At 64.6% G+C, this 57165-nt stretch carries 52 protein-coding genes (1 of these 52 only partly in view); 29 read left to right on the top strand and 23 right to left on the bottom strand.

What is annotated here, in order from left to right:
• The 3 genes from K288_RS54820 to pdeM all read left to right on the top strand — a co-directional run.
• On the top strand, nt 1-280 hold a 280-nt coding region (locus tag K288_RS54820), incomplete at its 5' end, for a transposase (protein WP_027579332.1).
• Entirely contained in the window at nt 277-3075 is a 2799-nt protein-coding gene (locus K288_RS0121370) for a ligase-associated DNA damage response DEXH box helicase (protein WP_064737341.1), read from the top strand. The genes K288_RS54820 and K288_RS0121370, both read left to right, overlap by 4 nt.
• An 18-nt stretch (nt 3076-3093) precedes the next feature.
• Nucleotides 3094-3798: a ligase-associated DNA damage response endonuclease PdeM gene (gene pdeM, locus K288_RS0121375; RefSeq protein ID WP_043160368.1), complete on the top strand. Its 705-nt coding sequence runs from the start codon at nt 3094-3096 to the stop codon at nt 3796-3798.
• A gap of 897 nt (nt 3799-4695) precedes the next feature.
• Here pdeM and K288_RS0121385 read toward each other — a convergent pair.
• Nucleotides 4696-5559, bottom strand: a complete 864-nt coding sequence (locus K288_RS0121385) for a LysR substrate-binding domain-containing protein (RefSeq protein WP_027581406.1) — start codon at nt 5557-5559, stop codon at nt 4696-4698.
• Between the two features lie 97 nt (nt 5560-5656).
• Here K288_RS0121385 and K288_RS0121390 point away from each other — a divergent pair, with 97 nt between their 5' ends.
• Both K288_RS0121390 and K288_RS0121395 read left to right on the top strand, forming a co-directional pair.
• On the top strand, nt 5657-6577 hold the full coding sequence (locus K288_RS0121390) for a DMT family transporter (RefSeq protein ID WP_027581407.1): 921 nt from the start codon (nt 5657-5659) through the stop codon (nt 6575-6577).
• A 92-nt stretch (nt 6578-6669) separates the two neighbouring features.
• Nucleotides 6670-8016, top strand: coding sequence for a divalent metal cation transporter (locus K288_RS0121395; protein WP_027581408.1), 1347 nt, complete (start codon nt 6670-6672; stop codon nt 8014-8016).
• 37 nt (nt 8017-8053) lie between these two features.
• On the opposite strand, the gene K288_RS0121400 is transcribed toward K288_RS0121395, so the two are convergent.
• The 5 genes from K288_RS0121400 to K288_RS0121420 form a co-directional block, all read right to left on the bottom strand.
• The gene (locus K288_RS0121400) at nt 8054-8836 is read right to left on the bottom strand and encodes a TIGR02186 family protein (RefSeq protein WP_027581409.1); all 783 of its coding nucleotides are present in this window, start codon (nt 8834-8836) and stop codon (nt 8054-8056) included.
• Nucleotides 8833-9762 carry a sulfite exporter TauE/SafE family protein gene (locus K288_RS0121405; protein ID WP_027581410.1) on the bottom strand — a complete coding sequence of 310 codons (930 nt, stop codon included), beginning with the start codon at nt 9760-9762 and terminating at the stop codon, nt 8833-8835. Before K288_RS0121405 ends, K288_RS0121400 begins: the two co-directional genes overlap by 4 nt.
• 292 nt (nt 9763-10054) lie before the next feature.
• Complete coding sequence (locus K288_RS0121410; RefSeq protein WP_244443196.1) at nt 10055-10723, bottom strand: hypothetical protein; 669 nt, start codon at nt 10721-10723, stop codon at nt 10055-10057.
• Between the two features lie 241 nt (nt 10724-10964).
• Nucleotides 10965-14351: a tetratricopeptide repeat protein gene (locus K288_RS0121415; protein ID WP_027581412.1), complete on the bottom strand. Its 3387-nt coding sequence runs from the start codon at nt 14349-14351 to the stop codon at nt 10965-10967.
• A gap of 202 nt (nt 14352-14553) precedes the next feature.
• Entirely contained in the window at nt 14554-15135 is a 582-nt protein-coding gene (locus tag K288_RS0121420; protein ID WP_027581413.1) for a PadR family transcriptional regulator, read from the bottom strand.
• A gap of 157 nt (nt 15136-15292) precedes the next feature.
• Between K288_RS0121420 and K288_RS0121425 the strand changes: the two genes are divergently transcribed.
• The 4 genes from K288_RS0121425 (at nt 15293) to K288_RS0121440 (ending at nt 21291) form a co-directional block, all read left to right on the top strand.
• Nucleotides 15293-15724 carry a nuclear transport factor 2 family protein gene (locus K288_RS0121425; protein ID WP_027581414.1) on the top strand — a complete coding sequence of 144 codons (432 nt, stop codon included), beginning with the start codon at nt 15293-15295 and terminating at the stop codon, nt 15722-15724.
• Nucleotides 15725-15848: 124 nt separating this feature from the next.
• The gene (locus tag K288_RS0121430; RefSeq protein WP_027581415.1) at nt 15849-17639 is read left to right on the top strand and encodes an acyl-CoA dehydrogenase C-terminal domain-containing protein; all 1791 of its coding nucleotides are present in this window, start codon (nt 15849-15851) and stop codon (nt 17637-17639) included.
• A 75-nt stretch (nt 17640-17714) separates the two neighbouring features.
• Entirely contained in the window at nt 17715-18923 is a 1209-nt protein-coding gene (locus K288_RS0121435) for an acetyl-CoA C-acetyltransferase (protein ID WP_027581416.1), read from the top strand.
• Nucleotides 18924-19065: 142 nt separating this feature from the next.
• Entirely contained in the window at nt 19066-21291 is a 2226-nt protein-coding gene (locus K288_RS0121440; RefSeq protein ID WP_027581417.1) for an FAD-dependent oxidoreductase, read from the top strand.
• 146 nt (nt 21292-21437) lie between these two features.
• Here the strand turns inward: K288_RS0121440 and gstA are convergent, their stop codons facing one another.
• On the bottom strand, nt 21438-22052 hold the full coding sequence (gstA, locus tag K288_RS0121445) for a glutathione transferase GstA (protein ID WP_027581418.1): 615 nt from the start codon (nt 22050-22052) through the stop codon (nt 21438-21440).
• Between the two features lie 142 nt (nt 22053-22194).
• Between gstA and K288_RS0121450 the strand changes: the two genes are divergently transcribed.
• The 3 genes from K288_RS0121450 (at nt 22195) to K288_RS0121460 (ending at nt 25001) form a co-directional block, all read left to right on the top strand.
• Nucleotides 22195-22683: a helix-turn-helix domain-containing protein gene (locus K288_RS0121450; protein ID WP_027581419.1), complete on the top strand. Its 489-nt coding sequence runs from the start codon at nt 22195-22197 to the stop codon at nt 22681-22683.
• A 96-nt stretch (nt 22684-22779) separates the two neighbouring features.
• The gene (locus K288_RS0121455) at nt 22780-24150 is read left to right on the top strand and encodes a glutamate--cysteine ligase (RefSeq protein WP_027581420.1); all 1371 of its coding nucleotides are present in this window, start codon (nt 22780-22782) and stop codon (nt 24148-24150) included.
• Nucleotides 24151-24446: 296 nt separating this feature from the next.
• Nucleotides 24447-25001 (top strand): PAN domain-containing protein, encoded by a 555-nt coding sequence (locus tag K288_RS0121460; RefSeq protein ID WP_027581421.1) that lies wholly within the window; start codon nt 24447-24449, stop codon nt 24999-25001.
• A 115-nt stretch (nt 25002-25116) separates the two neighbouring features.
• Here K288_RS0121460 and K288_RS0121465 read toward each other — a convergent pair whose 3' ends face one another.
• The 5 genes from K288_RS0121465 to K288_RS0121485 all read right to left on the bottom strand — a co-directional run bounded on the left by K288_RS0121465 (nt 25117) and on the right by K288_RS0121485 (nt 28966).
• Nucleotides 25117-25680 carry a nucleotidyltransferase family protein gene (locus tag K288_RS0121465; RefSeq protein ID WP_027581422.1) on the bottom strand — a complete coding sequence of 188 codons (564 nt, stop codon included), beginning with the start codon at nt 25678-25680 and terminating at the stop codon, nt 25117-25119.
• Between the two features lie 15 nt (nt 25681-25695).
• Nucleotides 25696-26037: an MmcQ/YjbR family DNA-binding protein gene (locus tag K288_RS0121470; protein WP_027581423.1), complete on the bottom strand. Its 342-nt coding sequence runs from the start codon at nt 26035-26037 to the stop codon at nt 25696-25698.
• Nucleotides 26038-26210: 173 nt separating this feature from the next.
• The gene (lepB, locus tag K288_RS0121475; protein ID WP_027581424.1) at nt 26211-26981 is read right to left on the bottom strand and encodes a signal peptidase I; all 771 of its coding nucleotides are present in this window, start codon (nt 26979-26981) and stop codon (nt 26211-26213) included.
• Nucleotides 26981-28405, bottom strand: a complete 1425-nt coding sequence (tldD, locus tag K288_RS0121480; protein WP_027581425.1) for a metalloprotease TldD — start codon at nt 28403-28405, stop codon at nt 26981-26983. The genes lepB and tldD overlap by 1 nt, the downstream gene beginning before the upstream one ends.
• Before the next feature lie 102 nt (nt 28406-28507).
• Complete coding sequence (locus K288_RS0121485) at nt 28508-28966, bottom strand: invasion associated locus B family protein (RefSeq protein ID WP_244443201.1); 459 nt, start codon at nt 28964-28966, stop codon at nt 28508-28510.
• A gap of 575 nt (nt 28967-29541) precedes the next feature.
• Between K288_RS0121485 and coxB the strand changes: the two genes are divergently transcribed.
• The 8 genes from coxB (at nt 29542) to K288_RS0121530 (ending at nt 36102) form a co-directional block, all read left to right on the top strand.
• Nucleotides 29542-30381 (top strand): cytochrome c oxidase subunit II, encoded by an 840-nt coding sequence (gene coxB / locus K288_RS0121495; RefSeq protein ID WP_027581427.1) that lies wholly within the window; start codon nt 29542-29544, stop codon nt 30379-30381.
• Nucleotides 30382-30473: 92 nt separating this feature from the next.
• Nucleotides 30474-32084 (top strand): cytochrome c oxidase subunit I, encoded by a 1611-nt coding sequence (gene ctaD, locus K288_RS0121500; RefSeq protein ID WP_027581428.1) that lies wholly within the window; start codon nt 30474-30476, stop codon nt 32082-32084.
• Between the two features lie 68 nt (nt 32085-32152).
• On the top strand, nt 32153-33088 hold the full coding sequence (locus K288_RS0121505; protein ID WP_027581429.1) for a heme o synthase: 936 nt from the start codon (nt 32153-32155) through the stop codon (nt 33086-33088).
• 18 nt (nt 33089-33106) lie between these two features.
• Nucleotides 33107-33271 carry a hypothetical protein gene (locus K288_RS0121510; RefSeq protein ID WP_027581430.1) on the top strand — a complete coding sequence of 55 codons (165 nt, stop codon included), beginning with the start codon at nt 33107-33109 and terminating at the stop codon, nt 33269-33271.
• A gap of 12 nt (nt 33272-33283) precedes the next feature.
• Entirely contained in the window at nt 33284-33925 is a 642-nt protein-coding gene (locus K288_RS0121515; protein ID WP_027581431.1) for a cytochrome c oxidase assembly protein, read from the top strand.
• Between the two features lie 49 nt (nt 33926-33974).
• A complete protein-coding gene (locus K288_RS0121520; protein ID WP_027581432.1) occupies nt 33975-34871 on the top strand; it encodes a cytochrome c oxidase subunit 3 in 897 nt (298 codons plus the stop codon).
• Between the two features lie 77 nt (nt 34872-34948).
• Nucleotides 34949-35338, top strand: a complete 390-nt coding sequence (locus K288_RS0121525; protein WP_027581433.1) for a DUF983 domain-containing protein — start codon at nt 34949-34951, stop codon at nt 35336-35338.
• Nucleotides 35335-36102 (top strand): SURF1 family cytochrome oxidase biogenesis protein, encoded by a 768-nt coding sequence (locus tag K288_RS0121530; RefSeq protein ID WP_027581434.1) that lies wholly within the window; start codon nt 35335-35337, stop codon nt 36100-36102. The genes K288_RS0121525 and K288_RS0121530 overlap by 4 nt, the downstream gene beginning before the upstream one ends.
• Before the next feature lie 57 nt (nt 36103-36159).
• Here the strand turns inward: K288_RS0121530 and K288_RS0121535 are convergent, their stop codons facing one another.
• Entirely contained in the window at nt 36160-37491 is a 1332-nt protein-coding gene (locus K288_RS0121535) for a histidine kinase (protein WP_027581435.1), read from the bottom strand.
• A gap of 82 nt (nt 37492-37573) precedes the next feature.
• Here K288_RS0121535 and K288_RS0121540 point away from each other — a divergent pair, with 82 nt between their 5' ends.
• Nucleotides 37574-38218 (top strand): response regulator transcription factor, encoded by a 645-nt coding sequence (locus K288_RS0121540; protein WP_027581436.1) that lies wholly within the window; start codon nt 37574-37576, stop codon nt 38216-38218.
• Between the two features lie 176 nt (nt 38219-38394).
• Here the strand turns inward: K288_RS0121540 and K288_RS50200 are convergent, their stop codons facing one another.
• Nucleotides 38395-38640, bottom strand: a complete 246-nt coding sequence (locus K288_RS50200; RefSeq protein ID WP_064737343.1) for a hypothetical protein — start codon at nt 38638-38640, stop codon at nt 38395-38397.
• 413 nt (nt 38641-39053) lie between these two features.
• Between K288_RS50200 and thrC the strand changes: the two genes are divergently transcribed.
• The 4 genes from thrC (at nt 39054) to K288_RS0121565 (ending at nt 43291) form a co-directional block, all read left to right on the top strand.
• Nucleotides 39054-40472, top strand: coding sequence for a threonine synthase (thrC, locus tag K288_RS0121550; protein ID WP_027581437.1), 1419 nt, complete (start codon nt 39054-39056; stop codon nt 40470-40472).
• Nucleotides 40469-41758 carry a pitrilysin family protein gene (locus K288_RS0121555; protein WP_027581438.1) on the top strand — a complete coding sequence of 430 codons (1290 nt, stop codon included), beginning with the start codon at nt 40469-40471 and terminating at the stop codon, nt 41756-41758. The genes thrC and K288_RS0121555 overlap by 4 nt, the downstream gene beginning before the upstream one ends.
• A 114-nt stretch (nt 41759-41872) precedes the next feature.
• Nucleotides 41873-42460 carry a GNAT family protein gene (locus tag K288_RS0121560; RefSeq protein ID WP_027581439.1) on the top strand — a complete coding sequence of 196 codons (588 nt, stop codon included), beginning with the start codon at nt 41873-41875 and terminating at the stop codon, nt 42458-42460.
• A gap of 180 nt (nt 42461-42640) precedes the next feature.
• Nucleotides 42641-43291: a hypothetical protein gene (locus tag K288_RS0121565; RefSeq protein WP_152535612.1), complete on the top strand. Its 651-nt coding sequence runs from the start codon at nt 42641-42643 to the stop codon at nt 43289-43291.
• Between the two features lie 200 nt (nt 43292-43491).
• On the opposite strand, the gene K288_RS0121570 is transcribed toward K288_RS0121565, so the two are convergent.
• The 5 genes from K288_RS0121570 to K288_RS0121590 all read right to left on the bottom strand — a co-directional run bounded on the left by K288_RS0121570 (nt 43492) and on the right by K288_RS0121590 (nt 46080).
• Nucleotides 43492-43977 (bottom strand): ATP F0F1 synthase subunit B, encoded by a 486-nt coding sequence (locus K288_RS0121570; RefSeq protein WP_027581441.1) that lies wholly within the window; start codon nt 43975-43977, stop codon nt 43492-43494.
• Nucleotides 43977-44546 carry an ATP synthase subunit B gene (locus tag K288_RS0121575; RefSeq protein ID WP_027581442.1) on the bottom strand — a complete coding sequence of 190 codons (570 nt, stop codon included), beginning with the start codon at nt 44544-44546 and terminating at the stop codon, nt 43977-43979. The genes K288_RS0121570 and K288_RS0121575 overlap by 1 nt, the downstream gene beginning before the upstream one ends.
• 57 nt (nt 44547-44603) lie before the next feature.
• Nucleotides 44604-44834 (bottom strand): F0F1 ATP synthase subunit C, encoded by a 231-nt coding sequence (locus K288_RS0121580; protein WP_027537362.1) that lies wholly within the window; start codon nt 44832-44834, stop codon nt 44604-44606.
• 53 nt (nt 44835-44887) lie between these two features.
• Complete coding sequence (locus K288_RS0121585) at nt 44888-45637, bottom strand: F0F1 ATP synthase subunit A (RefSeq protein WP_027581443.1); 750 nt, start codon at nt 45635-45637, stop codon at nt 44888-44890.
• A gap of 71 nt (nt 45638-45708) precedes the next feature.
• Nucleotides 45709-46080 carry an AtpZ/AtpI family protein gene (locus K288_RS0121590; protein ID WP_027581444.1) on the bottom strand — a complete coding sequence of 124 codons (372 nt, stop codon included), beginning with the start codon at nt 46078-46080 and terminating at the stop codon, nt 45709-45711.
• Nucleotides 46081-46351: 271 nt separating this feature from the next.
• Here K288_RS0121590 and K288_RS0121595 point away from each other — a divergent pair, with 271 nt between their 5' ends.
• The 3 genes from K288_RS0121595 to K288_RS0121605 all read left to right on the top strand — a co-directional run bounded on the left by K288_RS0121595 (nt 46352) and on the right by K288_RS0121605 (nt 48108).
• A complete protein-coding gene (locus K288_RS0121595) occupies nt 46352-46975 on the top strand; it encodes a 2-hydroxychromene-2-carboxylate isomerase (protein ID WP_027581445.1) in 624 nt (207 codons plus the stop codon).
• Between the two features lie 36 nt (nt 46976-47011).
• Nucleotides 47012-47536, top strand: a complete 525-nt coding sequence (locus K288_RS0121600; RefSeq protein WP_027581446.1) for a hypothetical protein — start codon at nt 47012-47014, stop codon at nt 47534-47536.
• A 98-nt stretch (nt 47537-47634) separates the two neighbouring features.
• A complete protein-coding gene (locus tag K288_RS0121605; protein ID WP_027581447.1) occupies nt 47635-48108 on the top strand; it encodes a secondary thiamine-phosphate synthase enzyme YjbQ in 474 nt (157 codons plus the stop codon).
• Between the two features lie 203 nt (nt 48109-48311).
• Here K288_RS0121605 and K288_RS0121610 read toward each other — a convergent pair whose 3' ends face one another.
• Nucleotides 48312-49976 carry an MFS transporter gene (locus K288_RS0121610; protein ID WP_043160379.1) on the bottom strand — a complete coding sequence of 555 codons (1665 nt, stop codon included), beginning with the start codon at nt 49974-49976 and terminating at the stop codon, nt 48312-48314.
• A gap of 314 nt (nt 49977-50290) precedes the next feature.
• Here K288_RS0121610 and K288_RS0121615 point away from each other — a divergent pair, with 314 nt between their 5' ends.
• On the top strand, nt 50291-50965 hold the full coding sequence (locus tag K288_RS0121615; RefSeq protein ID WP_027581449.1) for a response regulator transcription factor: 675 nt from the start codon (nt 50291-50293) through the stop codon (nt 50963-50965).
• Between the two features lie 154 nt (nt 50966-51119).
• Here the strand turns inward: K288_RS0121615 and K288_RS0121620 are convergent, their stop codons facing one another.
• The 3 genes from K288_RS0121620 to K288_RS0121630 form a co-directional block, all read right to left on the bottom strand.
• Nucleotides 51120-54629: a PAS domain-containing hybrid sensor histidine kinase/response regulator gene (locus K288_RS0121620; protein WP_027581450.1), complete on the bottom strand. Its 3510-nt coding sequence runs from the start codon at nt 54627-54629 to the stop codon at nt 51120-51122.
• Nucleotides 54630-54864: 235 nt separating this feature from the next.
• Complete coding sequence (hemA, locus tag K288_RS0121625; protein ID WP_027581451.1) at nt 54865-56094, bottom strand: 5-aminolevulinate synthase; 1230 nt, start codon at nt 56092-56094, stop codon at nt 54865-54867.
• A gap of 257 nt (nt 56095-56351) precedes the next feature.
• Nucleotides 56352-57165, bottom strand: partial view of an MBL fold metallo-hydrolase gene (locus K288_RS0121630; protein WP_027581452.1) — the 3' portion only. The gene runs 248 nt beyond the window's last position; 814 of the gene's 1062 nt are visible here — the last part of the coding sequence; the start codon falls outside the window, past its right edge; the stop codon is at nt 56352-56354.

Raw genomic sequence — 57165 nt, forward strand, 5'->3', positions numbered from 1 at the left:
CTACATCGCCACCGGACGCGCCAAGCGCCCCACCGCCGACAACGGCAAGGTCGGCGGACCGCTGACACAGGCGATGAGAAAAAAGATTGCCGATGGCGGCTTCGACACCCCCTACCGGCTAAGAAAGCAGATCGTGGAGGCGGTGTTCGGACAGATCAAGCAGGCGCGCGGCTTCCGCCAGTTCCTGTTGCGGGGCCTGGCAAACGTGCGTGCCGAATGGGCGATAATCTGCACCGCCCACAACCTCGTGAAGCTCGCTAACCTCGCAAGGCCCCCATGAGCGGGATTTCGTGTCGAAATGCGCCAACCAGAAAGCTATCTGGACGGGCTCCTAGTCCCGTGCCGCCGCTCGCCCAGCCCGCGGCCTCGACCGAGGCCGAAGCCCTCCTGCCTGTCCGCTTCCAGAAATGGTTCGCGGCCCGCGGCTGGTCGCCGCGCGAGCATCAGCTCGCGCTGCTCGCCAAGGCGCGCGAAAATCGTTCGGCGTTGCTGATCGCGCCCACCGGCGCCGGCAAGACGCTGGCAGGATTTCTGCCGACATTGGTGGAACTGAGCGCTGTCCCACACCTCCCCCTGAAAGGGGGAGGTCGACACCCGAAGGGTGGCGGGTGGGGGGCAGCCACGGGCACGGAGCAAGCAGCGGACCCCCACCCCAACCCTCCCCCTTTCAGGGGGAGGGAGAATGACCAGCTCGCAAGTGGAGAAGGAGCGAGCTCAAGCGCGGTACGCTCCGACCACGCACGCTCCAACCTCATCTCCACCGGCCGCAGCGTGAAGCGCACCGGCGGCCTCCACACCCTCTACATCTCGCCGCTGAAGGCGCTCGCGGTCGACATCGCGCGCAATCTCGAGGCGCCCGTCGCCGAGATGGGACTGCCGATCAAGATCGAGACCCGCACCGGTGACACGCCGGTGTCGCGCCGACAGCGGCAGCGGCGTTATCCGCCGGATATCCTGCTCACCACGCCCGAGCAGCTCGCGCTGTTGCTCTCATCCGATGACGCGCCGTTCCTGTTCTCCTCGCTGAAGCGCATCGTGCTCGACGAACTGCACGCGCTGGTGACCTCCAAGCGCGGCGACCTGCTGTCGCTTGGGCTCGCGCGGCTGTGGCGGCTCGCGCCCGAGATGCGCGCGATCGGCCTGTCGGCGACGGTCGCTGAGCCGGAACAGCTCGCGCGCTTCCTGGTGCCGCAGCAACCGGCCGCGCAAATCGCCGCCGACGTCGTCATCGCAGGCGGCGCGGCGCCGCCGATCGTCGAGATGCTGGATACGCGCGAGCGCCTGCCGTGGGCCGGCCACACCGCGCGCCATGCGCTCGGCGAGATCTATGAACTGATCCGGCAGAACAAGACCACGCTGGTCTTCGTCAACACGCGCAGCCAGGCCGAGATGCTGTTCCAGGATCTCTGGCGCATGAACGACGATGGCCTGGCGATCGCGCTGCATCACGGCTCGCTCGACGTCGCGCAGCGCCGCAAGGTCGAGGATGCGATGGCCGCCGGCCGGTTGCGCGGCGTGGTCTGCACCTCCTCGCTCGATCTCGGCGTCGACTGGGGCGATGTCGATCTCGTCATCAATATCGGCGCGCCGAAGGGCTCGTCGCGGCTGATGCAGCGCATCGGCCGCGCCAACCACCGTTTCGACGAAGCCTCGCGCGCGGTGCTGGTGCCGGCCAACCGTTTCGAGGTTCTGGAATGCCGTGTCGCGATCGATGCGATCGCCGAGAACGCGCAGGATACGCCGCCGCTGCGATCGGGCGCGCTCGACGTACTGGCGCAGCATGTGCTCGGCTGCGCCTGCGGCGAGCCGTTCCTTGCCGACGAATTATATGAGGAGGTGTTGACGTCGGCGCCTTACGCTGCGCTGACACGGGCCGATTTCGACGACATCGTCGATTTCGTTGCCACCGGCGGTTATGCGCTGAAGACCTACGAGCGCTTCGCGCGCATCAAGCAGGACAAGCAGGGTCGCTGGCGCGTCGCCAATCCCCGGGTGCGGCAGAGTTATCGTCTCAATGTCGGCACCATCGTCGAGGAAACCATGCTGAAGGTGCGGCTGGTGCGCTCGCGCGCCGGCGGCACCGGCTCGACCGGTGCGCTCGGCCGTGGCGGCCGCGTGCTGGGAGAGATCGAGGAAGTCTTCATCGAAGGCCTCGTGCCCGGCGACACTTTCGTGTTCGGCGGCGAGGTGGTGCGCTACGAGGCGCTGGTCGAGGACCATGTCTATGTCTCCCGCGCCAATGACAGGGACGCCAAGGTGCCGTCCTATATGGGCGGCAAATTTCCGCTCTCCACCTATCTCGCCGAGCGCGTGCGCAAATTGCTCGATGACCGGCGCGCGTGGAATGCGCTGCCGGACCAGGTCCACGAATGGCTGTCGTTGCAGAAGGATTTTTCCCGCGTGCCCGCGGTGCGCGAACTCCTGGTCGAAACCTTTCCACGCGGCAACAAGCATTATCTGGTCTGCTATCCCTTCGAGGGCCGGCTCGCGCACCAGACGCTCGGCATGCTGCTGACGCGGCGGATGGAGCGCGCCCGCACCCGGCCGCTCGGCTTCATCGCCAATGAATATGCGGTTGCGATCTGGGGGCTCGGCGATCTCTCTTTTATGATCCGGCACGGCCAGCTCGATCTCAATGCGCTGTTCAATCCCGATATGCTCGGCGACGATCTCGAAGCATGGCTCGCCGAATCGGCGTTGATGAAGCGCACCTTCCGCAATTGCGCCATCATCTCAGGGCTAATCGCGCGTCGCCATACCGGCGAGGAGAAATCGCGGCGTCAGGTGCTGTTCTCGACCGATCTCGTCTATGACGTGCTGCGCAAGCATCAGGCCGACCACGTCCTGTTGCGCGCGGCGCGTGCCGATGCCGCAACCGGCCTGCTCGATCTGCGCCGGCTCGGCGACATGCTCACGCGTATCCAGGGACGAATCACCCACCGGGAACTGGAGCATGTTTCGCCCCTCGCGGTCCCGGTGATGCTGGAAATCGGCCGCGAGTCAGTCTATGGCGAAGCATCCGACGAGCTCTTGGCGGAAGCTGCCGACGAGCTCATCAAAGAGGCGATGTCGTGAGGCATCGTAGCAAGGAAAATGAACCCGCGGGGCGCTTCTCTTTCTGTCGTCGATACCCAGAGCGCCTTCGAGGTCGCCGGCGTGACGATGCTGGCCGACCTCTCGGGCACGCTGTTCTGGGAAGAGCAGCGCCTGCTGGTCGTCTCCGACCTGCACCTGGAAAAAGGCTCCAGCTTCGCCATGCGCGGCGTGCTGCTGCCGCCTTACGACACCGCGGCGACCCTGGGCCGTTTGGCCGCCGTGGTCGCGCGGCTTGACCCGCGCATGGTGATTGCGCTCGGCGACAGTTTTCATGACCGGCGCGCGCATCAACGGCTGAGCGCACAGGACCGCGACGCCATCGCCGCGTTGCAGGCGCGGCGGGAATGGATCTGGATCTCCGGCAACCACGATCCGGCGCTGCCGTCGACGCTTGGCGGCATGGTCGCCACCGAAGTCGCGATCGGGCGGATCAGATTCCGCCACGAACCAACCGGCGCCATCGGCGAGATTGCCGGCCACTTGCATCCCAAGGCCCGCGTCTCGACCCGCGGCCGCGCGGTCGAACGCCGCTGCTTCGCCAGCGACGGCGAACGCGCGGTGATGCCGGCCTTCGGCGCCTACGCCGGCGGCTTAAGCATCCGCGACGAAGCCTTCGCAAAACTGTTCGGCACGGCCACCTTCACCGCCCACCTCCTCGGCGACACCAGGCTCCACACCATCGCCGCGTCGCGCTGTTATTGATTGCCGCCACCTCCGTCATTGCGAGCGGAGCGAAGCAATCCATGCTTCCGCTTGCGGCGCTATGGATTGCTTCGCTCCGCTCGCAATGACGATGTGGCTGCTTCGGGTGCGACATATCAACCCGACGGGCAAATCACCAAAAGTCTGTCCACCCCTGCAGCAAAAAACATTCCGCTTTCGTCGTCGGGCAAATCAGTGATTTAACTTCGCGCGTCTCACCCGGATGAGGGGCGGCTCGCGATCGTCACGAACGTTGCGGTGAGATGCGGTGGACGTGATGCGTGTGACTGACGAGCACAGGCATCACGGACGGCGAAGTCGTGTGGTCCTGGCGCCCCGACGCTGGCGCTAAGTCCTGAGGGATGGAAACATCCCCAAGGGTGACGGTGGCAAAAGAGCCCGGTCACCGGGGAGAGCACGAAATAAGCCGTAACACCATCGCGCAGGGAAAGCCGGAATGCTTCGGTTGAACCTGTGGTCCTACCCCCGTGCTTTTTGTTGCACGGGGCCCACGGGTGCAACCAGCACCCGGCTTTCCCTGCGCCCTCTATTCATTGAGAGGGCGGAACGAACGCAAAGCTCGGACGCATCGCGCCGCGAGAACGCGAACTCACATCCTCATCATACTCCATCGTCATGCCCGCGAAGGCGGGCATCCAGTATCCGGCGGCCTCTCGGCTCAAGCTTAACGGCCTCTGGAATACTGGATCGTCCGCCTTCGCGGACGATGACTGCGGAAAGCTGTTTGACAATTGAATCAGAATCTCTCCTCGCGTCGTCCCGGCCTTCGCGAGGCGTGAGAGAATCGTAGGATGGGTAGAGCGCAGCGAAACCCATCATTCGTGCGGCTTGCTCCATCGCGATGGGTTTCGCTTTGCTCTCCCCATCCTACGGCTCCTACGCCGCTTTCGCCTGCACGGTGTCGCAGAACTCCGCGAGCCTGTCGGCAAGCCGCAGCGTAGCGGGGCTGGCGGCGGGGGAGGCGAGGAGGGCGACTTCGGTCCTGTCGATCGGCGCAAAACCGTCTTTTGCCGTGAGCACGCGGTGATCGGCCTGGATCGCGATCTCCGACAGGATGCTCAGGCCCATGCCGGCGGCGACCGCGGCCTGGATGCCGGAGAGGCTCGAGGACGTATAGGCCATGTGCCAGGTGCGGCCCGCGCTCTCCAGCGCATGGATCGCGCCTGCGCGATAGAGACAGCCGGCGGGAAATCCGATCAGCGGCACCGAGCCGCTGCGCGTATCGCGCGGATGCGTCTTGCTGGTGACCCAGTGCACCCGTTCCGGCCACGCCGCGATCGCGCCCTTCTCGCCGGCGGTGCGCTTGAGCAGCGCGAGATCGAGCTCGCCGCGATTGAGATCGCGCTGCAGGTGCATGCTCTGGTCGGCGCGCACGTCGAGCCGGAGTGTTGGATGCGAACGCGAGAAGGCGCCGAGCAGTTTTGCCAGCCGATAGGCGGCGAAATCCTCGGGGATGCCGAGCCGGATCGCGCCCTGATAGGTCGGCCGCGTCACCACATCGCGCGCCTCCTCGGCGAGCGCGAGCAGCCGCCGCGCATAGGAGAGCAGCCGCTCGCCGGCTTCGGTCGGGGTGACGTCCTTGCCGTTGCGGACCAGCAGCGGCTGGCCGACATCCTCCTCCAGCCGCTTGATCTGCTGGCTGACGGTGGATTGCGTGCGGTGGACGCGCTCGCCGGCGCGGGTGAAGCCACCGGCATCGACCACCGAGACGAAACTGCGCAGCAGTTCCAGATCGAACATCGCGGCACCTATTCAAAAATCCACTGGCTGCCAGTCTATCATTTAATTTCCAAATGGGAAGGCGACGGCCTAGATGGAAGGGCCAAGGAGAAGTCTCATGTCGCTCGCCCCTTCGGTCGCGGTTACCCGTCAAGGCTTCAACCCGCTGCCGCTCTTGATTGCCCTGTTCTGCCTGCTCTGGAGCTACGCCTTCATCGCCGGCAAGATCGGCGTCACCGATTGTCCGCCGCTGATCCTGCTCACGGCGCGATTCTCGCTCGCGGGCATCCTGATCCTCGGGTTTCTGGCCCTGCGCCGCGAGGGCTGGCAGCTCTCCTGGCGCGATGTCGCTGTTTATTCGGTGCTCGGCATTGCCAACAATGCGCTCTATCTCGGGCTTGGCTACACCGGATTGAAGACGGTCTCCGCCGGCATCGGCGGATTGATCGTCTCGGCCAATCCGGTGTTCACGGCGGTGCTCGCGGCGCTGTTCCTCGGCGAAGTGCTGACCTGGCGCAAGGTCGCGGGCCTCATGCTCGGCGTTGCCGGCGTCGCCTTCATCGTCTGGCATCGGATCTCCGTCGGCACCGAGCATATGGAAGGCATCGCCTTCACGCTGGCCTCGCTCGCCTCCATCGTCACCGGCACCATCCTGTTCAAGCTGCTCGCGCCCAAGGGCGGCCTGTGGGTCGGCAATGGCATCCAGAATCTCGTCGGCGGGCTGGTACTGCTGCCATTCGCCTTCACGCTCTCCAGTGTCTCCGAGATCGTGCCGAGTGCGCGGCTGTTAGGTGCGTTCGTCTTCCTGGTGTTCGGCGGATCGATCCTGGCTTACGCGCTATGGTTTCACCTGCTGAAAGTGTGTGGGGCCACCGCCGCGAGCGCCTATCACTTCCTAATGCCGCCGCTCGGCATGCTGTTCGCGTTCCTCGTGCTCGGCGAGCATGTCGAGTCCCGCGATCTGCTCGGCATCATCCCGGTCGCGCTCGGCATCTATCTCGTGACCCGTCCAACCGCGGCGCCTGCATCGCGCGCCTGACAGCATGTCTTGCTTGTGACACATCGGCCGGTCAGGTACAGCGCCGGGAACCGAACCACCTCCGGTTCGTTGTCGCGGCGACTGGACCGGGTATGGCGCAACACAAGGCATCGACTGGCAATCACGTAAAGCCCGGCGATAAGCCGGCCCCGAAGGCCAAGCCGCGCCAGCCCTTCGAGCTCAAGCGCTTCCTCAAATCGCTCGGCCCCGGCCTGATCACCGGCGCCTCCGACGATGATCCGTCTGGGATCGGCACCTACAGCCAGGCCGGCGCGCAGTTCGGCTACGGCATCGGCTGGACCATGCTGTTCACCTTTCCGCTGATGGTGGCGATCCAAGAGATTTCGGCCCGCGTCGGCCGCGTCACCGGTCAGGGCATTTCGGGCAATGTGTGCCGGTACTATCCGCTGTGGCTGCTCAACATTGTGGTCGCGCTCCTGTTCATCGCCAACACGATCAACATCGCCGCCGATCTCGGCGCGATGGCGGACGCGACGACACTGCTCGTCGGTGGGCACCCCATCCTTTATGTGCTGTTCTTCGGGGTGGCGTCGGTGGCGGCCCAGATCTTCCTCGACTACAAGCGCTACGTTGCGGTGCTCAAATGGCTGACGCTCAGCCTGTTCGCCTATGTCGCGGCGCTTGGATTTGCCCGCATCTCCTGGGGCGAGGCGCTGGCCGGCATACTCATTCCAAGGCTGGCCTGGAATAGCAATTATTTCACGACCATCGTCGCGATCTTCGGCACCACGATCTCGCCCTACCTGTTCTTCTGGCAGGCCTCGCAGGAGGCCGAAGACCAGCGCATCGACGCCAAAAAGCAGCCGCTGATCGAGAAGCACTATGGCGCGAGCCGGGAGTTCTCGCGGATCCGCGCCGACACCATCGTCGGCATGGCGTTCTCGAACCTGATCGCGCTCTCGATCATCGTCACGGTCGCCGCGACCTTGCATGTGGCGGGGAAGACCGACATCCAGAGTTCGGCGCAGGCTGCAGAAGCGCTGCGTCCGATCGCGGGCCCGTTCGCGGAAGCGATCTTCGCGCTCGGCATCGTCGGCACCGGGCTGCTCGCCATTCCCGTGCTCGCGGGCTCAACCGCCTATGCCGTCGGCGAGGGACGCCAATGGCCGGTGGGATTGGCGCGCAAGCCGAAGGAGGCGGTCGCCTTCTATGCGGTGCTGGCGCTGTCGGCCGGCTTCGGCATCGCGCTGAATTTCACGTCGATCAACCCGATCTCGGCGCTGTACTGGAGCGCGGTCATCAACGGCGTGCTCGCCGTGCCCGTGATGGTGCTGCTGATGGTGATGGCGCGCCGCCACGACGTGATGGGCCGGTACATCATCACCGGCCCGCTCTATTGGCTCGGATGGCTGTCAACGGTGGCGATGCTGCTGAGCGTCGTTGCGATGGGCGTCGGATGGCTTCTGGGCGCAGTGTAGCCCGGTTACTTCGGCGCTGCCTGTGCACGCGACAGGCTCAATCGCGCCGGAACACGATCGAGGCCATCCAGCCGGTCATCAGCGCCATGGCGGCGGTCACGAGGCCATAGGCAAGGCCGTTCTGCCGCGCTGTATTGGCGACGAACTGCTCGAAACCGACCTTGACAATCTCGAAGGCGGTATCGGCCTTGGTCACCAGCGCGCCGTCGGTGAACAATTTGATCTCGACATTGTAGGTGCCGATTGGCACCTCGGCCGGCAGCGGAATGGTCGTTCGGAACAGGGTCGGGGTCAGGAAGGTGACCGCCGAGGTCTCCTCGCGGTAGAGGCCGCGCTCGGAGCGCAGCCGCACGAAGGCGCTGCGGAAGATGTCGTTGGGGACGACGTCGGCATAGTCGCCGCCGACCCGCTGCATCAGCAGCACGTTGTTGAGCCCGAGTTGCTGGCGCCGCTGCACCTCCGCCGAAGCGATCTGGTCGAAGGGGCGGTTGGAGAACAGCGCGAGATAGCTCGGCACCTGCAGGAACTGCCGGTAGTCGCTGTTGATCCAGATCCCGAATCTGCGCTCCTTGCGCCGCGTCACCATGTCGGCGCGCGGCCCGATCACGGTTACTACGAGATCGTAATTGGTGCGGCCGGGCGGGGTATCGGCATCCCTCTCGACCGAGCCGAACAGCACCAGTTCCTCGCCGGAGTAATTCGGCGTCACCGTGACGCGGTGGTTCGAGACCGAGACGATCAGCCGCTCCGCGCCGGCCGGGCTTCCGGCGAGGATCGCAGCCAGCAGGGCGGCGAGAACGAGGAGCGAGCGGGCGGTCATGGTGCGCCCCCGCCGGTTTCGCGGATGGTGAAGAGATCGGCAGGGCGGATCACAAGCTCGACTGCAAAGCGGATGCCGACCGCAAGCACCAGGAGCCCGAGCAACAGCCGCAAATGCTCGCCGCGGATTTTCTGGCCCGCGCGGGCGCCGAACTGCGCCCCGGTGACGCCGCCGACCATCAGGATCAGGGCCAGCACGGCATCGACCAGGTGATTGGTCACCGCGTGCAGCATGGTCGCGAAGATCATCGTCACCAGCGTCAGCACCATCGAGGTGCCGATCACGGTCGAGGTCGGCACCCGCAGCAGGTAGATCATCAGCGGCACCAGGATGAAGCCGCCGCCGATGCCCATGACGGCGCCGATAAACCCGATCACGAGGCCGACGAAGATGACGGGAATGATGGAGAGATAGATCTTGGAGCGCTTGAAGCGCATCTTCAGCGGCAGGCCATGGATCCAGCCATGGCTGCCCGGGCGGCGCAGGGTGACGGTGCCGCCGCGGCGGGTGCGCAGCATCGCGCGCAGGCCCTCATAGGCCATCGCCCCGCCGACCGCGGTGAGCAGCACGACATAGGACAGCCCGATCATCAGGTCGAGCTGGCCGAGCGAGCGCAGATAGGTGAAGGTCCATACCCCTAGCGCGGTCCCGATCGTGCCGCCGCTTAACAGGACCAGCGCCAGCGTCGGATCGATGGCGCGGCGGCGCCAATAGGAGATCGCACCGGAGAAGGAGGAGGCCGCGATGTGGCTCGCGACCGAGGCAACCGCGACCGCCGGCGCGATGCCGATAAAGATCAGGAGCGGCGTCATCAGGAAGCCGCCGCCGATGCCGAACATGCCGGAGACGAAACCGACCGCCGCGCCCATCGCCAGCACGAGGAAGATATTGACGGGAATATCGGCGATCGGGAGGTACAGCTGCACGCGCGGTCGCTTCTTATAATGCCGCGAGGCTGGCGCAGGGCCACCCACGGCGCGGTTTTCTGATCGAGCTTGCGGGCAGCGGAATCCGACGCGGAGCTGGGCGCGGATCGGTTGCCGCGTCCTTGCATAACCGAAATTGGAGCGGGGAGGGACTATTGAATCCGCCAGTGCGGGCTTTTTTGTCGCACGTGCGGCGGGTCTCGCCTCAGATCATGATCCGATGAGACGGATCATGATCTCATCTCGTTGTTGAGCATGATCTTTTCGGAAAACCGTTCTCCACTTTTCCGGATCAGGGTCGGCCAATGGGATCGGTGATCAGGTTCATCGCCGCGGCTTCCTTGGTGCCGAGCCACCGGATGTCCCTGGTTTGTGACATCGCCTCGACGACGGTGGAGGATACGCCCATCCTGGTCATGTAGTGCAGGACGGCGCCGGTGACGCGCTGGGTGTCGGCGACGGGATCGGCAACCGGCGCCGTGGTGACGAACCGGTGGACGCCCAGCATCGAGCCCTCGATGCCGTAGCGGGTCGTGCCACCGGCAAACGCAAGGACGCAGGCGCTGGCGCAATAGGCCGGCCGGACCCAGCCCGAACCATCGGCGACGCCGACGGCCGTCGTCAGCCCGCGGGACCGGATCATTTCGCCGATGATGAGCGCCTGATTGAGATCTCCGCCCGGAGAGGACAGAAGGACAACATCGCCGGGGGCGAGATGAGCCGCATCCAGCCTGTCGCGGAACCAGTTCGCGGCGGCCGGGCCGATTTCTCCCCTGATGGCCAAAGCGGGTCGCGAACCGACCGCCCCGCCAAAATCGGCCTTGCTGATCAGCTGCGAACTCAGGCTCGGCGAGAAATACTGGTCTTTCCAATACGCCCAGGCGTCGGGCCGCGACAGATCCCTATAGGCGCGGATGCCGACGCCAGAGATCAGGAGGACGAATATGACAGCCGACCACATCGACCACCGCCAGGCGGGCCGACGGGGCGGCCGCGCTTTCGGTTGATCGGTAGGCTGGCGTGGTGGTGCGACGCGGGGCCCGGTTGGCGAGCTTCGGTAGCGACCTTCCTGATGTTCGGCTGACAAGTTCGTTCTCTCGACGCTGGCAGCTACCGCGCGGGGGCACGGTCTTTCTACACAGCTTCAGCGCTGAGATACATATGGCGACGCCGCACCGCCGCGTCGTGCGCCTGTCATAATTTTAATGCGCGATCGAGGCGGTGCGCTTCGGCGACGCTGCCCTGGCCGCGGGCCTGGCCACATTGGGCTGCACGGTCGCCGAATCCCAGCCGCCCGGCGGGGTTGCGACATTGACGGCGTCGTCGGGCTGCGGCTCGGCGGTGAAAGTCTGGATCGCGAGCTTGGCCGCTGCCAGCGACTGTGCGTCGAGGCGTTTCGCAACATCGTCACGTTTGTGGCTGGCGTCGGCGTCGCCCTGGGCTGCGGCGAGGCTGAACCATTTGAAGGATTCGGCCAGGTTCTGTTCGACCCCAATGCCACGGGCATAGAGGATGCCGAGATTGAACTGGCTGTCGGCGACGCCGCGCTCGGCAGCCTTGCGGAACCATTGAGCTGCGCTCGTGTAGTTGGCGCCCTTGCCGCCGCCATCGGCATCGAGCACCGCGAGATTGTGCATGGCCTTGGCGTTGCCGCGCTCGGCGGCCTGCACGTAGTAACGCCGCGCGGTGTCGACATCCTTTTTCACGCTGAGGCCCTTCTCATAGAAGGTTCCCAGTCGGAAGACCGCGGGCACCACGCCGGCCCGCGCGGCGCGCTCGTACCACTTCGCAGCCTCGTCATAATTGGTCGGAACGCCTTTGCCTTCGGCGAAGCGCACGCCAACCTCATAGGCCGCGGCCGGATCGCCCCTCAGCGCGGCGGCGCGCAGTACCGGGCCGCCGATGGCGTCAGGCAGCCGTTCACTCGGCGGCACCTGTGCCATCATGAGCCTGCCCGCCGGCGGCGCGGGGATCGAGCCGGTGATGTCATTGCTCGCAACGGGAGATGGTGATGGCGCGGGCGCCGGCGGGATCGTCACCTGCGTGCCATCGAGCATGTTCGGCGCGGTGCTGTTGTTGGATTGCCGGCCAAGCGGGGTCGGCGATGTCATCAACGGTGCCGCGGGTGCCGGCGCGGGCGCGGGTGCGACGGCCGCACTGTCGGCTGGTGGCTGTGCCGCTGCGGGAGCATCGATCGACCCCTCCATCGGCGGCGTCTGCGACGCGGTGCTACTATCGAGCAGGATCATCGCCACCTTGAAGGCGCCGAGCACGATGACCACTACACTCGCGCCGACCAGCAGCGAGCGGATCTTTGACGTGATCGTCGAGGGCTCCTTGCCCTCGGACTTGTCTTGAGCCTTGTCGGCGGCCTTGGCCTTGGCTGCAGCCTTGGCCCCATTGCGTCCGCCCTTCTCGTTGGCGGCCTGGGCGGCCGCGGCCTGCGCGGCGCGGCGGGCGGCGGCGATGAAGCTCGAGGTAGAGACCGGCTCTTTCTTCCCTGTCGAAATCTCGCTGATCGCGCTCTCGGACGCGGCGATGCGCTCGGTGGGTGTGGATAGCCGTCCGGTCGGGCGCGTGCCCGGCTCAAGCGGATGATCCGGCGGCAGGTCCGGCTCGAGCGCGGCGCGGACCGCAGCGTGCGGTTCGAGGATCTCGCTGATGGCGCGCGGCGGCAGTGGCGGTGGAACGGGTGCAGCCTCGGGCATCACCGCATGGAAGTCGCGCGGCGCCGCCGCGAAGTGCTCCTGCGCCGCGGGATTCGGCAGCTCGGGCTTCGGCTGCGGCACCATCGTCTGCGGCATGGCGGCACGCAGCGGCTCGGGTGACGGAGCCGGCGCGGCAGGCGCGGAGCGCACCGCGCGCAGGTCGTTCTCGATCATCGCAAGACGATCGACCACATGACCGAGCGTGTTGTGCACCGTCTCGAGCGAGTCCTGCGTGCGGCGCTCGGTTTCCGAATGGCTGAAGCGGATATCGGACAATTCGCGCTTGACCATGTCGACGAGGCCGGGGTCGGGCGGCTGCGGCGCCGGAGCACTGACGTTGCGGCCCGCCTCGGCCAGCGACACGAGATTGGCGTGCTGGCGTTCAAGATGGCGCAGGATGTCCTGCAGCCCTTCCTCGACGCGCCCGAAATTGCCGGACTGAGGATTGGAAAAGGTCTCCAGTCGTTCGAGCAGGTAGGAGACTCGCTGCTCGAGATGGGCGAATGCCGAGGCGCTGTCGTTGCCGACCTGCATGCGGTCGATGCGCTCCGACAGCGTGCGCACCGCGTCTTCGAGGTGTTGCGAGTGTTCGGTTGGCGCCGGGCGCTCGCGGCTTTCCAGGGTCGAGGCCAACGCGGCGATCCGCTGTTCGAGGACCGCAAAGGCATCACCATGATTGCCGGCGCGCGCGAGCTCGTCGACTTTGGTCGACAGCGTCTGCACGTCCTCGGTAAGCCGTGCCAGTGCGTCGTTGGAGGCGATGTTGGAGACGATCGCGCGGAGCGCGGCGATTGCGCTCTCGAGCTGCTGCACCGTCGAGGGATCGTCGTTGGCGCGCAGGATCAAATCGAGCTTGGCGCCGAGATTGCGGATCGCCTCGTCATAGCCGGCGAGTTGCTCGGCGGGGGTGAGCGAGCGCAGCACCTCGCGGATCTCGGACAGCGCATGCTCGATGCCGGCAAGCGCCTGGCCGTCGGCACCGTTCTGCCGGTTGTCGTCAATGCGGCGTGACAGCGAGCGGATTTCGCCTTCGAGCGATTCGATCGCGCGGCGCGGCATCGCCTCGGTGATCGCCGAGCGGATTTCCGCAAGCTCGCTCCGGAACGCGGCGATCGACTGCTCGATATGATCAGGCCGCTGCAGCGCCTCGATCTGGCTCGTGATCTTGATCAGATAACGCTCCAGTGAGGAGAAGTCCGGGCCAGCCGGTTCCGGCGCGGCCGGTGCCGCTGCAACGGGAGGTGCGTGCGCGGCCTTTGGCGGAACGCTTGAACTCATTGGCTGAGCTGGGCCCGTCGGCTGGGCGTGGCGCGGCGGCATCTGCCGTGGCGGCGGACCGTCGAGTTCGTTCTGGCGCGCGGCGATCTCCGCGATCGCCGAATCGAAGGAGGCGGGACTTAGCGGCGGCGACGGACGGTAGACCTTTGCGGCGGCACGCTCGACGGCTTCCGCCTGGCGCTGACGGTCCGGCATCTGGGGCTGGCGCGCCGCGGCAGCAGGATTTGAAATCTGCGACAGCCGCGCATCGAGCCGCGAGATCGCGTCGTTGAGCTGGCGCGCAACGTTGGACTGGCCGCGCGCAGCGTCGCCTCGCGCAGCGTCGGTGCGCGGGGCGTCATTGCGCGGCGCGGGCCGCGCGAGTCGATCGATCTGCTGGGTGATCGCATCGAGCCGCTGATGAATGTCGGCAACGTCTCGGGTTGCCTGGCCCGGCATCGCCGGCCGCGCCTGGTCATTGCGGAGATCCGGCGGCGCCGGTTCGCCGACGGTGGAATTGAGCCAGTCGTTCAGCGACATGCCGGCGCGTTGAGCCGCGGCCTCGGCCCTTTCGCGGACGGATGGATCGATGCCGTCAACACTCCACGATACGCGCGAATTCATGATTCCGTCCGGTCCCGACTAAGGCGTCCACACCCACGCCTGCAGCCTCCCGTACGTCCCGATTGAACAGACAATCGAATTCCGTGCCGGGCGTCTGCCTTAGCCGCCGACTTTTTCGCGTTAGGGTAAAGAACGGGTTAAGGAATGGCGCCGCAGGGCCTTAAAGTTACCTCCGCGGAACCTGCCTGCGCCAGCCCAGCCTTTATTCGTCGCCTTGGCCGGCTTTGAGCGGCCGAACGGCCGTCCGGTTTGTCAAAGCGGAGAGGGCCTCGATTGCCTCTTCGCACCATTCGGCCACGGCCCGCTCATGGCGAAGGCCGATGCGAAGCCCGAGCAGCTTGCCCATGTCGGCCGGCGAGGCCACACCTTGCGGGAAGCGCTTGTTGAGCAGGCGCTCATAACGATCGTAGCGGTCGCGGTGGTGCTCCAGTCGCGCCATCAGGTCGGTGCGCAGCGGTTCGATATCGATGCTGTCGAGCGCGTAGAGCCGAACCAGGAGATCGTCCTTGATCGAGGCCGGGACGCTCGGCCGTGCCGCCCAGTGCCGCAAGGCGGCCTTGCCCTCGGGGGTCAGCGTATAAACCAGCTTGTTGGGCTTGCCCGATTGAACGACCTCGCGGGCCTGGACATGGCCGCGGTCGCGCAGCTTGGAAAGCTCGCGATAGATCTGCTGGTGGTCGGCCTTCCAGAAGAAGCCGATGGACGCATCGAATGTCTTGGCGAGCTCGTAGCCCGTCATCGGACGTTCGGTCAGGCATGCGAGGATCGCGTCACCCAAAGCCATTGGTCGCCACTCCTTCTCCACCTCCTCGACCATCCTTGACTTTATGCACAGAGGCGCATATGCGTCAATGTGCATATCGACGGTCAAGACTTAACCGGCCCGCCAAGATCGGGCCGCTGCACGTTCCGCCAAGAGGATCTGCCTAGGGGAGACGTCCATGACAACGACCGGCCTCGACAAGTGGTACGCATACATGAAGTCCCATGATCGCGCAGCGCTCTGGGATCTGCTTCACCCCGACGCCGTGTTCGAAAGCCCGGTCGTGCACACGCCGCAGCGCGGACGCGACATCACCTTCAAATACCTATCGAGCGCGGAAAAGGTGCTGGGTGGCCCCGGCTTCACCTATCGCGGCGAATGGCGCAGCGATAACGGCGCGGTGCTCGAATTCGAGAACGATATCGAGGGTATCAAGATCAACGGCGTCGACATCATCACCTTCGATGCGGAGGGACGGATCACGCATTTCAAGGTGATGGTGCGCCCGCTGAAGGCGGTCAACCTGCTGCACCGGCTGATGGGAGAGGAGCTGACGCGGCGGGCTGGTGAGGCCAGCGCCGCCAAGTCGCAGCCCAAGTCGCAGTCCTGATCTCGATAATCGCTTTCCCGGAACACCGAAAGGTCTAAGGTCGGTTTCGGGAACCTTAGTGGTCGCAGCGTCGCGTGGGTTTGCCTGCGGCGCCAAATTCAAAAACTGCCTGCCGGAGCACACCATGCCGATCTACAAAGCCCCAGTCGAAGATGTGAGCTTCCTGCTCAACGACGTCTTCCAGATCGACCGCTACGACAACCTGCCGGGTTTTACCGATGCGTCGGCTGACGTGCGCGAAGCGATCCTGGGCGAGGCGGCAAAACTTTCCGAAGAAGTCTTGCAGCCGCTGAATCGTGTCGGCGACCTCGAGGGCTGCAAGCGCCATGACGATGGCTCGGTGACGACGCCGAAGGGTTTCAAGGAAGCCTACAAGCAGGTGGCCGAAGGTGGCTGGCTCGGACTCTCGGCGCCGACGGAATATGGCGGGCAGGGCCTGCCGGTGACGCTGAGCCAGGCTGTCAACGAATTCCAGATCTCGGCCAACATGGCGTTCTCCATGTATGGCGGGCTCACCATGGGCGCGACCGCAGCACTCCTGGTGCACGGCACGGACGAGCAGAAGAAGACCTATGTTCCGAAGATGGTGGCGGGCGAATGGACCGGCACCATGAACCTCACCGAGCCGCAGTGCGGCACCGATCTCGGCCTGTTGCGCACCAAGGCGGTGAAGCAGGCCGACGGCAGCTTCAAGATCACGGGCACCAAGATCTTCATCTCGGCCGGCGAGCACGACCTCACCGAGAATATCATCCACCTCGTGCTTGCGCGCATCGAAGGCGCACCGGCCGGCATCAAGGGCGTCTCGCTGTTCGTGGTGCCGAAAGTCATGGTCAATGCCGATGGCTCGCTCGGGGCACGCAACGGCGTCTCTTGCGGCTCGATCGAGCACAAGATGGGCATTCACGGCAATTCGACTTGCGTGATGAATTACGACAATGCCACCGGCTGGCTGATCGGGCAGGAAAACAAGGGCATGCAGGGCATGTTCGTGATGATGAACGAGGCCCGGCTCGGCGTCGCCGTGCAGGGGCTCGCGCAGTCCGAGGTCGCCTACCAGAACGCCGTGGCTTATGCGCGCGAGCGCCTGCAGGGCCGCTCGCTGACCGGCGCGAAGGAGCCGAACAAGCCGGCCGACCCGATCATCGTGCATCCCGATGTTCGCCGCACGCTGCTGACGATCCGCGCCTTCAACGAGGCGGCGCGCGCCATGGTGATCTGGACCGCGCTGAAGAGCGATGTCGCCCACCGCTCCAACGATCCGAAGGACCGCCAGGAGGCCGACGACCATATGGGCCTGCTGACGCCGGTGCTGAAAGGCGTGCTCACCGACACCGGCTTCGCCAACACCGTGCTGGCGCAGCAGATGTATGGCGGCCACGGCTATATCGCCGAGCAGGGCATGGAGCAGTTCGTCCGCGACGCGCGCATCTCCATGATCTATGAGGGCGCCAATGGCATCCAGGCGCTCGATCTCGTCGGCCGCAAGCTGCCGCGCGACGGCGGCCGCGCGGTGATGGCGTTCTTCGGTGAAGTCGGTGCCTACGCCAAGGAACATGGCGCGGACGAAGCCATGAAGCCGTTCCTGACCCCGCTCTCGGCTGCGCTCGGCCATCTGCAGCAGGCGACCGGCTGGCTGATGCAGAACGCGATGACCAAGCCGGACAACGCCGGCGCCGCTGCGACCGACTACATGAAATTGTTCGGCATGGTCGCGCTCGGCTACATGTGGGCGCGGATGGCGAAGGTGACGCAGGACAAGATCGCCGCCGGCGGTGCGACGCCTTACCTCTCGACCAAGCTCGTGACCGGCCGCTTCTTCATGGAGAAGCTGCTGCCGGAGACGGCCGTGCACCTGGCGCGGATCCAGAGCGGCAGCGTCACCACGATGGAATTGGCGGCGGAGGCGTTCTGAACAAACTTCCGTGGCCCGCTCGCGACTTCCGCCGGTTCGGCTATAATATTATGATCCTCATGTAAGGAGGGCGTCATGCCTGAGGCATATATCTACGATCACGTTCGCACCCCGCGCGGCCGCGGCAAGCCCGACGGCGCGTTGCACGAAGTCACCGCGCTGGCGCTCGCCACCGTGCCGCTGAAGGCGCTGAAGGAACGCAACAACATTGCCGAAGACGTCGTCGACGACGTCGTGCTCGGCATCGTCGATCCCGTCGGCGAGGCCGGCTCCGACATGGCCCGCTTTGCCGCTCTGAAGTCCGGCCTCGGCGAGAAGGTGCCGGGCGTGCAGATCAGCCGCTTCTGCGCTTCCGGCCTCGATGCCGTGAATTTTGCCGCGGCCCAGATCATGAGCGGGCAGCATGAACTCGTGATCGGCGGCGGCGCCGAGTCCATGAGCCGCGTCGGCATCGGGGCGTCCGGCGGCGCCTGGCCGATGGACCCCTCGATGGCGGTGCCGGCCTATTTCATGCCGCAGGGCGTCTCGGCCGACCTGATCGCGACCAAATACGGCTTCTCCCGCGACGACGTCGACGCCTACGCGGTGCAGAGCCAGCAGCGCGCGGCGAAGGCCTGGGACGAGGGCCGCTTCAACAAATCGGTCGTGCCGGTGAAGGACGTCAACGGCCTTACCATCCTCGCCAAGGACGAGCATATGCGGCCCACGACGACGATGCAGTCGCTGGCGCAGCTCCAGCCGTCGTTCGCGGCGATGGCTGCGATGGCGGGTTTCGACGCGGTGGCGGTGCAGTCGCATCCGGAAATCGAGAAGGTCAACTACGTGCACCACGCCGGCAATTCCTCCGGGATTGTCGACGGCGCCGGCGCTGTGCTGCTCGGAAGCAAGGAAGCAGGCGCGAAGCTCGGCCGGAAGCCGCGGGCAAAGATCCGCGCCTTTGCCAATATCGGCTCGGAGCCCGCGATGATGCTGACCGGTCCGGTCGACGTCACCGAAAAGCTGTTCGCCCGCTCCGGCATGAAGAAGTCGGATATCGATCTGTTCGAGCTGAACGAAGCCTTCGCCTCGGTGGTGCTGCGCTACATCCAGGCCTTCGACATCGACAACGCCAAGATCAACGTCAATGGCGGCGCGATCGCGCTCGGCCATCCGCTTGGCGCGACCGGCGCGATGATCCTCGGCACCGTGCTCGACGAGCTCGAGCGCACCGACAAGTCGACCGCGCTGGTAACGCTGTGCATCGGCGGCGGCATGGGCACCGCGACGATCATCGAGCGGGTTTAACTGCCGTAGGGTGGGTTAGCCGAAGGCGTAACCCACCATGCCACGGCGAGAGAAGCGGTGGGTTACGCTTCGCTAACCCACCCTACGAGATCAGAGCCAACCGCCAGCGCCTTACCGGCAGCCGGCACCGAGGGAGCACCACATGGCCTTCAAGAATTTCAAATTCGAAAGCGACGCCGACGGCATTGCGCTCGTCACCTGGGACATTCCGGGACGTTCGATGAACGTGCTGGACGAGACCTCGATCCTCGAGCTCGAGGAGATCGTCAAGCAGACCACGGCGGATGCAGCGATCAAGGGCGTCGTCATCACCTCGAGCAAGGAGGCGTTCTGCGCCGGCGCCGACCTCTCGATGCTCGAGGGCATGAGCCACACTTATGTACAGCTCTTGCAGGAGCAGGGCGAGGTCGCGGCCAACCAGGTGCTGTTCGAGCAGAGCCGCCGTTTCTCGCAAGCGTTCCGTTCGATCGAGACCTCCGGCAAGCCGTGGGTCGCCGCGATCAATGGGCTCGCGCTCGGCGGCGGCTTCGAGATCACGCTGTCCTGCCATTATCGCGTCGCCGCGGAGAATCCGAAGACCCGGCTGGGCCTGCCCGAGATCAAGGTCGGCCTGTTCCCCGGCGCCGGCGGCACCCAGCGCGTGCCGCGCATTGTGCCGCCGCAGGATGCGATGCAACTCCTGTTGAAGGGCGAGGCAGTCAACCTTGCCAGAGCCAAACAGCTCAACCTGATCCACGCGATCGTGCCGCCTGGCGAACTGATCAAGGCGGCGAAGGACTGGATCAAGGGCGGCGGCAAGGCGGTCGCGCCATGGGACGAGAAGGGCTTCAAGCTGCCCGGCGGCCCCGTCTTCTCGAAGATGGGCATGCAGATGTTCCCGGCGGGCAATGCGATCTACCGCCGCGAGACCTATGACAATTATCCGGCGGCGCGCGCCATCATGAGCTGCGTCTACGAAGGCCTGCAGTTGCCGATCGACGCCGCGCTGCGCGTCGAGTCCCGCTACTTCACGCAAGTGCTGCGCTCCAAGGAAGCGGCAGCGATGATCCGCTCGCTGTTCCTGTCGATGCAGGAACTGAACAAGGGCGCCCGCCGTCCCGCGGGCGTGCCGCCGACCAAGGTGAAGAAGCTCGCCATCATCGGCGCCGGCTTCATGGGCGCCAGCGTCGGCTACGTCTCGGCCAAGGCCGGCATCGATGTCGTGCTTGTTGACCGCGACCAGGAGAGCGCCGACAAGGGCAAGGCGCACGCCAAGAGCGTGATCGACGGCCTGATCGCGAAGGGCCGGGCGAAGGAGGCTGAGCGCGATGCGCTGCTGTCGCGCATTACCGCGACCGCCGACTACAACGTGTTGAAGGACTGCGACCTCGTCATCGAGGCGGTGTTCGAGGATCGCAAGGTGAAGGCGGACACCTATGCCAAGGCGCAGCCCCTGCTCAAGGCTGATGCGGTCTTCGCTTCCAACACCTCGACACTGCCGATCAATTCGCTGGCCGAGGAATTCAAGGACCAGGGCAAGTTCATCGGTATCCATTTCTTCTCGCCGGTCGAGAAAATGATGCTGGTCGAGATCATCCTCGGCAAGAACACCGGCGACGTCGCGCTTGCCACGGCGCTGGACTATGTCCGTGCCATCGGCAAGACGCCGATCGTGGTCAATGACTCCCGCGGCTTCTTCGCCAACCGTTGCGTGATGCGCTACATCGCGGAAGGCAACGAGATGTTCCTGGAGGGCGTACCGCCGGCGATGATCGAGAACACGGCCAAGATGGCCGGCATGCCGGTCGGGCCGCTGTCGCTGTCGGACGAGGTCGCGCTCGACCTCGGCCTGAAGATCATGAAGGCGACCGAAGCCGATCTCGGCCCCAACGCCATCAACCAGGATCACAAGAAGCTGATGGTCGAGCTGGTCGAGAAACAGGGCCGCTTCGGCCGCAAGAACGCCAAGGGCTTCTACGACTATCCGGAGAAGGGCAAGGGCCAGAAGAGTCTGTGGCCTGGGCTCGCCGAGCTACAGCCGAAGCACCTCGACCCGGATGCTCTTGATGTCGAGGAATTGAAGCAGCGCTTCCTGGTGGTGCAGGCGGTCGAGGCCGCGCGCACGGTGGAGGATCACGTCATCACCGACGTGCGCGAGGCCGATGTCGGCTCGATCCTGGGGTTCGGCTTCGCGCCGTTCACCGGCGGCACGCTGTCCTATATCGACTTCATGGGCACGAAGAAGTTCGTTGAGCTCTGCCACAAATTCGAGGCCAGATACGGCTCCCGCTTCACCCCGCCGAAGCTCCTGGTCGAGATGGCGGCCAAGGGCGAGACCTTCTACGGTCGCTTCCCACCGAAGAAGCCGGTCGCGGAAGCCGCGGAGTAGGGGCCGCGTCTTCACCTCCCCTTGAAAGGGGAGGTCGGTTTGCGCAACGCGCAAACCGGGTGGGGATCCTGCCGCCACGTATACCTGCGCCCGGGGCTGACCCCCATCCCGACCTTCCCCCTTTCAGGGGGAAGGAGAAGTGGGGCTCATGCCGCCTTCAGCAGCCCTTCCTTGGTCAGCGCTTCCTGCACTTTCGGCCGGGCGGCGACGCGCGCCTTGTAGGCGGTGAGATTGGGCAGGCCCGACAGGTCGAACTTCATCCGGTCGGCCCAGGTCAGCATCGTGAACAGGTAGCCGTCGGCGACGGTGAACTGGCTGCCGAGCAGGTAGTCGCGTCCGGCGAGCTGGCTGTCGATATATTTGAACTTGCCCATCAGGCGGTCCTTGAAGAACGCCTTGGTGTCATCGGACGGGACCGGCGCGAACATCGGGCTGAAATTCTTGTGAAGCTCGGTGGTAATGAAGTTGAGCCATTCGAGCAGTTTGTAACGTTCGGCGCTGCCCGGGGCCGGCGCCAGGTTCGTGCCCGCGGCCTTGTCGGCGATCATCTGCACGATGACCGGCCCCTCGGTAACCAGTTCGCCCGAATCGAGCCTTAGCGCCGGGACCTGGCCCTTCGGGTTTACTTGCAGGAAATCGTCACCATTTTCGAGTTTCTTGGCGCGCACATCGACCCTGACCAGCTCGTAGGGCAGGCCGGCTTCCAGGAGGGCGATATGGGGCGACAGCGAGCAGGCGCCGGGCGAATAATACAATTTCATCAGAGCTCTCCTCTCGAATTGTTGGCCTTTTTGTTGTTGGCCTTCGGCGTCGGACCGACTAAATGCACATGCATGATTAGTCAAGATTGATGCAGGTGCATTCAGTACGGTACACTTCGTGCCGACGAAGACGGACCAGGCCATGAAACGCAAACCATCGACCGAGGCGACCGCCGCCTGGATCCGCCTGATGCGGGTGCAGAGCCGGGTGCTCGACGCCGTCGAACAGGACCTGAAGAAGGCCGGCTTTCCGCCGCTCGCCTGGTACGATGCCCTGCTCGAACTGTCGCGCGCGCCCTCGGGCGAGCTGCGGCCGGTGGAGTTGGAGCGGCAGATGCTGCTGCCGCAATATTCGACGTCGCGGCTGATCGACCGCCTGGTGGACGAGGGGCTGGCGGCCCGGCGCGAATGCAAGGTCGACAAGCGCGGCCAGTTCGTCGAGATTACCGAGACGGGACGCGAATTGCAGAAGCGGATGTGGGGCGCCTATTCCGCGGCGATCGAGAAGCATGTCGGGTCGAAATTGTCTGACACCGACGCGGTCAAGCTCTGCGCGCTCCTGGACCGGCTGGGATGTTCCTGCAGCGACGCCAAGTCGCCTGCGATAAGAGACGGCGTGACAGCCCGATGATATCATTGTTGCCACCAGCATTCGCGGGCCGCCTGGTTCGCGGATGCCCCTGCCACCGCGCGCATTCGATCGAAGCGCTTCAGTATCGGAATTCGTATGGCGCGTGACCAGATCGATATGACGCCACTCCAATCGCGCGACGAACTGGTCGCGTGGCTCGAGGCGGGCGTGAAGGATCCTTCCGATTTCCGGATCGGGACCGAGCACGAGAAGACGCCGTTCACACTGCAGGGCCATCAGCCCGTGCCGTATGAAGGCGCGCGCGGCATCGGGGCGCTGCTCGATGGCATGAAGCTCCTGCTCGGCTGGGAGCCGATCATGGAGCGCGGCAACATCATCGGCCTCTACGACGTCACCGGGGGCGGCGCGATTTCGCTCGAGCCGGGCGGCCAGTTCGAATTGTCGGGCGCGCCGGTCGAGACCGTGCATCAGACCCAGGGCGAGCTGATGGCGCATCTCGCGCAGGTGCGTGAGATCGCAACCCCGCTCGGCATCGGCTTTCTCGGCCTCGGCATGACGCCGTCCTGGTCGCGGGCAGAGATCCCGGTGATGCCCAAGGGCCGCTACAAGATCATGACCGGCTACATGCCGAAGGTCGGCAAGTACGGCATCGACATGATGTACCGCACCTGCACGGTGCAGACCAATCTCGACTTCTCCTCCGAAGCCGACATGGTCAAGAAGCTGCGGGTGTCGCTCGCCCTGCAGCCGATCGCGACGGCGCTGTTCGCCAACTCGCCGTTCACGGAAGGCAAGCCCAACGGTTTCCTATCATTCCGGTCCGAGATCTGGCGCGACACCGACAATGCGCGCTCCGGCATGCTGCCATGGGCGTTCGAGGACGGCATGGGGTTCGAGCGCTGGGTCGATTATGCCCTCGACGTTCCCATGTATTTCGTCAAGCGCGGCGATGAGTATCTCGACGTCTCCGGCACCTCGTTCCGCGATTTCTTCGAGGGCAAGAATCCGGCATTGCCCGGCGAGCGGCCGACCCTGTCGGACTGGGCCAATCATCTCTCGACGATCTTTCCGGAGGTGCGGCTCAAGCGCTATCTGGAAATGCGCGGCGCCGATGGCGCGCCATGGGGACGGCTGCCGGCATTGCCGGCATTCTGGGTCGGGCTGCTTTACGACAACGACACGCTCGATGCCGCCTGGGATCTGGTCCGGAACTGGACCGCGCGCGAGCGGCAGGCGTTGCGCGACGACGTGCCGCGCCATGGCTTCAAGGCGCGGATCAAGGACCGCTATCTGTTCGAGATCGCGAAAGAGTGTCTTAAACTTTCGCATGCCGGGTTGCGGCGGCGTAATCGTATCGACCATATCGGCCGCGACGAGAGCCGCTATCTCGAGCCGCTGGAGCGGATCATCGATTGTGGCCGGACGCCGGCGGAAGAGCTGCTCGACAAGTTCAACGGCGCCTGGAATAGCTCCGTCGAACCGGCCTATGACGAGTGTGCGTTCTGAAGCGTTTTCGAGCGAAGTGGATTGCCGGTTCGCGTGAAGAAAACGCGTCAAACCAGGAATCTGGAGCATCGGTTCTGATTCAATCGGAACCGAAGCTCCAGCGCCATCGTGCCCTATCCGCTTGTTTTTGATGCATCTTCTTTGCGTGCGTGGCGTTCACGCCACACGTGGGCGGTTGGTCAGAACGCTGGTGTGCCAGCTTGCCGCATTTTTGAGCCGTTCATCCGGCGTACAGGTTGGCGGCGCTCAAATGACCGCCCGCGGTGAGCGCGGGGGGACAGTCGAAAGCGTTGGATATGAGAATTGGCCGCCACTTCTGGGCGAGTGTAGTGACGTTCGCCTTGTTGGCGGTCGTGGCGACGTCACGGCCAGCGCTGGCGCAGGTCAACTTCGATCGCCCCGGCGGAGACTACGTGAGCTCGCCCGTTGCCTCGGGCGACCCCGCCGATTGCGCGCTGGTCTGCGAGCGCGATCGTCGCTGCCGCGCCTGGAGCTTCAACTATCCGACTGACATCACCACCGGCGCGATATGCTGGCTCAAGAATTCGGTGCCCTCGCGCGTCCAGAATAATTGCTGCGTCACCGGCGTGCGCGGCGCTGGGGTCGTCGAGCCGCGCAACGGCACGGTCGAGACCTCGATCGATCGTCTGGGCGGCGACTACAAGAATTTCGAATTGAAGGCAGGCGAAGGCGACGAGATCTGCAAGGCCGCCTGCGCGGCCGACAACAAATGCCGCGCCTGGACCTATGCGCGTCCCGGCTATGCCGGCCGCGAGCCGCATTGCTTCCTGAAGAAGGAAATCAAGCCGCCACGGCGCAAGGCGGGATTCAGCTCAGGCGTGGTGCGGTAGCAGGTGCGCGCGACCCCCGCCGTCATTGCGAGCGAAGCGAAGCAATCCATGTCTCCGCGTGTCGAGACATGGATTGCTTCGTCGCTGTCGCTCCTCGCAATGACGGGTGGCGTCATCAGCCCGGCAGCACCGTGATCTCCGGCCACAGCGCCTTCCACCTCGCCGCCTTCTTCTCGTAATTCGCTGCTGAGAAATTCGGTCCCGGGTTCGGCCGCACGATCATGTTGGCGACGTCATCGAATCCGTGGGGCGCGTAGACGTCATGGCCTTCAGGCGTGCGGCGGATTCCGATCTGGGTGTTCTTGGTGAGAAAGCGGTCGATGCCATCGGTCGAGCGCATTAATTGCGGGTAGGGCAGGCCGTGCTTTTCGGGATACCAGAGATGGACGCGCGCCTGGTTGCGCACTTCAACGGCGACGCCGAGGTGGCCAGCCGCATCATGCACACGTTTGATGATCCGGTCCTCGGCTTGCCAGGACGTATCGCGATCGAAATAGAAAATGTCGTAGTCGCTGATGCCGTAGTCGGCCGCACGGTTGGTCCTTACGTTCCAGACCGTCTGCGCCAGGCAGCCCGCCACGAGCCACGCGTCGGGTAGTACCAGCCGCAGCACTTCATCGGCGATGATGGCATTGGCGCGATTACGCAGCGCAGCGGCAAGGAATTCGTCTCGGTTCATGAGGCGCCGTAGCTCCTACGAATTAGCATCGTAAGCTTTCACGGCGGCCTTTGATACCAGCGTGCGCCAGTGGCGGCGCAACAGCGGCTCGACGATGCTGCGGCTTGCCTTCGACAGTCGGATCAGGATGATCGGATAGTCGCGGTAGTGATCGGTGAAGTAGAACACTTTCGGCCGGCTCTCGATGAGCATGTCGCGCTCCTCCGGCGGCACGCCGGGCATGACCAGGCTGTCGCCGTCTTCCTTCAGGCGCACGAGCATCTTCTTGCGCACTTTCAATGCAGGCGTGCCGTAGGAGGTACCGTCCTCGACCTCCGGCCACGCCAGCGCGATTTTCCTGACGTCGTCGAAAGTCATGCGAGTAGCCCCATCCTCTCCCTCATCCCGAGGAGCCGCGAAGCGGCGTCACGGGGGATGGGCCGCAGGCGAGCTAGGCGATGCGAAGCGTCGTCCGAGACGGCGCGGAGCCTGTCATCGGGCCGCGCTTCGCGCGGACCCGTTGGCGCCTCCTCACCATGAGGGTCGACGGATCAATGCACCGAGGTAAAGAACCGCGCGAATCGAAATCCCGACGGCCAGGTCCAGACCGGCTGGCTGCGCATGCCCATGTCCCAGGAGCCCACCACTGCATCGGCGCGGCCGATCAGGTTGTTCACCGGCAGCAGTCCGACGCCGCCGTCGCGCACGGAGACGCGGCTGTCGGCGGAATTGTCCCTGTTGTCGCCGAGCACGAACAGCTCTCCGGGCGGCACGGTGATCTCAGGCGTGTTATCGAGGCGGCCGTTGTCGCGCATCTTGAAGATCGCGTGGCTGACGCCGTTCGGCAGGGTCTCGATATAACGATAGGCGGTCTCGGTGTTGCCGCGATCGTCCTCGGCTTCGCCGATGCCGTCGGGCTTCAATGTCGCGGGATGGTCGTTGATGAAGAGCTGGCCCTGCCGCATCTGGATGCGGTCGCCGGGCAGGCCGACCACGCGCTTGACCCAGGCCTGCGAACGGTCGCCCGGCCAGCGGAACACCACGACGTCGCCGCGCTGCGGCGGCTCGCCGAACAGCCGGCCGCTCGTCTCCGGCAGCGTGATCTGGATCGGCAGCGAGGCGGTGCCGTAACCGTAAGGGTATTTCGACGCGACCAGCGCATCGCCGATCAGAAGCGTCGGCTCCATCGAGCCCGACGGCACGTAGAACGGCTCGGCGATCGCGCCCTTGGCGAGGAACACGACAGCGACGATCGCCGCGAGTTGCGCTGCTTGCGAACGCCAGCTTGTCGGCTTGCTGACCGCCACTTCGTTGTTGCTCACTAGCCGGTTCCTCCTACGGTGATCCGCTCCATGCGCAGCGTCGGCTGGCCGACCCCGACGGGCACGCCCTGGCCGTTCTTGCCGCACGTGCCGATGCCGGTGTCGAGCGCGAGATCGTTGCCGATCATCGTGATGCGGTTGAGATCGGTCGGCCCGTTGCCGATCAGCATCGCGCCCTTCAGCGGCGCCCCGAGCTTGCCGTTCTCGATCTTGTAGGCCTCGGTGCACTGGAACACGTATTTGCCCGAGGTGATGTCGACCTGGCCGCCGCCGAAATTGGCGGCATAGATGCCGTTCTTCACCGAAGCGAGGATCTCCGCGGGATCGCTCTTGCCCGCCAGCATGTAGGTATTGGTCATGCGCGGCATCGGCACATGGGCATAGCTCTGCCGTCGGCCGTTGCCGGTCGGCTTCATGTTCATGAGCCGCGCGTTCTGGCGGTCCTGCATGTAGCCGACCAGGACGCCGTCCTCGATCAGCACGGTGCGGTTGGTCGGCGTGCCCTCGTCGTCGATGGAGAGCGAGCCGCGGCGCGAGGCCATCGTCCCGTCGTCGACTACTGTGACGCCCTTGGCCGCGACCTGCCGCCCCATCAGGCCTGCGAAGGCCGAGGTCTTCTTGCGGTTGAAATCGCCTTCGAGCCCGTGACCGACGGCCTCATGCAGCATCACGCCGGGCCAGCCGGCGCCCAGCACCACGTCCATCTCGCCGGCCGGTGCCGGTACGGATTCGAGGTTGATCAGCGCCTCGCGCAGCGCGCCGTCGGCGGCATCGCGCCAGGCTTTGGTCTCGATGAAACGGGCGTAACCTTCCCGGCCACCATAGCCCTTGCTGCCGCTCTCCTGCCGGTCGCCCTGGCCCGCGACCACGGAAATATTGACCCGCACCAGCGGCCGGATGTCGCGATAGCTCTCGCCGTCCGGCCTGACGATTTCCACCACCTGCCACGTCGCCGTCAGGCTCGCGGAAACCTGCCGCACCCGCGGGTCCTTGTCGCGGACATAGGCGTCGATCTCGCCGAGCAGCTTGACCTTGGCCTCGAAGCCCGGCGCATCCAGCGGGTTCTCGTCGCCGTAGAGCTTCACATTCGTGTGCGTCGGCGCCGCGGCGAAGCTGCCGGAATAGCCGCCGCGCACCGCATGCACCGCGTCGGCGGCGCGAATCAGCGCCGGCAGCGACACGTCGGAGGAATGCGCATAGCCGACCGCGTCGTCCTTTACCGCGCGCAGGCCGAACCCCTGGCTGGTGTCGTAGGTCGCCTGCTTCAGCCGCCCATTGTCGAACACCAGGGCTTCGGTCTGTCCGAATTCCAGGAACAATTCGCCGTCATCCGCCCCTTGGAGCCCCCGCGCGAGCTCGCGGCGCACGGCATCGCGGTCGAGATTGGCGCGGTCGAGCAGGGAGGTTGTGGCGGGACTGGTCATGACGGCTCCGAATTCAACGCGATTACATCCCGTTCATGTTTGGCTTGGCCGGGACAGCAGTGTTGAAGATAGGCGTTGTTGCAGCAATTCGGGAGAGGTTGCCTACGGCAACTTGTCATACCCGTCGGCCAGCCCGTTCAGGCTCAGCGGAAAGCCGATGCCTTCTTCCGGCGTCTCGAAGATGATGAACGTCGCAGTCTTGGCGTTCCTGAGCTGGCCAAGCAGCTTGTCGTCCATCACGACCTCGGCGACGCAGCCGTTGGGCAGGCAGCGGACGAAACCGGCACGGCCGACGTCCTGGTTGTCGAGCTTCAGGCCGAGGCCGGAGGGGAGCAGGACGCCCAGCGGCGCGACAACCCGCATCAGGCGGCTTTTCTGGTCGGCGGTCTTCAGCACGATCACGGTCAGGCCGGCATTGGAGCGGTCCTCGGCGACCACGCTCTGGATCAGGGCGCATTGCTCGCTCTGGGCGCCCGGCGGGGTGTCGCAACGGATCTGCCAGTCGCCATGGACCGAGCGCACGGCGCCCTGGGCGTGGGCGGCCTGGGGCAGGCCCGACATGAACGTGAGCGCCAGCAGGCCGCCCAGCCAGTTGATGGCACTCCAGCTACGTCCGCTGTGATGTTTCGAAGCGCCCATCCGGGTCGATCCTTTGATGTCCGGCCATGCCGGCTCGGGTTTCCCCGGCCAAGGGCCGGTGCATTGCCCTGCAGCCGGCGGCACGCAAAACGACTGATACCGCAATGACGGCGCCTTGAAGGCGATCTTCAAGCAAATCTCGCGCCGCGGTGGGGCTCTTCGCGCGAATCAGGTTCCTGCGGAGCGCCCAGCTTGGGGTACATCCAGCAATCGCCCTGTCAAGCCGGCTCGCCCGCAGGAGTGGCGCTATTGCCTGATTTATCGAGAAAATGTCACATCACGGGAATAGCCGATGACGCATGGCTTGGGGCCCTACTACTGCATTGCGAGCGCCTGCGAATTATGGTTTGAGAGGCTAGATTTCGACGCGTTCTAACGATCTGGCCCCGTACTTTCCGAAGGTGCGTCCGGCAGGCCGTTTGTCAGGGCGGATCGTGCTGCATCTTCGCCGTATGGCGGCGGTGCTAAGGGGATAAATCAAAGGGAGCGCGAGCGGCATGAGGATGTCGATGGGCCTGTTGGGCCGGCGGTTGCTGGGGGGTGCGGTAGCAGGCATGGCGCTTGCGGCCGGCGGGACGGCATTCGCTGAATTGGGGCAGCCGGCGCCGTGGGAAGTCACGCTGCAGCAGGCGGGCTCCCCGGTGATGGAGAACATCGTCTGGTTTCATAACTTCCTGCTGGTGGTGATCACTGCGATCACGCTGTTCGTGCTGGCGCTGCTCGTCATCGTGGTGATGAAGTTCAACGCGCGCGCCAATCCGGTCCCCTCCAGGACCACCCACAACACCCTGATCGAGGTGGCCTGGACGCTGGTTCCGGTGCTGATCCTCGTCTCCATCGCGGTGCCGTCGTTCCGCCTCCTGTTCCTGCAGCTCGACGTGCCGAAGTCGGACCTGACCGTGAAGGTCACGGGCAAGCAGTGGTATTGGTCCTACGCCTACCCGGATAACGGCAAGTTCGAGTTCGACTCGCTGCTTGCCCAGGACAAGCAGCCGCGGCTGCTCGGCGTCGACAATGAGATGGTGGTGCCGGTCAACAAGGTGATCCGGATCCAGACCACCGGCGCGGACGTTATCCACTCGTTTGCGGTGCCGGCCTTCGGCATCAAGATCGACTCGATCCCGGGCCGTCTCAACGAGACCTGGTTCAAGGCCACCAAGACCGGCATGTATTACGGCCAGTGCTCCGAACTGTGCGGCAAGGATCATGCGTTCATGCCGATCGCGGTGCGGGTTGTGGACGATCAGGAATTCGCCAGCTGGGTGGACGCCGCGAAGAAGAAGTTTGCCAGCAACCCGGCGAATTCATACGCCTCGGCTGGTCAGGCGGCGCAGTAAGGCTGCAAGCCCGAGGGGCGGGCTTCGCGCATCGGAACAAGGGCGATGGGACCGCAAAGGTCCAAAAGGGAATTGGCTTAAGGATCTAGGACATGGCAACAGGCGCAGCGACACACGATCACGCCCATGATGATCACGGCCATCCGACCGGATGGCGCCGCTATCTCTACTCCACGAACCATAAGGACATCGGCACGATGTACCTTATCTTCGCGGTTATCGCGGGCATCATCGGGGCTGCGATGTCGATCGCGATCCGCGCCGAGCTGATGTATCCGGGCGTGCAGATCTTCCACGAGTCCCACACCTACAACGTGTTCGTGACCTCGCACGGCCTGATCATGATCTTCTTCATGGTCATGCCGGCGATGATCGGCGGGTTCGGCAACTGGTTCGTGCCGCTGATGATCGGCGCGCCCGACATGGCGTTCCCGCGCATGAACAACATCTCGTTCTGGCTGCTGCCGGCCTCTTTCGCGCTGCTCCTGATCTCGACTTTCGTCGAGGGCGAGCCGGGCGCCAACGGCGTCGGTGCCGGCTGGACCATCTACGCGCCGCTGTCGACCTCGGGCCATCCGGGGCCGGCGGTCGATTTCGCGATCCTGTCGCTGCATCTCGCCGGTGCCTCGTCGATCCTGGGCGCGATCAACTTCATCACCACGATCTTCAACATGCGTGCGCCGGGCATGACGCTGCACAAGATGCCGCTGTTCGTGTGGTCGATCCTGGTGACGGTGTTCCTGCTCTTGCTGTCGCTGCCGGTGCTCGCCGGCGCCATCACCATGCTGCTCACCGACCGCAACTTCGGCACCGCCTTCTTCGCCCCCGACGCTGGCGGCGACCCGGTGCTGTTCCAGCACCTGTTCTGGTTCTTCGGCCATCCCGAAGTGTACATCCTGATCCTGCCGGCTTTCGGCATGATCAGCCAGATCGTCTCGACTTTCTCGCGCAAGCCGGTGTTCGGCTATCTCGGCATGGCCTACGCGATGGTCGCGATCGGCGGCATCGGCTTCGTGGTGTGGGCGCACCACATGTACACGGTCGGCATGTCCAGCGCGACGCAGGCCTACTTCGTCGCCGCCACCATGGTGATCGCGGTGCCGACCGGCGTGAAGATCTTCTCCTGGATCGCGACCATGTGGGGCGGCTCGATCGAGTTCAAGGTGCCGATGATCTGGGCGATCGGCTTCATCTTCCTGTTCACGGTCGGCGGCGTCACCGGCGTCGTGCTGGCGAATGCCGGCGTCGACCGCGTGCTGCAGGACACCTACTACGTGGTGGCGCACTTTCACTACGTGCTGTCGCTGGGCGCCGTGTTCGGCATCTTCGCAGGCTGGTACTACTGGTTCCCGAAGATGTTCGGCTACATGTACAGCGAGACCATCGGCAAGCTGCACTTCTGGTTCACCTTCATCGGCGTGAACCTGGTGTTCTTCCCGCAGCACTTCCTCGGTCTCTCCGGCATGCCGCGCCGCTACGTCGACTATCCCGACGCGTTCGCGGGCTGGAACCTGGTGTCCTCGATCGGCTCCTACATCTCCGGCTTCGGCGTGCTGATCTTCATCTACGGCGTGATCGATGCCTTCGTCCGCAAGGAGCAGGCGGCCGCCAATCCGTGGGGCGCCGGCGCGACCACGCTGGAATGGACGCTGTCCTCGCCGCCGCCCTTCCACCAGTTCGAAGTGCTGCCGCGCGTGCAATAAAGGAAACAGCGACGCGCCCGTCATGGGCGCGTCGCGCTCTCTGTTTGATCTAGAGGAACGGGACCATCGTGTCGGTTGTCGATCACAACGCCATCGAGTTGCCGCGGATCTCCGAGGCCGAGGTCGGCGACTACATCGCGCTTCTGAAGCCGCGGGTGATGTCGCTGGTGATCTTCACCGCGCTGGTCGGCCTGATGATCGCGCCGGGGCACGTCCACCCGGTGCTGGCCTTCACCTCGATCCTCTGCATCGCCGTCGGGGCCGGCGCCTCCGGCGCGCTGAACATGGCCTATGAAGGCGATATCGACGCGCTGATGACCCGCACCGCTAACCGGCCGATCCCGCGCGGCCGCATCACAAGTGGAGAAGCCACGGCCTTCGGCCTCACGCTCGCGTTCTTCTCGGTGATGACGCTCGGCATCCTCGTCAACTGGGTCGCGGGCGCGCTGCTGGCCTTCACGATCTTCTTCTACGTGGTGGTCTACACGATGTGGCTGAAGCGGTGGACCGCGCAGAACATCGTGATCGGCGGCGCCGCCGGCGCGCTGCCGCCGGTGGTGGCCTGGGCCGCGGCAACCGGCTCGCTGTCGGTCGAGCCCGTGCTGTTGTTCCTGATCATCTTCTTCTGGACCCCACCGCATTTCTGGGCGCTGGCGCTGTTCCGCAGCGACGACTACGCCCGCGCCGGCGTGCCGATGCTGCCGGTGGTCGCCGGCCCGGACGCGACACGGCTGCAGATCCTGCTTTACACGATCGTGCTCGTTGCGATCGCGGTGGCGCCGTGGCCGCTCGGCTATTTCGATGCGGTCTATGGCGTGGCGTCGCTCCTGCTCGGGACGGGCATGCTGTGGCTCGCGGTTGACGTCTATCGCCACCGCGAGGGCAAGGAAGCCAATCGCGCCTGCCGCAAATTGTTTGCTTTCTCCATTTTTTATTTGTTCGCGCTGTTCGCGACCTTGCTGATCGAGGTGGCCTTCCGCACCGTTGCATCATGGGTCGGGTAGGGAGCGCATGAGCACGCAATGGATGACAAACGCGAGCAAGAAGGAATTGTCCTCACCGAGGCGCAGCTCAGGAGCCGCCGCCATCGCTCGATCGCCATTGCGCTCGCGCTCGGCGTGCTGGTCCTGCTGTTCTTCGCGGTCACCCTGGTCAAGGGGCCGGCCGTGCTGGTGCGGCCGATCTGAGATGTGATCGAGATGGCGCAAGAGACCACCACGCCCAAGCAGCCCGGCACGAGCCAAAAGGCTTCGCGTCGCACGCTGACGCGTGACGCGCTGGTTGCCTCGATCTGTGGTCTCGTCGTCGTGCTGATGGTCGGCGCATCCTACGCCGCCGTGCCCTTCTACAACTGGTTCTGCCGCGCCACCGGCTTCAACGGCACCACCCAGGTCGCGACCTCCGCGCCGGCGGAGGGGCCGCTCGCCCGCAAGATCGAGGTCCGGTTCGATGCCAATGTCGCGCCGGGCCTGCCCTGGAAGTTCGAGCCCGAGCAGAACGCGATCGACGTCAGGATCGGCGAAGTCGTCACTGTCTTCTACACCGTGACCAACCAGTCGGCGCGGACCACGACGGCCCAGGCGGCCTACAATGTCGCGCCGCTGACGATCGGGTCCTATTTCCAGAAGATCAACTGCTTCTGCTTCACCGAGCAGACCATGGCGCCGGGTGAGAAGCGCGAGATGCCTGTCGTGTTCTATGTCGATCCGGCGCTGGCCGCCGACCACGAGAACGACACTCTGAAATCGATCACCCTGTCCTACACTTTCTATTCCGTGCGCGATCCGGTGCCGAAGCCAGTGGCTTCCGGCGAGGGCGACAGGCGCAAGGGCAATCTTTGAATTTCTGAGACGAATACGTGCCTGACGGCACGCGAACGGAGAGACTGCAATGGCTGAGGCGCACGTCAAGCATCACGATTACCACCTCGTCGATCCCAGCCCCTGGCCGGTGGTCGGCTCGATCTCGGCCTTCATCATGTGCTTCGGCGCGATCGGCTGGATGCACCACATGTTCACGGGCGCGCCGATCGTGTTCGGCATCGGCGTGATCGGCGTGCTCTACACCATGGCGAGCTGGTGGGGTGACGTGATTCGCGAGGCCCAGTACAGGGGCGACCACACCCGCGTCGTGCAGCTCCATCATCGCTATGGCATGATCCTGTTCATCGCCTCCGAGGTGATGTTCTTCGTCGCCTGGTTTTGGGCGTTCTTCAACGCCGCGTTGTTCCCGGCCGATGCCGTCCACGCCACCCGCGACGCAGTGTTCGGCTGCGGTCCCGGCACCCAGATGGGCGCCTGCGCTGTGCCGGGCACCTGGCCGCCGCACGGCATCGAGACCTTCGATCCCTGGCACCTGCCGCTGCTTAACACGCTGCTGCTGCTCACCTCCGGCACCACGGTGACCTGGGCCCACCATGCGCTCCTGGAGAACGACCGTCAGGGCCTCAAATACGGCCTGATCCTCACCGTGCTGCTCGGCGCCGCCTTCACCTGCGTGCAGGCCTACGAATACGCCCATGCCACGTTCTCGTTCGCCGGCAATGTCTACGGCTCCGTCTTCTTCATGGCGACCGGCTTCCACGGCGCCCACGTGATCATCGGCACCATCTTCCTCCTGGTCTGCCTGTTCCGCGTCTATGCCGGCCATTTCACGCCGAAGCAGCACCTCGGCTTCGAGTTCGCCGCCTGGTACTGGCACTTCGTCGACGTGGTCTGGCTATTCCTGTTCATCTGCATCTACGTCTGGGGCCGCGGCGCCGAAACCATGGCGCATGCCGCGCACTAGCTCTCCATGACGTGCTACAAGGGGGCGGCCAGATTGGCCGCCCTTTTGTTTTCTGTAAGCGAAGACTGAACCACTTGATGCCAGACGACACTCCCCCGACGGTCACCGAGAGCGCGCTCCGCGGCATCGCCTGCCGCTGTCCGCGCTGCGGCAAGGGCAAGCTCTATGCGGGCTTCCTCACGCTCGCGCCACGCTGCGAGAGTTGCGGTCTGGATTATGCCTTCATCGATTCCGGTGACGGGCCGGCGATCTTCATCATCATGCTGGCCGGCGCGATCGTCGTCGCCTGCGCGCTGATCGTCGAGGTCAAGTACCAGCCGCCGTTCTGGGTGCATGCGGTGCTCTGGCTGCCGTTGATCGTCGTCACCACCTTGCTGCCGCTGCGTTCGATGAAATCGCTTCTGATCGCACTCCAGTTCCACCACAAGGCGGCGGAGGGCCGGTTGATCAAGCGCGAGCGAAAATGACCGCAGCATCCTCGTCCCGGCGCGGTGCCGCCGGCTTCGGCATTTTCACGTTGATCCTGGTGGTGGTGTTCGCGGGCCTCGGGATCTGGCAATTGCAGCGCCGGGTCGAGAAGCATGCGCTGATCGCGGCCCTCAACGAGCGCCTGGCGGCGGCGCCCGAGGCGCTGCCGCAGCCTTCGCAATGGACCGCGCTACGCCCAGTGAGCGACGAATTCCGCCGAGTCACTTTCACAGCGACCTATGCGAAGCTGCCGGATGCGATGGTGTTCAGCTCCGGCTCCGCGGTTCGCGACGACATTTCCGGTCCCGGCACCTGGGCGTTTCTCCCGGCGCGCCTGCCTGATGGCGAGACCGTCGTGGTCAATGCGGGCTTCGTGCAGAACACGATGCAGGATCGCGCCCAGGAGGATCGCGCGGTTGCGCCGCTGATCACGGGCGAGCCGGTCAAGCTGACCGGCTATCTCCGCTTTCCCGAGGCCGGCGGCTCGCTGACGCCGAAGGAAGATCCGGCAAAACGCCTGTGGTTCGTCCGCAATCATTTCGCGATGGCGAGCGCGCTCGGCTGGGGCGAGGGCGGCAAGACAGTCGCGCCCTTCTACATCGATCTCGAGTCGCCCGTGCCCGACAGCGGCATTCCCAAGCCGGGACCGCTGAAGGTCAATCTCAAGGACGACCACATGCAATACGCCATCACCTGGTTCACGCTCGCCGTGGCGGTGTTGATCGCGTTTGCATTGTGGATGCGCGGCCAGCGTCGCGCGTAGATACCGCAATACCGTATTTCGGGTTACGTGTTTCGCTCCACCCCAGGCGACGACCGATCAGCCAAGCGCGCCGCCCCCGACCGGCAGGCGGCAACGAACGATGGTCCATCCGTTTTCGCGCACCAGGTCGAGCGTGCCGCTGAGCGCGCGGGCTCGTTCCTGCATCCCGGTCAGGCCGCGGCCGAAAACACAATCCTTGGGAAAGCCGATACCGTCGTCGGATACCTCCACGATCAGCTCCGCCGTCTTCATCGAAGCCTCCACTGTGACCGAACCGGCGCGGGCATGGCGCATGACGTTGGTGATGCTCTCCTGGATCACACGATAGACGGTCTGCGTAAGCAGCCCCTCGATCGCGTTCAGCCTGCCGTCGATATGCGAGACAAGCTTGAGCCTGGGTGCTTGCGTGCGGGCATACTGCAACAAGGTCTCGATGCTCTTCTCCAGCCCCAACTCCTGGATGTAGAGCGGCCGCAGCCGGTCGAGGATGCGGCGGTTGGCCTGCTGCAGCGCTTCGACCGATTGCAGGATGCCGTCGGCGGAGGCCGCAAGCTCCAGGTTGCCATGCGGGATCGATTCGAGCAGTGCGACCGCCTTGGCGCGAATGCCGAACAATAGCGGTCCGAGCTCGTCGTGCAGCTCGCGCGCCATGTCTTGCCGCTCGTCGTCCTGCAGCGAGACGATCCGGCGCAGCAAACCTCGATTGTCCTGGCTCAGCCGGCAAAGCGTACGGGCAAGTTCGTTGGCTTCCTCCGCGCTTCGGCGGATCTCGGGCGGACCCGACGGGCGAATGAACTGCTTATAGTCGCCCCCGCGCATGCGGGTGAGGCCTTGGCCGAGGTCCTGCAAGGGGCGCAGCACGGCGCCGGCGGTGAAATGGGCGATAATGCCGGTAAGCAGCATCAGCGCGACTGCGGAGAATGTGATCGCGACAAAGCCGATCCACTTCTCGAACATATCGGCCGACAGGTCGGGCGCAAAAATGATCTCGCCGACCTGCTTTCCTTCGATCCGGACGGGGAACGATGCGCCCACCTCCGGTATCGTAAGCAGGTCCACGAACCATCGCGGCACCCGTCCGATCGGAGTTCGCACCTCGAGCGGCGGCTGTGGGTGGCTTGCACCGTAGGGATAGAAGCGGATAGCCTCGGACGTACCTAGCGTCTGCGCGAAGGCGTCCAGCGTCGCTTGCGGATTGGCCGAGGTCCGAAGTGCGCTGTCGAGCGCATTGGCGACCGCCCTGGCCGAACGCGCGGCTGGCGCGTTTTCGTCCGACAGTTGCTCCGGCACGTAGAGTTGTAGCGAAATCGCTCCGACCAGGAGCGCGGCCACGAACATGATACCGAGCGGAAGGAAGAACCGCGTCCGAAGCGAAAACCTTTTCCACATTTGGATAATTCTAATTCGCTCCGGTGGTTTTCCCTTTTCACAGGTTCCCGGGCATTTATGTTCTCGATACAGAATGCAAGTGATGCAAGATACGCCGAAACTGGCCACAAGAATATTGATAGTCGACGACCACCCGGTCGTGTTGTCCGGGTGCAGGTCCCTATTCGCCTCCGATAGTTCCGTGAAGATCGAGGAGGCCACCGACGCCAAGTCGGGCCACCGGGCCTATGTCAGCAAGAAGCCCGATGTCACCGTGATCGACATCAACCTCCCGGACGTTTCCGGCTTCGAGTTGATGCGCCGGATCCGCAAGGAAGATCCGGAAGCCAAGATCATCATGTTCAGCATGAATGACGATCCGGCCTTCGTGGTCCGCGCGGTGGAAGCGGGTGCGCAGGGCTATGTCTCGAAGACCGACGACCCCAGGGTGTTCGTGAAAGCTGTCCGCAAGGTCGCGGCAGGGGACAATTTCATATCGCCGCATCTTGCCGAGGCCGTGACCTTTTCGGGCGCCGCCATCAAGGCCAATCCGGCCTCGCTGATGTCGCCGCGCGAGCTGGAAATCCTGCGGCTGCTTGGCCGGGGTGACAAGATCGGCGAGGTCGCCGCAGCGCTCAACATCTCCTACAAGACCGTCGCCAACACCACCTCGCTTCTGAAGCAGAAGCTCGGCGCCAAGAATCATTCCGACCTGATCCGTATCGCCGTCGAAATGGCGTTGGGTTGATTTTTTGGGGCTGATTTTTTGGGCTGATTTTGCGGAACTGGTCGCGCCCGAAGGCGCGACCGTTCCCATCACCTGCATTCGCTTCTGCCGGGGCAATTCGGAAACAGCAGGGCGACACAGGCGATTCCTGGAGCTTGGGGCTCGAAAACGCTCTGGTTCCTAAAACGCTCTGGTTCCTAGTAATAGCGACGATGGCGCCAGCCGTAGTGGTGCCCGCGGCCGCGATACCAGCCGTAGTGATGCCCGCGGCCACCTCTGTGCCCCCATCCATGTCCACGTCCGTGTCCATGTCCACCCCTGACCTGGATCAGCGCGTCGTCCGTGGTCGCCATTGGCGCGATGCCGAGCCTTGCCGAGGCCGATGCGGTCAGCCCGAGCATCGACACCAGAAGCGCGGCGCCGATCAACAGAATCCGTTTCATGATCTTTCTTTCCTCCCTGTGGCCGAGCGTCGGCCACGCCGGTAATCGTTGTGCCTCGATGGCGGACATAAACGGGAAAAAGCGGTAGTGGTTCCGACGCGTCAGAGATCGGGAGCGATCGAATCTTGCTGGCAGGTCCTGCTCCACCAGCCTGTCGAAAGGCGCGAAAAGCAACGACGATGCAACTGTGGTTGCGTAAGCCATCGGTGGATTGATGCATCTCAGCGCGCTCGACGATGCACGTTTGTCTGGCCGACCCGCCAGCCGTGCTTTGCGGCAGCGCCGCACAAGAAGCGGTTTCCCCTTGGCCAGAAAACCCTTTATGGTGGCACTTCGAGTCCGCCCAGCGAGAACTCGATAAATTCCATAATATCAAGGGCTTAAGATAAAGGCTTAGGCCTTTGGAGGGTGGTTTGACGCGGTATGTTTCGACCCGGGGAGAGGCCCCGGCTCTCGGTTTCTGTGATGTGATGCTGACCGGGCTTGCCCGCGACGGCGGTCTCTACGTGCCCGAAAGCTGGCCGGTCCTGTCGCGCGAAACCATCGCCGGCTTCTTCGGGCGGCCGTACTGGGAGGTCGCGGTCGACATCATCAGGCCGTTCGCGGGCGGGGAGATTTCGGATCCCGATCTCGGTCGCATGGCGAACGAAGCCTATGCGACGTTCCGCCATCCCGCCGTTGTGCCGCTCGACCAGATCGGCCCGAATCAATTCCTGCTGGAGCTGTTCCACGGCCCGACGCTGGCGTTCAAGGACGTCGCGATGCAGTTGATCTCGCGGCTGATGGATCATGTGCTGGCGAAGCGTTCACAGCGCGCCACGATCGTGGTCGCGACATCAGGCGATACCGGTGGCGCCGCGGTCGAGGCCTTTGCCAATCTCGAAAATGTCGATCTCGTCGTGCTGTTTCCGCAAGGGCGCATCTCCGACGTGCAGCGGCGGATGATGACGACGACCGGCGCCGCCAACATCCATGCGCTGGCGATCGAAGGCACCTTTGACGATTGCCAGGCGATCTTGAAGGGACTTTTCAATCATCACGGTTTCCGCGACGCCGTGTCGCTGTCGGGCGTGAACTCGATCAACTGGGCCCGGATCGTGGCGCAGGTGGTCTACTATTTCACCTCGGCGGTCGCGCTCGGCGCACCGGCCCGGACGGTGGACTTCACGGTGCCGACCGGCAATTTCGGCGACATCTTTGCTGGCTACGTCGCCAAGCGCATGGGCCTGCCGATCCGGTCCTTGCGTATCGCGGCCAACGTCAACGACATCCTGCCGCGCACGCTGAAGACCGGCACCTATGAGGTGCGCGAGGTTCACGCCACGACCTCGCCGTCGATGGACATCCAGGTGTCCTCGAATTTCGAGCGGCTGTTGTTCGAGGCGAGCCGGCGCGACGCTGACAGCGTCCGGCGGCTGATGGAGCAGCTGAAGCAATCCGGCCGCTTCGTGTTGCCGGCTGCGATGTTGGCTGCGATCCGCGAGGAGTTCGACGCAGGCAAGGCGGACGAGACCGAGACCGCCGCCGCGATCCGCGCTGCCTGGCGCGAGGCGGGGGATCTCGTGGATCCCCACACCGCGGTGGCGCTGGCGGTCGCCGACCGCGACAGCGCCGATTCGAGGATTCCCAATATCGTGCTGTCGACCGCGCATGCGGCCAAGTTCCCCGATGCGGTCGAGGCCGCCTGCGGGGTGCGGCCGCAATTGCCGGCCTGGCTCGATGGATTGATGACCAAACCCGAACACCTCAAGGTGATGAAAAGCGATCAGGCGGAAGTCGAAAAGTTCGTATTGTCGGTAAGCCGCGCCGCCAAGCAGGGAGTAACCGGATGAGCGTTGAGGTCACCAAGCTGCCGTCCGGACTGACCGTCGTCACCGACACCATGCCGCATCTGGAGACGGCCGCGCTCGGCGTGTGGGCCGGCGTCGGCGGACGCGACGAGAAGCCGAACGAGCACGGGATCTCGCACCTGCTCGAACACATGGCGTTCAAGGGCACGACGCGCCGTTCCTCCCGGGAGATCGTCGAGGAGATCGAGGCCGTGGGCGGCGATCTCAACGCCGGCACCTCGACCGAGACCACGGCCTACTACGCGCGCGTAATGAAGGCAGACGTATCGCTGGCGCTCGACGTGCTTGCCGACATCCTCGCCAATCCCTCCTTCGTGCCTGATGAGCTCGAGCGCGAGAAGAGCGTTATCGTGCAGGAAATCGGCGCGGCGCAGGATACGCCCGACGACGTCGTGTTCGAGCACCTGAACGAGCTCTGCTATCCCGACCAGCCGATGGGCCGCTCCCTGCTCGGCACCGCCAAGACGCTGAAGGGGTTCGACCGCGACATGCTGCGGGGCTATCTCGCAACCCACTACCGCGGGCCCGATATGGTGATCGCGGCTGCCGGCGCGGTGGACCACAAGCGGATTGTCGAAGACGCTGCGCAAAAGTTCGCAAGCTTCGATGCGGCGGCGGCGCCGAAGCCGCTGCCGGCGATGTTCGGCAAGGGCGGTTCCCGCGTCGTGCATCGCGATCTCGAACAGGCGCATCTGACGCTGGCGCTGGAAGGCGTGCCGCAGACCGACGCCTCGCTGTTCTCGCTGCAGGTGTTCACGAACACGCTCGGCGGCGGGATGTCGTCGCGGCTGTTCCAGGAGGTGCGGGAGAAGCGGGGACTGTGCTACTCGATCTACACGTTCCACGCCCCCTATAGCGATACCGGCTTTTTTGGCCTCTACACCGGCACCGACCCGTCGGATGCGCCGGAAATGATGGAAGTGATCGTGGACGTGATCAACGAGGCCGTGGAGACCCTGACCGAGGCCGAGGTCGCCCGCGCCAAGGCGCAGATGAAGGCAGGGCTGTTGATGGCGCTGGAGAGCTGTTCCTCCCGTGCCGAGCAGTTGGCACGGCATGTGCTAGCCTATGGCAGGCCGCTGACGGTGGACGAACTGGTCGGTCGGATCGATTCGGTAAGCGTCGACTCGACCCGCGATGCCGCCCGTGCGCTGCTCGCGCGCAGCCGGCCGGCCGTGGTGGCGCTCGGCAGCGGCAGAGGTCTGGACACGGCGGTGTCTTTTGCGGAAGGATTAACTCGGTCGAAGGCGAAGACGCTCCTGCACTAGGGCATGATCCGGACCCCGAGGGCCGCGTGAGCGCAACTCGGTTTCCGGTTTTTCGAGGATCATGCCCGAACCGGTAGACAGGCAGGCCCGATAGCGGGCGGGGAGTTCAAGGGCATGGCCCTGTTTCGTTTGCCATCCAGCGGACCGGCTGCACTGATGCCGCGCGGTCACGGCCTGCTGCTACGCGCACCGCAAATGGCCGACTTTCCGCAGTGGGCGCAATTGCGCGAATTGAGCCGCGCCTATCTCACGCCTTGGGAGCCGATCTGGCCGTCCGATGATTTGACCCGGGCCGGCTTCCGCCGCCGCCTCCGCCGTTACGCCGAGGACATCGCCACCGACCGCTCCTACCCCTTCATCATCTTCCGCGAGGTGGACGGCGTGATGATTGGTGGCATCACGCTTGCCAATGTCCGCCGTGGCATCGTGCAGGCCGGCACCATCGGCTATTGGGTCGGCGAGCCCTATGCACATCGGGGCTACATGACCACGGCGCTACGGGTGCTGCTGCCCTCGCTGTTCGGCGAGCTCAATCTGCACCGTATCGAGGCCGCCTGCATCCCCTCCAACGCGCCCTCGATTCGCGTCCTGGAGAAATGCGGATTCACCCGCGAGGGCCTGGCGCGGCGCTATCTGTGCATCAATGGCATCTGGCAGGATCACCTGCTGTTTGGCCTGTTGCATGAGGATTTCCGGGGGTAGGGCATTCGGTTCCGATTGAACTAGAACCGAGGCTCCGGATGCCTGTTTTGACGTGGTTTCTTCAGACGAACCGCATCCGCTTCGCTCAAAAACGCTCTCGTACCCGGGCCTTGGCGCCTTGGGTTCGCCGCCATTGCGCTGCTATAACGCCGCCCGGGAAATGGGATGGCAGGGATTCGCATGGCAAGACATCGTGTGATCAGGGCCGCGACCGCCTCTGTGGTGGTGGCCGCGCTCGGTTGCGGCGCTGTGGCCGCGCCGGCGGCGGCACAGTCATTGACCGATCGCTTCAAGAGCCTGTTCGGCGGCAGCAAGTCCGAGGAGCCGGCTGAAAAGCCAGCGGCGCCGCCCGCAGAGGGCCAGAGCAGCCAATCGGACGTCCTCTGTCCGCCGGTGGCGATCCGGTCCGGGGCCTCGACTTACGCGGTAGGGGCGCCTGGCAAGGAGCCGGTCGGCAGCGACCTGCGGTTCCAGGCGACGATCACCCGCACTGCCCGCGAATGCGCGCTCAACGGCAACGATATCACGGCGCGAATCGGCATCCAGGGCCGGATCATCGTCGGTCCCGCCGGCGCACCACCGACCGTCCAGGTGCCGCTGCGCGTCGCCGTTGTGCAAGGCGGCGTCTCGGAAAAGACGATTGCGACCAAGGCCTATCAGACCACGGTCACGATGGGCGAATCCGGCAGCGAACCCTTTACGCTGGTGGCCGAGGATCTGATCTTTCCGGCGCCCTCGGCCGACGTTGCCGAGAACTACGTCTTCTACATCGGCTTTGACCCGCAGGCCCTGAAGCCCGAGCCAAAGCCGAAGGCCGTGAGGAAGAAGTAGCGGAGGGCTGCGCGGCCCGCGCGCGGAGCCCGTTATACCCCGCGAAGGCGGGGTATCCAGTAAGCGGCGGCCTCTCGGCTCAATCGCAGGGCTCAGTGGTTACTGGAGCGCCCGCCTTCGCGGGCGATGACGAGAAACGAAAGACAAAAAAGCCGGCGCGATCATCTCGCGCCGGCTTTTTGTTTTTGCGTTGAAGCCGCTCAGTTCAGCTTGGAACGAACCTCGGCGATTCCCTTGGCCAGAAGGTCGTCGGCGACGGAGCCCTTGACCGACTGCGACAGGACGGTGGACGCCGCCGTTACGGCGGCATCCGCCGCGGCCGCACGGACATCCGCCAAAGCCTGGGCTTCGGCGAGCGCGATCTTGTTCTCGGCGGTCTTGGTTCGCCGGGCGACAAAATCTTCCATCTTCGCCTTGGCCTCAGTCGCGATGCGTTCGGCATCGGCCTTGGCGCTCGCGACGATTTCCTCCGCCTCGCGCTCGGCGGTCGTGCGCTTGGCCTTGTATTCGGCGAGCAGCTTTGCGGCCTCTTCCTTCAGACGGCGAGCGTCGTCGAGTTCGGCCTTGATGCGTTCGCTGCGGTTGTCCAGCGCCTTCAGCACCGTGCGATGGATGCCGAGATAGGCAAACACCACCATCAGGATGACGAAAGCGATCGCAACCCAGGTTTCCGGTTCGGTGAACATCAGGCTTGTCCCTTCAGCGAGGCGTCGACGGCGCTGGTCACGGCAGCGCCGTCCGGCGCCACGCCGGTCAGCCGCTGCACGATCGCAGTCGCCGCATCTGCCGCAATGCCGCGGACATTGCTCATCGCCGCCGACCGCGTCGCCGCGATGGTTTTCTCGGCGTCGTGGAGCTTGGCCGTAAGCTTGTCCTCCAGCACCTTGCGTTCGGCTTCAGAGGCCGCGCTCAGCTTCTCGCGGGTCTCGTTGCTGATGGCCTGAGCGCGGGAGCGCGCGGCCGCCAGGTCGTTCTCATAGGCCTTCAGCGCAGCGGCGGACTCGTCCTTCAGCTTTTGCGCGTCCGCCAAATCGCCCTCGATCATGTTCTGGCGTGCTTCGATCACGCCGCCGACACGCGGCAGCGCGAAGCGCGACACGATGATGTAGAGCGCGACAAAGGCGACAGCCAGCGACACCAGTTGCGAGGCGTAGGTGGACGAATCGAACGGAGGGAAAGCTCCGCCGTGGCCGCCATCGGCTTCGGTGTGGGCGCCGGCCTTCTGGCCTGATGCTTCGCCATGACTCTCAGCCATGGTGTTCTCCTGTAGCTGTCACGGACGCCGCCCGCAGGCGGCGCAAGAGTGTGCCGCTCAGAGCGGAACGAACAGCAAGAGCAGCGCGATCAGCAGCGAGAAGATGCCGAGCGCTTCGGTCACGGCGAAGCCGAAGATCAGGTTGCCGAACTGGCCCTGCGCGGCGGACGGATTGCGCACGGCGGCGGCAAGGTAGTTGCCGAAGATAACGCCGACGCCGACGCCCGCACCGCCCATGCCGATGCACGCGATGCCCGCGCCGATAAGTTTAGCTGCTGCCGGTTCCATAGTTTGCTCCTTGGAGAGAAAGACAGATGTGGGTGGAAAATTCCCCGGACCGCTCAGTGTCCCGGATGAATGGCGTCGTTGAGGTAGATGCAGGTCAGGATCGCAAACACATAGGCCTGCAGGAACGCGACCAGCAGTTCGAGGGCGGTCAACGCGACCGTGAGGGCCAGCGGCATCACGCCGCCGAGCCAGCCGACGGCGCCCAGCGAGACGCCGAGCATCGCGACGAAACCCGCGAACACCTTCAGCGCGATATGGCCGGCCAGCATGTTGGCGAACAGACGCACGCTGTGCGAGACCGGCCGCAGGAAGAACGACAGGATCTCGATGAACATCACCAGCGGCAGGATGTAGATCGGAACGCCGGACGGCACGAAAATCTTGAAGAACTTCAGCCCGTTCTTGTAGACGCCATAGATCAGGACGGTGAAGAACACGAGCAGCGCGAGCGCTGCGGTGACGATGAGGTGGCTCGAAATCGTGAACGTGTAGGGGATGATGCCCACGAGGTTCGAGACGCAGATGAACATGAACAGCGAGAAGATCAGCGGGAAGAACTTCATGCCTTCCGCGCCGGCGGTGCTGCGGATGGTGCTGGCGACGAACTCGTAGGAGATTTCGGCCACCGACTGCAGGCGCCCGGGAACCAGTTGTCGGCCGCTCGCGAGCATCAACACCGAGATCAACGCCACTGCCACGAGCATGTAGAGCGTCGAATTGGTGAAGGCGATCGTGTGATCGCCGATATGGCCGATCGTGAAGAGGGGTTCGATGTTGAACTGGTGGATCGGATCGATTTTCATCCGCGCGGCTCTTGGTCCCCCGGCTTATCCGCCGGCAATCGAATTACAGATGTCGTGACTTCCGCCAGAACTTAACGCTTGCCTGAGGCCACGCCTGCAGACCTCACCACGTTGACCACGCCGGCCGTGAAGCCGAGCAGCAGGAACACGATGAGACCGAACGGCGATGTCGACAGTAGACGGTCGAATCCCCAGCCAATCGCCGCCCCGACGACAACGCCCGCGACCAACTCCGAGGAAAGGCGGAAGCCGAGCGCCATTGCCGAAGCTCTGGCGGCACCGTCTCCGCTTTCAGTTCCGGATTGATCAGTCCTGATTTTGCGGCTGTCGCGAATTTCGGACAACCGATGATCCAGACTTCCGAGCCTTGCGGAAAGCGCAGCTTCGTCGGACGACGACTGGTCGCGATTCCCACTTGCGTTGTCGTTTTTGTTTTCCGCCATGTGGCAGACACTAAACGATGCTGCGGTTGATGGAAATTGCGCCGCCACCCTCAAAAGCCGCGCGGACCATACTTACCGTGTCCGATCAAGTCAAGATTGCGTAACAACCAGTTAGCGCATTGATTCGATTACACTTCTCTGGAGTTATTCCAGATGTCTGCGACCTGTCATCGCAACGCAACAGCTGGCATTCAGGCCGCGGCGGTCTTGCACCGGTCAGGACGCTCTGTTGGGATGGACGCCTCGTCGCACCAATCCGCTCGGAGCCGCCATGTCGCGCCAGGTCGATTACTACTTCTCGTTTCAATCTCCCTGGGCCTACATCGGCGACCGGCCGTTCCGCGATCTCGTCAGCAGCTTTGATCTCAAGGTGAACTACAAACCGGTGGTGCTGGTCGACCTGTTCTCGGAGACCGGCGGATTGCCGCTTCTGAAGCGTCACCCGGTGCGGCAACGTTATCGGATGGTGGAACTGCAGCGCTGGCGCGATCGGCGCGGATTGCAGTTTCATCTGAGGCCCGCGCACTGGCCCTTCAATGCCCGCCTTGCCGATGGCGTGGTCATCGCCGCGATCGAGGCGGGACTCGATCCCGATGCGTTCCTGAGGCGCGGTTTTGTCGCGGTCTGGGAGGATCAATTCAATCTCGCCGATCCCTTGACCCTGGCGCGGCTCGCCGACGAATCGGGCCTGCCCGGCAACAAGCTGGTGGAACGTTCCGCCTCGGAGGCGATCACCGCGGCCTATGAGCAGAACCGCCAGGACGCGATAACGGCCGACGTGTTCGGCTCACCGGCCTATGTGCTCGATGGCGAGGTGTTTTGGGGCCAGGACCGGCTCGATTTGTTGGCTGATGCATTGAAGTCGGGCAGGCCGCCCTATACGTCCGATACATAGGGTTACGCCAACGTTTGCTGAGACGGGAGCAAGCCGATGCGCCACGCGACGTCGTCATCGAAAGTCTCCACGGCCCTGGCAGGTGTGGCGTTGAGCTTGAGCCTGAGCGGCGCGGCCTTTGCCCAATCCCGGCCGGATACCGAGAACGGTCGTTACGCGCTGTCGACCACCGCCGACGGCGTGCTGCGGCTCGACACGCGGACCGGCACGGTCTCGACCTGCAACAACAATTCGGGTGCGGGCTGGGCCTGCTATGCCATACCCGACGAGCGCGCCGCGCTGGACGCGGAAATCGGCCGGCTGCAGGTCGAGAATGAAAAGCTCAAGGCCGAGCTCGCGCAGCGCGATTCGCCCGTCACCGGCAAGACCGACGAGGCACTGCCGAAATCGGATTCGCTGAAGCAGGGCGAGCCGAAGGTCGCCGAGGGTGGACGCAAGGTCGAAATTCCGTTGCCGAGCGATCAGGACATGGACCGCATGATGTCGTTCCTCGAACGCGCCTGGCGCCGCCTGGTCGAGATGGCCAACCGCATGCAGCGCGACACGTCGGGCAAGATTTGATGATTCCGTAGGATGGGTAGAGCGAAGCGAAACCCATCGATCCCGTGCAGCCTTGATGGGCTTCGCTTCGCTCTACCCATCCTACGATAGCTTCGCTCATGATCTCGACCCGATCACTCACACGCAGCGCTCCATCGACCGTCAGTGCCACCACCCTCGTGTCGTCGCTATTGACCGTTCATACGCCGGGCGTTGGCTTCACCAACCTCACCTCAGAGGTCGCAAAATTCCTGCGCGAGGCGCGCGGGGCCGAGGGGCAAGTGACGCTGTTCATCCGCCACACCTCGGCGTCGCTGACCATCCAGGAGAATGCCGATCCGACCGTGCTCGAGGATCTCCTCTCCGTGCTGTGTCGCCTGGCGCCCGAGGATGGCGGATGGCGCCATGATACCGAAGGTCCTGACGACATGCCCGCGCATATCAAGACCATGCTGACGTCGACCTCGCTTCAGATTCCGGTGCTCGACGGCGAACTCGCGCTCGGCACCTGGCAGGCGATCTACCTGATCGAGCATCGCGCCCGGCCGCATCAGCGCGAGGTCGTGCTGCAGTTCATTGGCCGTACGAAATGACGCAGACCGTCTCTCCTCACGGGAAGCTCCGTAGCCCGGGTGGAGCGCCAGCGTAACCCGGGACCGCTGGTAGATGTCGACAGGTGTCCCGGGTTACGCTGCGCTCCACCCGGGCTACGAAACTTGGAGATGAGTCAGCTCGAACAAATCGGCCGCGGATTGCTCCGCGGCCGATCGAGCAAGCGCCGGAAGCGCGCTTTGTCTCAGGTCTTGCTGATATCGACGTCCTTGGTCTCCGGCAGGAACAGGAAGCCGACCACAGCGGTGATCGCCGCGAAGATGATCGGGTACCAGAGGCCGGCATAGATGTCGCCGGTGGAGGCCACGATCGCGAACGCGGTCGCGGGCAGCAGGCCGCCGAACCAGCCGTTGCCGATGTGGTAGGGCAGCGACATCGAGGTGTAGCGGATGCGGGTCGGGAACAGTTCGACCAGCATCGCGGCGATCGGGCCGTAGACCATGGTGACGAAGATCACCAGGATGAACAACAATCCGATCACGGCCGCGACCTGCGGACGGAAGATGTCGAAGGGATGCGACATCTTCACGATGCCGGTGTCACCCGCCTTCGGATAGCCCGCCGCCTGGATCGCCGCCAGCACTGCCGGGTTGGACGTCTTGGCGTCGGTGTAAGGCACTTCCTTGCCGTTGACGAGGACCTTCACGCCAGATCCGGCCGCGCCGTAGGTGGTCGAGTACTTGACCGACGACTGGGCGAGGTAGGCGCGTGCGGTGTCGCAAGGCGCGGTGAACACGCGGGTGCCGACCGGGTTGAACAGGTCGCCGCAGCCCTTGGGATCGGCCACCACCTCGACCTTGGCGGATTCGATCGCCTTTTCCAGCGCCGGGTTGGCGTTGGTGGTGATCATCTTGAAGATCGGGATGAAGGTCAGCGCCGCGATCGCGCAGCCGGCGAGGATGATCGGCTTGCGGCCGATCCGGTCGGACAGCGCGCCGAACACGACGAAGAAACCGGTGCCGAGCAGGAGCGACCAGGCGATCAGAAGGTTCGACGTGTAGCCGTCGACCTTCAGGATCGATTGCAGGAAGAACAGCGCGTAGAACTGGCCCGTGTACCAGACCACGCCCTGTCCCATCACGGCGCCGAACAATGCGAGCAGCACGATCTTGGCGTTGGACCAGTTGGCGAAGGCTTCCGTCAGCGGCGCCTTGGAGCTCTTGCCCTCATCTTTCATGCGCTGGAACACCGGCGATTCGTTCAATCGCAGCCGGATCCAGACGGAGATGCCGAGCAGGAACACCGAGACCAGGAACGGAATGCGCCAGCCCCATTCGGCAAAGGCCTGTTCGCCCGTCATTGTGCGGGTGAACAGGATCACCAGCAGTGACAGGAACAGGCCGAGAGTGGCGGTGGTCTGGATAAAGGAGGTGTAGTAGCCGCGCTTGCCCTGCGGGGAGTGCTCGGCGACATAGGTTGCTGCACCGCCATATTCGCCGCCGAGCGCAAGGCCCTGCAGCAGGCGCAACGCGATCAGGATGATCGGCGCGGCGATGCCGATGGTGGCGGCGTTGGGCAGCAGGCCGACGATGAAGGTCGACAGGCCCATGATCAGGATGGTCACAAGGAACGTATATTTGCGCCCGACGATGTCACCGACGCGGCCGAACACGATGGCGCCGAACGGACGCACCAGGAAGCCGGCGGCGAAGGCGAGCAGGGCGAAGATGTCGCGGGTGGCCGGCGGGTAGGCGGAGAAGAACTGCGCGCCGATGATGCTGGCCAGCGATCCGTACAGGTAGAAATCGTACCATTCGAAGACGGTACCAAGCGAAGAGGCAAGGATGACGAAGCGTTCGTCCTTCGTCATGCCGCCGCGGCGCGCCGAAGTTGCAGTCATTGTGGACATCTGGATCATTCCCCCCAAATTCTTGCTGCTGAACTCGCCTGCCGAGTTCGGCCGGATGAGCTACGGGCTTGGCAGGAGGGTAACATCGGGGCAAAAGCCGCCCCAATAAGACTTTCGGCCCTTTTCACGACCTTCCGTGCGGTGAGGGATCTGCCGGTTGTGCGGTCCCGATCCGGATTCAGGCGCGCGTGCTGCGATGCACAAGCGGCCGCATTAACTGCTTCGAGACACGGTAGAATTACGGCTTGCACGCAGCCCTCGCTCGGAGGACAAAGGATAAAAAAAGGGAGCGGCGACCCGCTCGCGAGATACCGATGACCGCTGCTGTCCAGACCCATCTTGTCATCGCCGATGACCATCCGCTGTTCCGCGATGCGCTGCGGCAGGCAGTCGCGAGCGTCGTCAGCTCGGCCGTCATTACCGAGGCCGGTTCGTTCGACGAGCTCACCGCCTTGCTCGAGAAGGATGCCGACGTCGACCTGATCCTGCTCGACCTCACGATGCCGGGCATCAGCGGCTTCTCCGGCCTGATCTATCTGCGCGCGCAGTATCCGGCGATTCCGGTGGTGATCGTGTCAGCGAGCGACGATGCCACCACGATCCGCCGCTCGCTCGACTTCGGCGCGTCCGGTTTCATCCCGAAGCGCTTCGGCGTCGACACGCTCCGCGATGCCATCATGAAGGTGATGGACGGCGACGTCTGGGTTCCCGCCGACACCGACCTGTCGTCGGCCGGCGATCCCGAGATGGCGCGGCTGCGTGACCGGCTGGTGACGCTGACGCCGCAGCAGGTGCGTGTCCTGATGATGCTGTCGGAAGGGTTGCTCAACAAACAGATCGCCTACGAGCTCGGCGTCTCCGAGGCCACCATCAAGGCGCACGTATCCGCGATCCTGCAAAAGCTCGGCGTCGAAAGCCGCACCCAGGCCGTGATCGCCGCCGCAAAGATCGCCGGCGGCCAATGGCGCCAGGGCACACCGCAGGGGTGATCGGCCGCATGTGAATTGCCGGGTGGGCAAAGCGACTTGTCCGCCGTAGCTCAACGAGCGAAGGCGGAAGCGTGCCCACCACTACGAGCGGGATGCTTGACGGTGGGCACGTCGATGCGCTCCTTTGCCCACCCTAAGCGTCGGTTGGCGCAATCTATTCCGCCGCTACCATTTGCTGGCTGCGCCATTGCCCGAGCAGGGCGCGCAGCGAGGCGGGCTTTACCGGCTTGTTGAGCACTGCGATGTTTTCCTCGCGCGCGGCGGCGCGGACGTTGGGGCTGCGGTCGGCGGTGATGAGGATCGCAGGCAGCCTCTCGCCGAAGCGGCGGCGGATGTCGCGGATCGCGGCGACGCCGTTGCCGCGGTCGAGATGGTAGTCAACGAGGAGGCCGGTGACGGGCCGGCCCGCCGCCTCGATCGCGCCGATCGCGCTTTCGGGATCGGCGACCGCGATCACCTCGGCGTCCCAGGCAGTCAAAAGCGTCTTCATGCCATCGAGGATCGCCGGGTCGTTCTCGATGCATACGATCAGCGCGCCGCCGATCGGGGTCTTGGCGAGCGGGGTTGCGGTGGTCACGGGACCGGTATGGTTGATGGCCTGCGCAACCGGCACGCTCACGGAGAACACCGAACCGCCGCCGACATTGGCATCGAGCGCAATGCCATGGTTGAGCACGCGCGCCAGCCGCTCGACGATCGACAGCCCCAGGCCCAGGCCGCGCGCGATCCGAGCGCCCTGTTCGAGGCGGTGGAACTCCTTGAAGATCTCGCGGCGCTTGATCACGGGAATGCCGACGCCGGTGTCGTAGACGCAGATCGTGAGCGCCTTCCCGCGCCGGCGGCAGCCCACCAGCACCCGCCCGCGCGGCGTATATTTGATCGCGTTGGAAATGAAGTTCTGCAGCAGCCGCCTGAGCAGCGAGCGGTCGGACTCGACCGCCAGCGAACAGGGCACGAAGGCCAGCTCCAGTCCCTTGGCGCGCGCGATCGGCGCAAACTCGATTTCGAGCGAGCGCATGAGATCGCCGATCTTGAAGCGGCTGATCGCCGGCGTCATGGCGCCGGCATCGAGCCGCGAAATGTCCAATAGCGCACCGAGAATCTCCTCGATCGCTTCCAGGGAGTCGTCGATGTTCTCGACCAGGCGGGAATCTTCTCCGCCCTGCTGGCGCTCCACCAGGCTCGTGACGTAAAGCCGGGCCGCGTTCAGCGGCTGCAGGATGTCGTGGCTGGCGGCGGCGAGAAATCGCGTCTTGGAAATGTTGGCATCCTCGGCAGCGCTCTTGGCCAGCGCCAATTCGGAATTGAGGCGGGTGAGCTCCTCGGTGCGGTCGCGCACGCGCTTCTCGAGCGTCGCATTGGCGCGCTCCAGCGCCTCGGCCGCCTCGAAACTCGGCGTCACGTCGGAGAAGGTGATGACGAAGCCGCCGCCGGGCATCCGGTTGGTGCGGACCTCGATCACCATGTGGCGGTCGGGCAGCCGTTCCAGGTAAGGCTCGCCCTCGGTGGTGTAGGCCGCGAGCCGCTTCTCCAGCATGATCTGGGCGTCCCCCCAGCCTGATGGATTGACCGCACCCATGAACTCCAGGATCTCCGGCAAGGGGATGCCGAGTTGAACCAGATGCGCCGGCAGCGCCAGGATCTCGGCGAATTGCCGGTTCGAGCAGATCAGCTGCAGATTGGCGTCGAACACTGCGATGCCCTGGCGCACATGGTTCAGCGCGGTCTGCAGGATCTCGCGGTTGAAATGCAACGCCGCATGGGAATCGTCGAGCAGCTTCAGCGCGGCCTTCGCAGAAACCGTGCGCTTTTGGAGCAGCAGCGACATCACGAGCCGGGAGGAGGCGGCGCCGATCGAGGACGCGATCAGGCGTTCGGCATGCTGGAGCAATTCGAGGCCGGCGGGCGCCGAGGCGTCGGGCCTGCCGCCACGTTCGGCCGCAAAGGCCTCGAAGGCGAGGCCGGCGCGCTCGGGGCCGAGATATTGCGCCACCGTGCTCTGGATGTCCTGCACCGTCACCGTGGTGCGCCAGCGCCGGAAACTCGGCGCGATCGGCGTGAACGTGTGGGGCACGAACAGGTCGGCCTGCAGGCGTTCGATCGAGGTCGGCTCGCGCGTCAGCGAGAACATGAGGTAGGTGAAGATGTTCAGCGACAGGCTCCACAGCACCCCGTGCAGCAGCGGCGGCAGGTCGGTGCCGAGCAGCGCCTGCGGCCGCAATGCCTCGATGCCGAAGGGACCGTGCTGCAGCAGCATCAGCCCCGTGGTGCTGCTCTCCAGGAAGCTTGGTAGAAACAGCGTGTAGATCCACACGGCGACGCCGACCACCATTCCTGCGATGGCGCCGCGCGCGGTCGCCTGCCGCCACAACAGCCCACCGAAGAACGCGGGCGCAAGCTGCGCGATCGCCGCGAACGACAGCAGCCCGATCGCTGCAAGCTGGGTGTTGCCGAGCGCGCGATAATAGAAATAGGCCATCACCATGATGCCGAAGATCGCAAAGCGGCGCACACTCAGAAGGAAGTCGCTGAAATCCTTCTGCCCGGCGAGCGCTTCGCGGCTTCGCTGCAGCACCATCGGCAGCACGATGTCGTTGGAGACCATGATCGACAGCGCCACGCATTCCACGATCACCATCGCGGTGCCCGCCGACAGCCCGCCGACGAAGACGGCGACGCTGAGCAGCGATGCATTGGCCTCCATCGGCAGCGCCAGCACATACATGTCGCTGTCGACGGCGCCGAACGGGAAGGTCACGAGCCCTGCGATCGCGATCGGGATCACGAACAGGTTGATCGCGACGAGATAGAGCGGGAACAGCCAGCGCGCGCGTCCGACCTCCTCCTGGCTCGAATTCTCGACCACGCTGACATGGAACTGGCGCGGCAAGAGCATGATCGCGCAGAACGACAATAGCGTCATGGTCAGGAAATTGCCGACCGACGGCACATATTCGATCGCGCGCACCGCTTCCGGCGTCTTCATCGCGCGCTCGATCAGTTCGGTCGGCGAGAACATCCAGAAGGTGACGAAGATGCCGGCGGCGAGAAACGCCACCAGCTTGACGATGGATTCGGTCGCGATCGCCAGCATCAGGCCGTGCTGATGCTCGGTGGCATCAGCCTGCCGGGTGCCGAACAGCACCGCGAATACGGCCATCGCCAGCGTCACCACCAGCGCAATGTCGCCGAGGATCGGGACCGAGGAAAATGCCCTGTCCTCGGTCAGGATCGTTTCCAGCGAGGAGGCGATCGCCTTGAGCTGGAGCGCGATATAGGGCACCGAGCCGATGATCGCGATCAGCGCCACGGTGCCGGCCACCGCCTGGCTCTTGCCATAGCGCGCGGCGATGAAGTCGGCGATCGACGTGATGTTCTGCGACTTGGCAAGCCCGATCACGCGGCGCAGCAGCGGCGTGCACAAGCCGATCATCAGGACCGGGCCGACATAGATCGCGAGGAAGTCGACGCTGGTGCGGGTGGCAAAGCCGACCGAGCCGAAGAAGGTCCAGGAGGTGCAGTAGATCGCGAGCGACAGCGGATAGATCACCATGCCCGCGCGGCCGCGCTGCGCCGACAGCGAGCGATCGCCGCGGCTGGCGACAAAGAACAGGAACCCGATATAGCCGAACGCGGCGGCGATGACGCCCCAGTCGTGCAGCATCGCTGCTGATCTCCCTTCCCGGCCTCAGAGCGGGCCGTGACGGAAGACTATAGCCGGATCAGGCGGCCGGCGCATCGTGCGCCGCCGTTGCGGCCTCACCTCTCCCGGTTGCGGGAGAGGTCGGCGCGTAGCGCCGGGTGAGAGCTCTCTCCACTCAATGACTCGTGGAAACACCCCCACCCCGGCCTTCCCCCGCAAGCGGGAGAGGGGGCGCAGCTTCATCGCGGCTTAAGGCTTATTCCGCCGCCAGCGACTGCTTGCGGAGCGGCAGCCCGAGCCGTTCCCAGACCTGCAGCAGGGCCTCGGCGAGGCCGTCCATCAGGCCGTCGTCGTGGTAGGGCGATGGCGTGATCCGCAGCCGCTCGGTACCCTTGGGGACGGTCGGATAGTTGATCGGCTGGATATAGATGCCGTGCTCCTCGAGCAGGATGTCGGTCGCGCGCTTGCACTTTTCGGGGTCGCCGACGAACAACGGCACGATATGGGTGTCGCTCGACATCACGGGCAGGCCGGCCGCGTTCAGGATTGCCTTGAGGCGGGCGGCGCGCTCCTGGTGGCGCTCGCGCTCCCAGCTCGAGGTCTTGAGATGGCGGATCGCAGCGGTCGCGGCCGAGCAGATCGCGGGCGGCAGCGCGGTCGTGAAGATGAAGCCCGGTGCATAGGAGCGCACGGCATCGATGATCTCGGCCTTGGCGGCGATATAGCCGCCGAGGCAGCCGAACGCCTTCGCCAGCGTGCCTTCGAGCACGTCGATACGGTGCATGACGCCGTCGCGCTCGGCGATGCCGCCGCCGCGCGGCCCGTACATGCCGACCGCATGGACCTCATCGACATAGGTCATGGCGCCATAGCGCTCGGCGAGATCGCAGGTCTGCGCGAGTGGGGCGACGTCGCCGTCCATCGAATAGAGGCTTTCGCAGGCGATCAGCTTCGGCCGGTCGGGACCGGCCTCGCGCAGCAGCTCCTCCAGATGCGCAAGGTCGTTGTGGCGGAAGATCTTCCGCTCGCAGCCGCCCTGACGGATGCCTTCGATCATCGAATTGTGGTTCAGCGCATCCGACAGGATCAGGCAGTTCGGGATCAGCTTTGCGATCGTCGAGATGCCCGTCTGGTTCGAGACGTAGCCCGAGGTGAACAGGAGCGCAGCTTCCTTGCCGTGCAGGTCGGCGAGTTCCGCTTCGAGCTGCACCAGGGGATGATGGTTGCCGGCGATATTGCGAGTGCCGCCGGCGCCCGTGCCGACACGGGTCGCGGTCTCGACCATCGCGCCGACGACCTTGGGATGCTGGCCCATGCCGAGATAGTCGTTGGAGCACCAGATCACGACATTGCGCTGGCCCTTCGGCGAGTGCCAGATCGCATGCGGGAAGCGGCCTGCGATCCGCTCGAGGTCGGCGAATACGCGATAGCGCCGCTCGTCATGGAGGCGATTGAGGGCGGCGCTGAAAAACTGGCTGTAATCCATCGGAAAACCTGAAGCGGAACCCGGCCGGAGCGGCCAATCTCATTAGAGCTTTTCCAGCTCTAATGTCTATCCGCTATCCCACGTTTGAGCATGCGCCAGACATTGGACAGATTGTCCATGGGAGCGGATCAAATGTTGATGTGGATCAACGACCTAGCCCGGTCGCCGGCATATGCGCCGATAGCTCCCGGGCTCGCATCGTTGCGCAATCGCACGACGCCCGTAAATATCCGGATCAGCCGAACGGGCGCGCTGCGTCAGGTGGTGCGGAAGCGCAGGACGCCGTCGATCGCCTCGGACGTCAGTCGGCCCTCGACCAGCATGTAGTTGACGTGCGCGATCAGCTCGCCGGCCGCGAATCCCATCTGGTGCGCGTCCAGCGCGTGCTTGTGGAATACGACCGGCACCAGCTCCTTGGAGGTTTTCTCAATCTCACGGCAGGCCTCGGCGATCAGCCGGCAGCGTTCCTCATGGTGGTCGGCGAGCTGCTTGATCCGCGTCTTCAGGCCGTAGAAGGGCACGCCATGGCCGGGCAGCACCAGCGCGTCATAGGGCAGCGTGGTCGTGAGGCTGGCCAGCGACGCCAGATATTCGCCGAGCGAATTCTGTTCGGGCTCGACAGCCCAGACACTGACGTTGGGCGAGATCTTGCTCAACACCTGATCGGCGGAGAGGAACAGCTTGTCGGCGGCGCAATACAGCATCACCTGGTCGAGCGCATGTCCGCCGCCGGTGATCACCTTGAAGCGCCGCGTGCCGATGACGACCTCGTCGCCGTGGGTCAGCCGGCAATAGGACGCCGGCAGCACCGAGACCCGCTTCAGATAATCCTGGCCGCGGCCGAGCAGCTTGTCGGTCAGGTCCTCGTCCATGCCATGACGGCGGAAGAACAGACGTTGCGCGGTCAATCGTTCGGCGGTGCCGCGGTTCTGGTGAAAGACCGACTGCAGGTATTCGACCTGCGACATGTACAGCGCGCAGCCGAACCGCTCGACGATCCACCCGGCGAGCCCGACATGATCCGGGTGCGAATGGGTCACGATCAGGCGCTTGATGGTCATGCCCTTGAGC

Origin of the sequence: Bradyrhizobium sp. Ai1a-2 (assembly GCF_000426245.1) — a bacterium.
Taxonomy (GTDB): Bacteria; Pseudomonadota; Alphaproteobacteria; order Rhizobiales; family Xanthobacteraceae; genus Bradyrhizobium.

Bases quoted from the DNA above. Each gene is read 5' to 3' on its own strand.
- K288_RS0121540 (WP_027581436.1), top strand. From the start codon at position 37,574: ATGCAAGATACGCCGAAACTGGCCACAAGAATATTGATAGTCGACGAC.
- coxB (WP_027581427.1), top strand. From the start codon at position 29,542: ATGAGGATGTCGATGGGCCTGTTGGGCCGGCGGTTGCTGGGGGGTGCG.
- K288_RS0121585 (WP_027581443.1), bottom strand. From the start codon at position 45,637: ATGAAAATCGATCCGATCCACCAGTTCAACATCGAACCCCTCTTCACG.
- K288_RS0121580 (WP_027537362.1), bottom strand. From the start codon at position 44,834: ATGGAACCGGCAGCAGCTAAACTTATCGGCGCGGGCATCGCGTGCATC.
- K288_RS0121385 (WP_027581406.1), bottom strand. From the start codon at position 5,559: ATGTTCGATCTGGAACTGCTGCGCAGTTTCGTCTCGGTGGTCGATGCC.
- K288_RS0121465 (WP_027581422.1), bottom strand. From the start codon at position 25,680: ATGAACCGAGACGAATTCCTTGCCGCTGCGCTGCGTAATCGCGCCAAT.
- K288_RS0121370 (WP_064737341.1), top strand. From the start codon at position 277: ATGAGCGGGATTTCGTGTCGAAATGCGCCAACCAGAAAGCTATCTGGA.
- K288_RS0121390 (WP_027581407.1), top strand. From the start codon at position 5,657: ATGTCGCTCGCCCCTTCGGTCGCGGTTACCCGTCAAGGCTTCAACCCG.
- K288_RS0121620 (WP_027581450.1), bottom strand. From the start codon at position 54,629: ATGCTGCACGACTGGGGCGTCATCGCCGCCGCGTTCGGCTATATCGGG.
- K288_RS0121590 (WP_027581444.1), bottom strand. From the start codon at position 46,080: ATGGCGGAAAACAAAAACGACAACGCAAGTGGGAATCGCGACCAGTCG.
- K288_RS0121535 (WP_027581435.1), bottom strand. From the start codon at position 37,491: ATGTGGAAAAGGTTTTCGCTTCGGACGCGGTTCTTCCTTCCGCTCGGT.
- K288_RS0121555 (WP_027581438.1), top strand. From the start codon at position 40,469: ATGAGCGTTGAGGTCACCAAGCTGCCGTCCGGACTGACCGTCGTCACC.
- K288_RS0121415 (WP_027581412.1), bottom strand. From the start codon at position 14,351: ATGAATTCGCGCGTATCGTGGAGTGTTGACGGCATCGATCCATCCGTC.
- K288_RS0121610 (WP_043160379.1), bottom strand. From the start codon at position 49,976: ATGTCCACAATGACTGCAACTTCGGCGCGCCGCGGCGGCATGACGAAG.
- K288_RS0121460 (WP_027581421.1), top strand. From the start codon at position 24,447: ATGAGAATTGGCCGCCACTTCTGGGCGAGTGTAGTGACGTTCGCCTTG.
- K288_RS0121395 (WP_027581408.1), top strand. From the start codon at position 6,670: ATGGCGCAACACAAGGCATCGACTGGCAATCACGTAAAGCCCGGCGAT.
- K288_RS0121485 (WP_244443201.1), bottom strand. From the start codon at position 28,966: ATGTCGGGCCTGCCCCAGGCCGCCCACGCCCAGGGCGCCGTGCGCTCG.
- K288_RS0121510 (WP_027581430.1), top strand. From the start codon at position 33,107: ATGGATGACAAACGCGAGCAAGAAGGAATTGTCCTCACCGAGGCGCAG.
- K288_RS0121520 (WP_027581432.1), top strand. From the start codon at position 33,975: ATGGCTGAGGCGCACGTCAAGCATCACGATTACCACCTCGTCGATCCC.
- K288_RS0121455 (WP_027581420.1), top strand. From the start codon at position 22,780: ATGGCGCGTGACCAGATCGATATGACGCCACTCCAATCGCGCGACGAA.
- K288_RS0121560 (WP_027581439.1), top strand. From the start codon at position 41,873: ATGGCCCTGTTTCGTTTGCCATCCAGCGGACCGGCTGCACTGATGCCG.
- K288_RS0121515 (WP_027581431.1), top strand. From the start codon at position 33,284: ATGGCGCAAGAGACCACCACGCCCAAGCAGCCCGGCACGAGCCAAAAG.
- K288_RS0121430 (WP_027581415.1), top strand. From the start codon at position 15,849: ATGCCGATCTACAAAGCCCCAGTCGAAGATGTGAGCTTCCTGCTCAAC.
- hemA (WP_027581451.1), bottom strand. From the start codon at position 56,094: ATGGATTACAGCCAGTTTTTCAGCGCCGCCCTCAATCGCCTCCATGAC.
- K288_RS0121565 (WP_152535612.1), top strand. From the start codon at position 42,641: ATGGCAAGACATCGTGTGATCAGGGCCGCGACCGCCTCTGTGGTGGTG.
- K288_RS0121410 (WP_244443196.1), bottom strand. From the start codon at position 10,723: ATGTGGTCGGCTGTCATATTCGTCCTCCTGATCTCTGGCGTCGGCATC.
- K288_RS0121530 (WP_027581434.1), top strand. From the start codon at position 35,335: ATGACCGCAGCATCCTCGTCCCGGCGCGGTGCCGCCGGCTTCGGCATT.
- K288_RS0121440 (WP_027581417.1), top strand. From the start codon at position 19,066: ATGGCCTTCAAGAATTTCAAATTCGAAAGCGACGCCGACGGCATTGCG.
- K288_RS0121575 (WP_027581442.1), bottom strand. From the start codon at position 44,546: ATGGCTGAGAGTCATGGCGAAGCATCAGGCCAGAAGGCCGGCGCCCAC.
- K288_RS0121435 (WP_027581416.1), top strand. From the start codon at position 17,715: ATGCCTGAGGCATATATCTACGATCACGTTCGCACCCCGCGCGGCCGC.
- K288_RS0121450 (WP_027581419.1), top strand. From the start codon at position 22,195: ATGAAACGCAAACCATCGACCGAGGCGACCGCCGCCTGGATCCGCCTG.
- K288_RS0121400 (WP_027581409.1), bottom strand. From the start codon at position 8,836: ATGACCGCCCGCTCGCTCCTCGTTCTCGCCGCCCTGCTGGCTGCGATC.
- K288_RS0121425 (WP_027581414.1), top strand. From the start codon at position 15,293: ATGACAACGACCGGCCTCGACAAGTGGTACGCATACATGAAGTCCCAT.
- gstA (WP_027581418.1), bottom strand. From the start codon at position 22,052: ATGAAATTGTATTATTCGCCCGGCGCCTGCTCGCTGTCGCCCCATATC.
- K288_RS0121600 (WP_027581446.1), top strand. From the start codon at position 47,012: ATGCGCCACGCGACGTCGTCATCGAAAGTCTCCACGGCCCTGGCAGGT.
- K288_RS0121470 (WP_027581423.1), bottom strand. From the start codon at position 26,037: ATGACTTTCGACGACGTCAGGAAAATCGCGCTGGCGTGGCCGGAGGTC.
- K288_RS0121605 (WP_027581447.1), top strand. From the start codon at position 47,635: ATGATCTCGACCCGATCACTCACACGCAGCGCTCCATCGACCGTCAGT.
- ctaD (WP_027581428.1), top strand. From the start codon at position 30,474: ATGGCAACAGGCGCAGCGACACACGATCACGCCCATGATGATCACGGC.
- pdeM (WP_043160368.1), top strand. From the start codon at position 3,094: ATGAACCCGCGGGGCGCTTCTCTTTCTGTCGTCGATACCCAGAGCGCC.
- K288_RS0121595 (WP_027581445.1), top strand. From the start codon at position 46,352: ATGTCGCGCCAGGTCGATTACTACTTCTCGTTTCAATCTCCCTGGGCC.
- K288_RS0121525 (WP_027581433.1), top strand. From the start codon at position 34,949: ATGCCAGACGACACTCCCCCGACGGTCACCGAGAGCGCGCTCCGCGGC.
- K288_RS0121570 (WP_027581441.1), bottom strand. From the start codon at position 43,977: ATGTTCACCGAACCGGAAACCTGGGTTGCGATCGCTTTCGTCATCCTG.
- K288_RS0121420 (WP_027581413.1), bottom strand. From the start codon at position 15,135: ATGGCTTTGGGTGACGCGATCCTCGCATGCCTGACCGAACGTCCGATG.
- K288_RS50200 (WP_064737343.1), bottom strand. From the start codon at position 38,640: ATGAAACGGATTCTGTTGATCGGCGCCGCGCTTCTGGTGTCGATGCTC.
- K288_RS0121615 (WP_027581449.1), top strand. From the start codon at position 50,291: ATGACCGCTGCTGTCCAGACCCATCTTGTCATCGCCGATGACCATCCG.
- tldD (WP_027581425.1), bottom strand. From the start codon at position 28,405: ATGACCAGTCCCGCCACAACCTCCCTGCTCGACCGCGCCAATCTCGAC.